Origin of the sequence: Metallosphaera javensis (ex Sakai et al. 2022) (genome assembly GCA_021654415.1) — an archaeon.
GTDB lineage: Archaea > Thermoproteota > Thermoprotei_A > Sulfolobales > Sulfolobaceae > Metallosphaera > Metallosphaera javensis.
On the sequence record AP024487.1, the window covers coordinates 56065 to 112460 of the forward strand.

Genomic DNA, 56396 nt, shown 5'->3' on the forward strand with positions numbered 1-56396 from the left:
TCTTGTGGGAGGAGTGGTTGTCAAGGACGAGGTACTTGGTCTCCCTGCCCCACTTCCTCTCCATCCTGTAAACGAAGCTCTTCATGTTCTTGCTGGAGAGGGAGTTGTAGAGGGCGTACAGCACCTTCCTTGAAATGGCGTCAAGGGCGAGGAAGACGTAGAAGTGCTGGAAGCCCAGGTTCACCCTGATCCTGGGCCTGGAACCCCTCCTGGCGAGGCACCTCCTCACCGTGGTGCCCACCACCACCCTTGTCTCATCGAAGAACGCTATCCTGCGTCCCATCAGTTCCTTCACTTTTTTTAAAATCGCGGTGCTTCTCCACCTCGGCCCTGGCGTTCACCGGCCTGGGCGTCACGAAACCGTACCCCAGCTGGTGCACTACCCTGTAAAGGTGATACCTATTGTAAACTATCCCCCTCTTCCTCAGCTCAGCGTTCAGCGCCCTCATGGTCCACCCCTCCAGGTTGTATCCCAGCTCCCTGGGACTTGTCTCCAGCACCTTCTTCACCTCCTCGCTGGAGTACTTCCTGGGCCTACCCGACCTTGGCCTATCCCTCAACGCTCCGACCCCTCCCCTCTTGTACTTCGCGACCCACTTCTTCACCGTTGAGTACGAAACCCCGAGGACCTCGGCCACCCTGTACTCCCTGAACCCGTCCACGAGGTACATCTTCACCCCCAGTATTCTCTGCCTTATCCTAGCATTCTTTTCCTCCCTGTAAGCCTTCTCTAATTCCTCCACATTCTATATTAGTAATACCAAGATAAAAACTTTACCTAAGTACTAGTGGAGCACTTCGGGATCTTCCTTAAGCAGCACTGGAGGCCCTACGCTGAGACCAAGGTTAGAAACGAGGCCTTCATCTACATGATGGCCATAACGTACAACATGGTCCACTTCCTGTCCATTCAGCGCAGGACTCCTCCTCAACTGCGAGCGGTCCAACTCCCCTAACGTCCTGGGACGTGAGGGGTAGTGCTGGATGCTAATGACCTGTTAATATAGAATAGTCGATATAAACTGTATAGAACTATTTAATCCTTTTTCAAGGTGTCGGCTTGAGACAAGTAATTAATTTTATGCTTCTTAGTTAAATAGGCCGAATTTTATGCAATCCGGACACTCTCTTGAGCAATTACTAATGTAGAATAGCAATTTTTTAAGATTAATGCAAATTTAAAAATATTAAGAAAATTCAATTATAACTTTAACATTCTCTACAAGGCAAATAAATCTTTATAAGGTAATATGGCAATAAGGAATATCGAAATGTCTAGAATTATAAAGCGGATCTCTAGGCTTCCTTTAAATTTTTCGAACATTGATGTGATTATATTATTAACTATTGTAAATTTCTTTCTTACCCTAGATTTTACAAGACTAGGAAATTTGTATGGAACTGATGCTACAATCTTTCCATACTATAATTCTATAGTAGCACAAAAATATTATTATTCAATGATTATGGGATATTGTCCTTGGATGAATTCAATTTCAGGTTATACTTTGGGAGTTTTTTTGGAATATTTTTTAGTTTACATGACTTCTAATGTCCCTTATTCAGAGATACTTTTCCTTCTTATTCTTTATGATCTTTCAAGTTTTTTTGTGTATCTTTTTGTTAGAGATGTTTTAATGGAAATTGATACTTCTTATAAAGTCTATATAGTCTCTATGATTAGTGGCATATTTTATATATTAAGCCCAAATATTGGCAATAATCTTTACACTGATCCTCTCACTACTATTTATATAAATGCTTATCTGCCAGTTATAGTATACTTTTTAAGAAAATATATTGTTATAAATAATTTATACCAATCTCTAATATATTTTTTTATTCTAATTCCATTTATGTATATTTTGTATATCTTTATTGATCCAATATATTTTTTGGCTGGGATAATTTTTCTTGGGAGTTTTTTTTTTCTATAGTATAAAATATATACGTAAAATGTCTTTTGTTAGACTAATTCCTCTGATCCTAATTATAATAATTTTCATTTATATTAAGTTTCCGGAGTTCATTCAAACATATAACAGTTTTACTACTCCAGGATTTTTGAAAGTATCGTATCTGTACTGGGTTAATAATGGTTATAGTATGCCTCTTTTTGTAACTTTAAGAGATTTGATTTTACCTCAGATATTTCCTTTGTTAAACTATATTTCTCTATTATATTTAATTTTCCTTTTTGTACCATTATTAAGTAATTCAATTAGAAAAAATAGTGAGATTATATTTTATATTCTATTGTATTTAGTTTTTTCATTTTTAATTTCTATGCCTAATGTTCCTTTTTCGAAATTCTGGGAAAGCTTATTTTTTAAGTTTCCTATTCTCGCTGATTTTCGTACACAGTATGTAGAAATTTCCCCTTTTCAAAATATATTAATGGCTTATCTGATAGGATTTGGGAGTTATTCTTTAATTAGGATAGTATCAAATATAAAGAATTATTTTATTAAAATAATTCCTGTTATACTTATATTTATTGTATTAATAGGAAGTCCGAACGCATATAATCATAATTCATTAGTTTATGATTATTCGAGCGTTCATGTTCCACAAGATTTCCTTAGCGTTATAAATTATCTAAATTCTCATTCATCTCAGAATGAGTCTATTTTAGTTTTACCAGTATCAGAAACTGAAAACGCAGAAAATTGGTATCACGGGCCCAGTCTTTTTCCATTATTTTTAAAGTCCCAAATTATTCTTGGAGGGGGTTATTATAGTCCATCCCCTACTATAAGATCTGCTATTTGTACTGCTTATTTAGATATATATTATGGAAATATATCTAATAATGCCACTTTATACATGAAAAACTTATTTTATATCTTTAACATTCATTATATTATAGTAGAAAAAGATTATAATGACAGTTTTTATCCTACGCTACCCTCTGGATACTCCAATCAAGAGTTATTAAGAGGAGTATCAACTTATGAGAATGCTGGTTTAGTAAAACTTGTATACAATAATACTTTATACTCTATTTACGAAACTAATATTAATAGTTCATTAGCATTTTATAGTTATCGGAATTATACAATATGGGATCTTTTAAATTCTAGCAATATAACGCAACTTATCCATCCGTTAGATGTCGAATATGTTTCCTTAAATCATTATATTATTAGTTTTAATAATTTCAATAAGTCTATTATGCCTATATTTCTTTACTTTATGATATCGTCATCATCAAATTGGGCAATGAATGGAGGTAAAGTAATAAACAAGAGTAATTATTATGGGTACAGTCTCTTTAAAATTGAACCATATAGCGATAAAATTACAATTTACTATAATCAAAGCTATACTCCCATTATTGAAAATAGCATGATAGTGATATTACCGCTTATTTTGTCCCTAATTTTGTATATATTTAGAAGTTCTTTTCAAAAATTTATAAAATCAAGGAAATTTAGTAAATATTAATATCTTATAGATACAAAAACAATAATAACGAATTTATGGAATGCAGATTAGACTGAGGTAGATATTTTATTTAATATTTAAGTAAGATATAATTTGCTTGACTAGGTCATAGTGTCGTCATTAAGGTATAAATTCTGGGATCAGCCCTCTCTCCCACAGAACGAGACCTACGGAGTACCTCATCATATCAAAGCTCCTGTTCACTGCCTTGGTTGCCCTCTTGAACCTCACGAGCCTGTCCCTGAGGGACGAGTGGAAGGACTCGTTGGGGTTAACGGGTGACACGACCCTGTGCTCGGGGAGGAGGAAATAGACGTTGTAGTCGTCCGAAACCCAGGTCCCCTTCTCGGGCACTGCGCGAGCTCCTGAAACGTGTTCTCGCTCCTGTCTCCCACGGAGAACACGACGTACATCCCCTTCCTGGAGAACACGAATAGTACTTTCCTGAAAATCCCTTCAAGTCCATTTTACCTAAAAGTCCTTCAGTTCTGTCCCAATTATCTTCCAATTAAATTTCACTTTTAAGGTAAATGTCATCGCTCATCTATGAACGATTTTCATTTCAATACGAGCTTTATTGAAGAATATCTCACCACGTTAAAATCCGTAAAGCACTACACGAATCCCGTGAAGACCCAAGAGTAAAACGCCTTCGCGTTCCTCCTGAAGTAGGTCCACATCTCGTCCACGACCTTCACGCCCTCATTCAGCTCGTCCCTGGCTCTCCTCCACAGCTCCACGAGTTTCGCGTACTTCCTCCCTCCGTACCTCTTGATCCACGTGAATACCGTGCCCAGTGGGACCTGAAGTACCCTGGAGATGGCCCTCATGCTCATCCCGTTCGCGTACATCCTGAGGGCCCTCTCCCTCACGCTCCTATCGTGATGGTGTTTAGCTCCCTCCACGAACTTCCTCCCGCACTTCCTGCACAGGTAGAACTGCCTTCCCCTTATCTTCCCGTTCTTAACCACGTGATTACTTCCACAAGAGGGACAGGGAACGTCCCTGTAGACAGGTTTCCTTCCCCTCCTGGCCATAAGTAATACTCCCTTTACAAATATTTATACCTTAGTGACGACACTATGAGCGATTTCGCTGCTTTTTACCAAGTAGTCTTAGAAAATACTTACAAATTTCTATTTGATAATATCAGACAATGCGATATTATTATTGATGCAGGCACTAATATAGGATTATTTTCCATTATCGCTTCAAGAATAAGTGGTGAATGTGGCAAAGTAATTGCTATAGAGCCTGAAAAGATCAATCTAGATATATTAAAAGAAAATATTGAACAAAATAATATTAAAAACATAGAAATAGTTCCAAAAGCTTTATATAATTTGTCGGGGGAAACAGTGTATTTAGAAGGAGAGGGAGTAGGAGCTCATATATCAACGCAAGGTATTCCTGTCAAGACAATAACATTAGACGATATTGTCTCTGAATACCGTTTAGCACCTAGAATGCTTAAAATGGATATAGAAGGAGCAGAAGATAAGGCTCTAGAATCTGGTAGAAAAGCTCTATCCACTATTACACATATAGAAATGGAAGTTCATGGGAAACAACAGCATGATACTATTAAGAATATCTTAAGCATAATTGGGTTTTCTGAAACTGAGGTACCAGTTGAGAATTTGTGGGAAGTAGCTAAGAGGTCCCTAAAGCATCCTCTTTTAGTATTACAAATAGAGAAAAATAATAAGTTTAACACTACATCAAGAGTAGTAAAGTCAATATTAGCCGATATAACTAGATTAAATAGGCATGACAAATCGGATATAGGAACTAAATATCCAAGAATACTTTATTATTATAGAACTTAGGAAAAGGAGTGATTTATGTCTCCAAGGCCATTCAAGTTTCCTTTACTAATTGTAATTAGAGAGTGTCTGGAATTAGTGTGTGGAATATTTTAAAATCAAGATCCTTCTCTTAATTGGAAAGAGCCATAGAATTAGCGTAAAATATTCAAATAATACACACACTACATCACTGTAGGAGCGCTGCATGATTATCATTACTATTAGTGCTCTTAATATGACGTTGTCGTAGTTTTTAGGAAGGTAGTTAGGATGTAGTTCATTTTGACAAGGTTTTTATGTTTTGACGTTAACATATTATAGGGGACTGGGAGGTTGGTTTGTGTGTATGCTTTTATGGTATTATATTCTCCCAGTCTCGGGCGATTCAGGTTTCCATTGCGAATTGTAATTAGTTAATCTACGTGAGATGATCAAAATCAATCTATCATTTTTCAGTAATACTTTAAGGGGAACACGATGTCATATCATGACCTCAACCCAGATACAAACCACGTATCAACTCCTCCTGGGGCTACCCCGGTTAGTTGTGGAATACGAGGTGAAAATAATGGCAAAAAATAAAAATATCCCTGGAAGGGGTAATACCATGAGTTCGGAAGCAGAAAGGGTAAAGGCCAAGGCGAAGGCAGTGCTGGAGGAGGCAGTTAAGAAGGGCGTGTCCCTCACCGAGATAGAGGAGCTCGTGCTCCAGGCAGCAATGGAGGCGGAGAGGGATGCGTACCTGGAGGAGCACGACGACGTGAAGAACGGGACGTACTTCAGTGCTGAGGACCAGGGACGACGAACTGAGGCTGAGGGTTCCAAGGACGAGAAGGAAGGGCTTCAGGCCAAGGATTTTGCCTGAAAAGGGAGAGAGGACAAGCGAGGACTACGGGGAGTTTCTGGAGGCCCTGGTCCTGGAGGGGTTGTCCCCAGGCCAGATCAAGGCAGTCCTGAGGAGCAGGGGGATAGACTACCCGGAGGTGATGGACAGGGTGGTTAAGGAAATAGCGAGAAGGTTGATGGAGTTCAAATCTGCTCCTCTCCCCCACGACCTGTTCAGCGTATGCGGACGTGAAGTTCATCAAGGTCAGGGAGAACGAGGTGGTGAAGGAGAAAGCAGTATACGTGGCGATCGGCGTCGACCTGGACGGAAACAAGTTCGTCCTGGACTACGAGATAAGGGAGAACGAGGATATAGACGGATGGAGGCACTTCCTCAACGGGCTAATCTCCAGGGGAGTCAGCAGGGTTGACGTGATTGTCACGGACGACTTCCCGGGACTGGACAGGCTGATCTCCACGCTCTTCCCCTCCTCCCAGCACCAGCTTTGTTTGGTTCATCTTGCCAGGAACCTGTACAGGGCGCTTCCGGACGGCGAGAAGGAGAAGGTCTCCTCCCATCTAAGCTCCCTCAAGTCGGCCAGGAACGTTGAGGAGGGAAAGGCCATCCTCGAGTCCCTCAGCAAGGTCGTGGAGCCCTACTCACCCAGGAGGGCTAGGCGACTCCTTGAGGCCTCAGACCTCTACACGGCCTTTCTGAACTTTCCCAGGGAGGTGAGGCACTACATCTACACAAACAACAGTTCCGAGAGCTTCAACTCCTACCTTGACGGGATACAGGACGACCTCGGAGGTTACTTCCCGTCCCTCCTTTACCTGGAGACCTACCTGTTCGTGGCGATCCATCGAAACAACGCGAGGTGGAAGTCGCGTCCCATGTCGGTCATCAGGCATCACTCCTACCACCTTCGTCAGCTCCACGCTGCCCGCTTCCAGGTGACGGACCATGAAAGCTTATAACGCGGGTTCTTTATATTTTCCTACACAACAATATGGGGTAGCCCCCGTGGTGGATTATAAGGGTCACGGTAGGAGATACTTCTTCTCCACCGATACCTCCACGCCCGAGGAGGAGATCATGACTACGTGGGAGAACAGGTGGGACGTGGAGGTGATCATCAGGGGATGAAGCTGGGGCTTGAGGAGGGATCGCACAGGTCCCTGACGCGTACCCTGGGCTTCATCAAGCTCGTTTCCCTCACGTTGATCGCGCTCCTCCTCGTGAGGTACTCCCTCAAGCTCTCCCTGGGGGTCAAGGAGATTTCCACGACGTTGAAAAGAGTTTACCTGGGTCTCAAGAGGAGGCGAAAAGTGTAAAGTAGTACGTCAATCTCGTACATAACCTATCACATAAATTCATCCTATGACGTGGTTAACTTAGCACTGAATTTTTCTGAACCTTAAACTATCCTAACATAACTATACTGCCTACTCGATAATCTTTTAATCTAAATCAAGATAAACTTGATGTTCATGAATCCCTTGACTGGCTCGTTAAAGTTTCTGTCGACCACAATTTTCAATTCGCTTGTTGCTTTGCTATTCTTTCTCGTAGCTGCCCACTATTCTACTCCTTCGTTCGTAGGAAAGGTGGCAATAATCCAACTGGTGGAGACCATAACTGCCTCTTTTATACCCCTGCTACCCTTCAACCTTGTTACGAGAGATATTTCCCACAAATATGGATCCTCTCAAGACCACGCGATCCTTGGCTATACAGCACTTTCTTACTCCCTCTCGATCTCTCCAATTTTTCTCTTTCTATTACTCTTCCCATCTTATCTCTGGCTTTCCGTACCCTACTTCATTCTTTACCTCTTTTCACGTTATCAGTCTCAAGTCCTGTCTGGAATAGGCAAGTTCACTGAGGTTAACGTGGGGAACGCTATCTTTACGGTCTCCAGGTGGGGCTTCTCTGCTATAGCAGTCCTTTACCACAGCATTTCCCTCCTGATTCTTGTCTGGACAATTGGAGCTCTGGTCAAGGTCCTTTACTACAATCTGCATTTTCCGTTCAGATTTCACTTTGATCTTCAGATTGCTAAGGAGATAGCAAAGAGGGGATTCCCCATCTATTTAACAGGGGCAGTCAGTTTCCTTTCATCTCAGGGAGATCGAGTTATGACGGCCTTTCTCCTGGGGTCCTACAGTCTGGGTATTTACCAGTTGGTGGCCTTGGCCTCTGTGGTTCCATCCATGATAATCCAATCTATTGGATCAGCGTTACTACCCTCCTCCACCTATTATTACGCTAAAGGGGTAGAGATGAAGGTAATGGTCTCTACCTCTTTCCGTCTCCTAACCTTCCTCTCCCTTATCTTAGGGGTTATGGGGTATGCGGTGGGGCCCTTCGTGATCCTGAAGCTTTTCCCCGAGTATTCGTCAGGGGTCAGGGTATTACAGCTTCTTGTTCTCTTCATTACCGTGACCATGCCCTTTCAATCCCTCTCCAGCTTCTTGATTGCACTCATGAAGAACTACAGGCCTTTCATCCTCATAGGGGCTGTGAGCGCAGTTGAGGTTGTTTTAGTCTCCTTCCTTCTTATTCCTAGGATTGGCATACTGGGTGCAGGAATAGCCCAAGCAATAAACGCAGTGATAACGGGCGCTCTTTACGTGATCTTCTCCCTGCAACAGGACATCCTCTCCCTAGACAGGAAGACGGTATACTCCATGATATTGATCGCGATCTCTTTCATCTCCCTCTTTTCCTGGATTGTAGGGCTGATACTCATTCTCCTGGGACTAAAGGTTTCAGGCATAATAACGAGAAAAGATGTTAGCCTGGTTGAGAAGTTCGTTCCTCAGCAATTAAAGTTCTTTTCAAGATTATTAAATATATTTACTTAGATAGAAATCGGAGATTTCTAGTAATTTGTAATTGTTTATATATTTGTGTTATCTATGTTAGCGTTTTCATAAAAAGAAATTAACATAGATTTATTGAGTAACTTGGCCTCTAGTAACTCTTATTATCATCTTCCTCTAGTGGTCATATGCTATTCAAGTATGGCGATATAGAGATAGAAATACCTAAGGGCCATGAATTCGTATATTATGCAACCTTCATAGCTGGAGAGTACGATTACATTAAGGTGAGAAAAGATGACATAGTTCTAGATGCGGGGGCATTCATAGGAGACTACACGTTAAAGGTTGCGAAGAAGGTTAAGGAGGTAGTGGCGGTTGAACCACTTCCGTGGGCTTTTGAGCTACTTAAGAAGAACGTGGAGAGGAACGAACTCAAGAACGTTACGCTAATCAACAAGGCGCTATACGATGTTGACACTGTGCTACATATTCAGGACGAAGGTACAGGTAGCAAGATTGGTGAGAGAGAAATTCAAGTGAAAACCATTACCATTGATGAGCTTGATAGGAAGTTCTCGGTCATGAAAATGGATATTGAGGGGGCAGAGGGCAGGGCAATCAAGGGAGATTATATAAATTACGTGAGAGAAATCGCGATTGAACTACACGGGAAAGATAATATAGACCGGGTAAGTAGGTATTTGAGAGAACAGGGTTTCCAGCTCACGGAGATGGGTTGGAAACATCTTCTGCTTAATGCTTGGAGAAATATGATCACCCATTTACCATCATTTATATCTGCTGAGAGGAAAACGAAGATCATGTCTTTAGCACTTTTCAAAAGAAGATATAACGTTCCTTCAATAGAGAGAGAAGATATAAAGATAGTTTATGGTAAACGTTTATCTAAGTAATTGAACCTGCAATTATAATATCTTTATTATCAACTGCTAAAAGAGTGCAAGGACTGAGAGATTTGATGAGAAATCACTTGTATTTCTAAGGTTTTCATAGAGTTAGGTAGTAATACTCAAGTTGTGGAGCTACCCATGTTGTTGTGTATTTAAGGAGCCTTTAACGTGAAATACACAACAAACCAGACTAGGGTCTTGTAAAAACTAGCATCATGGATAGGTCACACCTATGGGTTTACCAGGGTTTTAAGGTAATTACTTGAGTCAATCCGTTTATTTCTCTTTCCTTACTACCATATTTGTGTGTGGAGTATTCTGTTAAGTGACGTTTATGGTTCTCTTTCAATTTGATATCTCACAGAACCCTACAGGTCCTTGATTACAGTAACTCCACGCGCTTAAAACATGTCATAAATTTATACAATTAACCCCTCTCTCGAAACTATTTGGATCTTCCCTTAACAATTTCTTTCCAGGCTGACAGTCCAATAAGTATACCAGTTACAATGATTAGCGCTATCTGGACTATTGGAAACTCCTCATGAATATCACCATTACTGGTTGAGATCGTGATAACCTTGTAAATGTGGTACCCAGGAAAGGATATGTTTAATGTAGAGGGCGAGAAAACCCGGAGGGAAAGTGTTGTGGTTCCGTTGCTGAATCCACTTTTGAACACTTTCCCATCAAGGTATACTACGTAATTCGAGGGTATGAAGGAGAGAACCTGAAAAGATAGTGGTAGGACAGTGTCAGTGTCTAACCGTAGCCCGGCATAACCCACGTCCTTCCAGGGAATTCCTGTATTGTATTCTATCATGTAGACTGACGAATTGATGGCGATGGAATAGACACAGACGGAGGAATTCACATCCTTAAAAATTACGGTATAATTCCCTGAATAGAATGAAGGCAATGTGCCCAATACGCCATTCCATCCACCTAATTTATCTAGATATAGGCCTCCATTCCATCCCACGAGAATTTCATAGGTTCCTGGTTGACCGTCCCGACTAGATAGGGTGAAGTTATTACCATAAAGAACGATTCCTGGAGCACCACTAAAGCTTCCCACTATGGTTCCCTCGAAGGATATAGTTATCTGACTGGAGTCACTCACATTTATCTTACCAATCATCCAGTAAAGACCAAATCCTTCATAGGCGGTCTTTCCTGAGACGTTAACCAATTTAGTTCCGGGAGTCATATACTGAAAATTGGTGGAGTTAATCAGGTTGGAGACCAGGGAGAACGATACTGTGAAATTCTGGCCCAGCAACACGTTACTGGGGTAGTTTACCTGTATGCTGTAACCGAGTGCGGGAAGAGAGGCTAGAAATGCGAGGAAGAGGGAAAGCAGGATTGCTCTTGTCAATGCCATTGAGAGGACTTGACCTTATCGGTATATATTTCTTGTGAAAGGCCTTCCGGGTATCTGCCCTGTATTTAAGGAGGTTTTGACGTTGGTTCTTCATTAAGGCTTCTACTCCAACAACGACGAAGATGCGATTGATCATGGCAAGAACCTACTGAAATGCTAGCAAAATCGACCAACTCCCCCATTCAATACCTCACGGGACCCACAGGAAGAGGAAATGTACTTCACTAAGGTGGCTCAGCAGGATCACGAGCACCGCTTCCACCATCAGGAGGTCGTATTTCCTGAACACGAAGAAGGGTAAACCCAGAACCGGAAAGGGAAGGGACAGTCCCAGGTACCTTATCGCGGTCTTCGCCGTGGACTCACCCCACTCTCTAAGGCTGAGTCCTGCAGTCACGGCTCCGAGCGCACTGAAATAGGTTGAGAGAACCACGTTGCCACTCCAGAACAGGTAGAGGGAATATCCCAGGTAGATACAGGCCACCGTCAAGAATGCGACCTTCCCCTTCACTTTTCGGTCTGGTAACCATCCAATCACGCTTCCCACAGCGTACAGCACCCACGAGCTGAGGGGAAAGTGGAGGTAGAGGAAGCCCACGAGGGGAATCACCAAATAGTAAGGGCTGGCCTCCCCGAGCCCCGAGAAGGGGTTGAAGAGGGACAGCACCGAAAAGGTGAAGGCCCTAACGTTGATCCTGGGCAACACGAGGGAAATTGCCACGAGAGAGAGGAGGACAAACCTGAACAGATCCGTATAATAAAGGAAGAAGGCTACACCCTGTAACGCAATCGCCAGCCCTGACCTCAAGACGAGAGGAGGGACTCTTAAACCCTTTAGGTTCACTCCCCTCAGACGGCTCCAGGCGAAGGACCCAATGACCGCGAGGGAGAGGATCTCAGACCCCACGTACCTCCCTAACACAAAAAGGATTAGGGAGACCACAAAGAGGCCATACATACTCCTTCTCGTGAGAAGGGAAAGCGACACGGTGGGGGAGAAGAAACTGGCCACGGCAGGAATCACCCACAACCACTTCCTCTTGAGGTAGAGGGGGGCAATCGTGAGGAACCACGGATTGAAGGGGGAATATATCACTGCGGTGAGGGGAGACACGCTAGCGAGGAGGGGGACAAGCCACGGCTGATGGAAGTAGATCGCCAGGGAGGAGAGGAAAATTGCCCCCCTCGTCCTCAGGGAGAAGTGGAACCTGGTCTCAAGGATTGAGGAGATAACCCCGGCCACCAGGAGGAAGAAGGCGAGGTTTCCAAGGTAAACGCTGAGGGACTGTATCACGGCTGCTGAAATGAGAAACGCGATCCCTGACACAATGAGCCCTCTCCTCTCCAGGACTGAAAGGGTCAGCACCAGGTAGTTCCCCGTGACCAGGGCGAAAAACGCGGAAAGGAGGAAGGTCAGGGTGAAGGCCCTATCCCTCACAAATAGAAGGGGGTAGGGGAGAAGCACCAGGAGAGAATGGAGGGGGGAAAAGGGGATCAGGAGGGCAGAGACGAAGGGGGGAAATTCCCTGGCGCCCAGGTAACATGCCAGGGCGTACACCAAGAGGAGAGATAGCACAAAGTGATGGTAAAATGACGAAAGGAAGAGCAGAGGGCCCAGGATTATGTCCCATCGCATTGAAGAAGGTAAAGGGTGAAAGTAAAGAGTTTTTCGGAGTCATATTCTGGTAGTGAGAGTGTCATGAAGTTGAGTATTAAATTTCTTCTGCAACTTTGTCCCAACCTTTATGACATTTTAAGAATTTCTTTGTATTATTATATGTTAAGCTAAAACAATCTTCATCCTTCTTTTTAAAATCTTTATAGTTTCTTTAGTCATTCCCCTAACGTCGAATTTATCGACAACTTTTACAACTAGTAAATTCTTAAGGTAACTAGTTAAAGTTTTCTCAACTTCCTTGAATCGGCCAGGAGCGTTGAAGAGGGAAAGGTCATCCTCACGTCGCTCAGGTCTCGGAACCCTACTTTCCCGGGAGGGCCAAATCCCTGAGGCCTCTGACCTTTACACCTTTCTAAATGTCCCGAGGGAGGTGAGGTGCTACATCTACACTAATCCGAGAGCTTCAACTCCTACCTTGACAGGATACACGATCTTGGAGGTTACTTCCTGTCCCCCACCTGGAGACCTTTTCGTGGCGATCTGTCAAACAACGCATTGTAGAAGTCACGTTTCATGTCATCAGGTACTCAAGTTCTTTATATTCCCCTATCCAACAATATCGTGTAATTCCTTCGACCCATTTCAAGAAGAGTGTTGTACGCCTCTACAACTCCCTCTCTAGGAAGAACGTGAAGAGCTCGTTTACAGTATGGAGAGGAAGTGAGACAGGAAGACCGAGAGTACTTGTGCTAGACAACAGCTCCTCTCAGACAGGGGCTACCCTAGACCTGTTCAGGAGTGGAGTTAAATCTGCACCCTAAAGTCACTAGAGCCTAACCCTGGATAAGGTACAATATCTGGATTTAAAGGAAGTAGTCGGAGAGAGAAGAAAACTATAATTTAATTTTAATGATAATGTATTTTATAATACGTCATACCAGATGAGGGCGATTCAGGTTTCCATTGCAAATTGTATTCTAGTTCCATCATTTCTTTTTATTCAATGGAGAATTAATTGAGTGAAAACGCTTCGATCACAGAGAAAATGAAGGATATATGAATATTATTCCATTCTTGTAAAAAATTATCGAGAACGTTGTAGTTCTGGGCGATGGCCCAAACAATCTAGAGAAGCCAGTGGGGCGTGTGATACTTGAACCTCCTCTCCACGAGAGAGTTGAACGATTCCACCACTTGGTGGAGAGGAGGCGCTGAAGTTCTTGAGGAAGGGAGGTGAAGGAGAGGAGACCGCGTTTCACCAGTTCAGTGAACCTGTCCGAGAACTGGAGCAGGCCTGAGACCAGGAGGTCAACCTCCTCCCTCCCATCTTGAATAAGGCGTCTCTTGACGTGGTTGAGGCAGAGCTGCCTACGTCTATACCCGAGAGCTCAAGTAAGTCCACTGACCTGACCATGTCCGCAATCACCAACGAGAGAGTGTCTGGACTGAGAAAAATTCTACGAGAAAATATTTGGAGATTATAGAACTTCTGTAGAATCGTGGCGTAATACTTAAGTCGAGAGAAACGGACATCATACCATGAACACCAGGATTATCCAACCATAATACGTGGTGATGTCCGTTCTCTCGGTAGAGAATATGCCCTTCAGGGATAAAATCCTAACGCCCGTGGCTGAGATGGTTAGGCCGAGGGTGGAGAGGAGGATACCGGGGAGCTTCACCTACTTCAAGTTGCTGGTGGTCATGATAGTGTTGTTCCCTGAGGGACGCGGTGAACTTGGTGAACACGGACGTAATAAAGGCTTTTCGTGGGGGAGAGGGTTGGGAAGTCCACCCTGTTCCACTTCGCGGACAGGTTCGCGAGGGTTAGGAGGGACCTGCTCAGGGAGATAGTGAGCGAACTTGAGGCCAAGTGCAGAACCGTGTATTTACCTTCTAGCGCGCTCTACGAGGGGGGTTGAGTGGCTCGTTGACTCCTTCCTCCTGGATTTACCTCCAGGGAAGACCAGCCTGGAGATCATGATGGAGAAGTAAAGACTTGACGCTGTAAACCTTGGGCCAGTGGAGAAGTTGAAGGCCTTCGTGAGGGCTAAGTTGAGGGCCAGGACGAGAAGGAGGTTCCAGGGGAGGTGGACCAAGAAGCGGTCGAGGTCGTTCGGGTTAAAGGTCTTCCCATTCATCTCGCCCGCCCTCTTCGCCTTGAGGTTGAGTTCGCCAACTTCTCGGAGTAGATGTAGGCTGTCCAGAAGGGGACTTAAGCTTGTGGACAGGGGCTTCAAAGAACTCGGCTTTCTTCATCCCTGCGGTCCGTGGAAGTATCTCCGCCTCTACGTGGAATTTCATATTCCTTAAGTACTGGAGGCCCTACGCTGAGACCAAGGTTAGAAACGAGGCCTTCATCTACATGATGGCCATAACGTACAACATGGTCCACTTCCTGTCCATTCAGCGCAGGACTCCTCCTCAACTACAAGCGGTCCATCTCCCCTGACGTCCTGAGACGTGAGAGGTAACGCTGGATGCTGATGACATGTTAATATAGAATCGTAGATATAAACTATATAGGATTATTTAATCTTTTTCAAGGTGTCAGCTTGAGACAGAGTGTGTCCATAGTGTCGTCACTAAGGTATAAATATTTGTAAAGGGAGTATTACTCATGGCCAGGAGGGGAAGGAAACCTGTCTACAGGGACGTTCCCTGTCCCTCTTGTGGAAGTAATCACGTGGTTAAGAACGGGAAGATAAGGGGAAGGCAGTTCTACCTGTGCAGGAAGTGCGGGAGGAAGTTCGTGGAGGGAGCTAAACACCATCACGATAGGAGCGTGAGGGAGAGGGCCCTCAGGATGTACGCGAACGGGATGAGCATGAGATCTCCAGGGTACTTCAGGTCCCACTGGGCACGGTATTCACGTGGATCAAGAGGTACGGAGGGAAGAAGTACGCGAAACTCGTGGAGCTGTGGAGGAGAGCCAGGGACGAGCTGAATGAGGGCGTGAAGGTCGTGGACGAGATGTGGACCTACTTCAGGAGGAACGCGAAGGCGTTTTCGTGGGTCTTCACGGGATTCGTGTTCTCCATGAAGGGGATGTACGTCGTGTTCTCCGTGGGAGACAGGAGCGAGAACACGTTTCAGGAGCTCGCGTAGTGCCCGAGAAGGGGACCTGGGTTTCGGACTACTACAACGTCTATTTCCTCCTTCCCGAGCACAGGGTCGTGTCACCCGTTAACCCCAACGAGTCCTTCCACTCGTCCCTCAGGGACAGGCTCGTGAGGTTCAAGAGGGCAACCAAGGCAGTGAACAGGAGCTTTGATATGATGAGGTACTCCGTAGGTCTCGTTCTGTGGGAGAGAGGGCTGATCCCATAATTTATACCTTAATGATGACATTATGGACACACTCCTCTTCGTAAAGGATAAGTTCTTTACCCTCACCCTCCTCCTCTCAACCTTCTTTGCCCTCGTGACGGGGAACTATCTAATTTTAACCCTCTCCATTCTCGAGAAAAAGGGTAAGCCAAGTATATGCGTGTTTGATGAGATCCATGTTGTAGGGGAGAACAGTGATTTGAAAAGGGAGGAAGCATGTGGAGGATTAGTCTCAACTAAAATGAAATCAGTTTATTTTAATGTTAATTATCTTAATTTTAAAGATAAAACAAAATCCCAAGATTAGAGGTCTCAGATTAAGCTTAATAAACGCCTATACTTGAGAACTTTCATGAAAATAATTGTCCTATTTCGACTCTTTTGGACTAGTGGAGCCTCTAAAATAGCAATTGAAGAAGTCCGTGCTCTTTCCAGGTTAGGTCACGATGTTAGGTTAGTCTTTCTGCGAGAAACTTCTTCTGGAAAATACCTAGAACCATTACTTAGGGGGATAGACTATGAAATCTTTTCAACTAAACCTCCAAAATGGATATATTCCACGATTACAGGATTATTTGCTCCAGATAGAAAAGGCGAGGGTGCGGTGGATTATGACCTTTTAAAATCATTCGCTAAAACCGTTAAACCAGGAGATGCTGACCTGATGATCTGTCACGACCAACTATCAGGTATTTCCGGTTATAGAGCGTGGAAGAGCTCTGGAATTCCCTATGTGGTATATGTTCATGAAAAGGTCACAGGAAAGTATAAAGTGCCAATATTAGGTTGGTATGCAAGAAGGCTTGAATATACCATTTTGAAAAATGCGAAAAAGGTCTTTGCAGGTACTCCAAAAATAGCTAACTCTATAATAAGCACCTATGGGATTCAGGCTACGGCTAACTTTCCCGGAGTGGAATTGAAGGATTCGAAGCCCTACAAGTCTAGGGATAACATGATATTAACATCTGCGGTCTGGGACAGAGGGAGAAACGTTATGGTCTATTTAAAGCTCATGGAACGTCTTGAAAACATTAAATTGTTAATGGTTGGAAGGTGGAGAGATAAAAGATTACTCCAAGACTTTCAAAATGAAATCGTAAATAAAAACCTAGAAGATAGAATGGAGTTAATCACGGGAATTCCTGAAGATAGGCTACAAGAATTATATTCCAGAGCTAAATTCATTATTAGATTTGGATGGGGAGAATGGGGACCAGGTATGGTAACTATTGAAGCAATATCTCACTTGACACCCCTCATTATAAATTCTGATTTAGGAATATCCGATTTAATAAAGGAGAATGGTGGAGGACTAGTTTTAAATGAAATTAATTATAATGATATAGTAAAATTTGTACAAAATAATAATAATGAAAAAAATTACTCAGCATTACAGGATCAATTAAGGCGAATTGCTAGTAACTATACATGGGAAACGCATGCTAAGATTCTCATCTCTTGAGGGCCATTCAGGTGAAGGTTTCAGATAGTCTGGGCAATTGCGCACAACTACAACATTTTCAAGGGTTTTCACATAAAATTAATATTATTCCAATATCAACCTTCTTTCCTAAGTTAAAGGTATTCTATCCAAATGAGCCTACATTGACTTATCTGGAGAGATATCTCAGAGATGTCTATATTTAATTAAATCTCTTCTAGGTAAAAATAAAAACCCAATTCCAATGAGTAGGGACCATTCAGGTTTCCATTGCGGATTGTAATTAGTTAATCTACGTGAGAAGATCAAAATCTATCTATCATTTTTCAGTAATACTTTAAGGGAACACGATGTCATACCATGGGCAAGGTGAAAATCGAACCCGTGTATCAACTCCTGGAGTTGATACGCATCGTGTTTCCCCGTGTTTCCTACAATGGCTCATAAACCTGTTGAGAAGATAGAGAGCCTTGCGCTGAGGGAGGCGAAGGAGGTAAGCCCGAGGTACGAGAGGGGTAAGAGTGTGAAGAGGAGGGGATACGCGAGGTACAGGTTCTTGTGGGTTTCTGGGTGGTGATGAAGCAGGAGGATTGACAGACTCAGGTGGATGAGCGTGAGATTGCCTGTGATGTATGACGAGAAGGGCAAGGTGAGGACTGGGGTTGAGAGGCAGTTGCTGAGGGAGTAGGAAGCTGTGCTCAGGAACTCACGTTCTACTGCTGGGAGGGAAGATGAACGCAAGGCTCTGGCCCCCTGAGCTTGAGGTTGAGGGAGACTTCCCAGTGGTGATTGACGGGAAGTGGGTGAATCTGGGGGGAGTCATCTTGACAGGAGTCACGCCCGAGGGTAGGAGGCGCTGGATTTCGTCCTGGCCAGGGAGGACGGGGCTACTGGCTTCTGGCCAGGGTGTGGAGGAAGTTCAACTTCTCGTTGGTTGCTGACATGGTCAGTGGACTTACTTGAGCTCTCGGGTATAAACGTAGGCTCTGCCTCAACCACGTCAAGAGGCGCCTGGACCGCGACGAAAGGGAGGAGGTCGACCTCCTCGTGTCTGGCCTGCTCCAGTTCCCCGACAGGGTCAGGGAACTGGTGGAACGCGGTCTCCTCTCCTTCCTCTCCCTTCCTCAAGAACTTCAGCGCCTCCTCTCTACAACCTGGTGGAGTCCTTCAACTCCCTCGTGAGAGTGTCCGGAATGCACAAAATTCGGCTTATTTGACTATTATGCATAATATTAACCAGTCATATCAAGCTCACACCTTGGAGAAGGATTAAATAATTCTATACAGTTTATATCTAAGAGTAAATTTTAATGCATCATCAACACTTCACCCTGACCCTTCACGTCCCAGGACGTCAGGGTAGCTGTACAGCACGCAGGTGAGGAGGAGTCCTCCTCTGGATCGAGAGGAAGTGGACCATGTTGTACGTGATGGCTATCATGTAGATGAAGGCCTCGTTCCTGGCCCTGCTCTCAGCGTAGGGCCTCCAGTGCTGCTTAAGGAAGATCCCGAAGTGCTCCACGTAGGGACGAAGATATTTCCAGGGACCGCGGGGGTGGACGAAGGTACTGCATTCCCTGAAACCCCTGTTCACGAGCTTAAGCCCCTTCCTGGACAGCACCTCGCGTCCGAGAAGTTGGCGAACTCAACCTCAAGGTGGACGAAGAGGGTGAGATGAGCGGGAAAACCTTGAGCCCAAAGTACGACCTGGTCCACTTCTTGGTCCACCTTCCCTGGAACCTCCTCCTTGTCCTTAGCCTGGCCTTCACGAACGCCTTCAACCTTTCCGCCACTCCCAGGTGAACAGCGTCAAGCCTGTACTTCTCCATCATGGTCTCCAGTCTTCCCGGGAGGGAGGTCCAGCAGGAACGAGTCCACCAGCCACTCCCCTCGTAGAGCGCGCTAGACGGTAGGTACATGGTCCTGCACCTCCCCTCCAGATCCCTCGCGATCTCCCTGAGCAGACCCTTCCTCTCCCTTGCGAACCTCTCAAGGAAGTCGAACAGGGTTGTCTTCCCCACTCGTTCACCAACGAAGAGCCTGACCACCACGTCCGTGTTCACAAGGTTCACCGCGTCCCTTAACGAACACGTGAAAACGATCATCACTATCAGCAGCTTGAAGGTGAACCCACCCGGTAACCTCCCCTCGACCCTCTCCCTCACCATCTCCACCACGGGCATGAGGAGGAAAAGGATTTTTCTGGAGGGCATATCTTCCAGTGGGGGAACGGACATCACCACGTATTGTGGTCGTTGGATTGTGGCGTTGTCCATGGTATGATGTCCGTTCTCCCCGACTTAAGTATTACGCCATAGTTCTGCTAAAATTCTATCATCTGCAGATAATTTCTTGCTGAATTTTTCTCAATCCGGACACTCTCTCGACAGGAGTATATTTCATGCCTTGAGGGAGGTGAAGTACTTGGATGAGCTTCAGTTAACAGACGGTATCAGAAGGCTGGTCCAGGGAGGGGTGAAGTTCAAGGCTGTCCTGAGCAGGGAAGTGTTTGATCTGGGTAACTTTGAGGGTTACGTGAGCTATTTGAAGGGTGGAAGGTGAGGCGCGGTCTGACGCGCTAGTAGTTTTTGATTAATTTTTTTATCCTCTGGCATGGGCACCGTTCAGAGACTGGGTAAAAACTTTCACGAAGTACTAACGAATCAGTTTTCATGGAAGTGGCGCAATCCCCAAATAACCTACACCAGTTCCCCTTTCCTCAGGTCGTAGACCGAGGTATGAGGAATAGGTGCGTCCAAAAGGAAAACGAAAGAGGTGAAAGTGGACACCCGGGAACTTGACTCAAAGGCTGGTGTCGGTATGTCAGCGTCCTTGACCCCCGTCAAAAACCCTTTTATCTTCTCATCCAGCTCCTTATCTTCCCTGCTTAGCTCCTTCATCACATTCCTAGGTATACATTTCACCGGAAACGAAGCTACCCGGTAGTCGGGAGGATCTATTTCCAGGAGATTCTGCGCACAGAGCGGATCATTGGTAAACAGGAGCGTCCAGTAAGTTCCGCCGTATTTGGACTTATTTTTTGACTCAACATAACCTTTACTCTTGATGAAGCTTAGCTCCTGATCACTTATGTAACGAAACAGTACGCCCGTCCCGTTTGAGATGATGCTGGAATCGCATACTATCATCTTCAACCACTAATTACTTGATTGGACCCATAAACCTCTGAAAACATCTTTCTCAGCAAGCTTTCCAGCTCCTCATTGATGGGCTTGATTCCATACCCCTTCACAACCCTTCCGTTTATCCTCAAGTAACCTCGCGACATGGCCCTGCTTACCCTCTCCGTGAAGACCAGGTTCGACAACTGAACTAGATCCTCTACCGTGAAATCCTCCACAGTATATTCATAAACCCGGAAATCTCCCAACCATTTTCCGTCCTTGAAGGCGATGTTCTCAATGGCCAGCGCACCTAACGTGGTATCTCCCGGATTTTTGCCGAACTTAATCAGCGCCCTACGTCTCTCTATGTTATACCTTACGTAGACGTAACCCCGTTCCTTTATAAACTTCACAACCCTCTTGAACGACTTCTCAATAGTTTCACGAAGATTTTCCTCATTGTGTTCTTGATCAGATTCCTGTATGAAATAGGGGTTTGGGTCTCATTGAATTTCATGTACTTTGTATTCAATTCTCGACCCTTGGAGTTCACCGAAGTCGCGGATTGAACCGCTCATCCTTCTCACTCCCATTAGGGGGATAACCCCACTCACCTCACGGTGAGGAAACCCCCACATCCTGAGGTTAAACCTGTTCAGAAACCTCCTCATGATGTTAAGTGACGCGTTGAACTGCCTATCAATTGCGAACCCACACCTCCCGCACCTGAAGGTCCTGCCAACCGTTCGGGAAACCCATCCACATCTGGGGCAAGACCTGGATGTGAGGTGCGGGTTCACCTCCACCACTCTACAACCGTATAGGGGAGCCTTATACTTCAACACGACAACCAGTTTCCTCCAGACAGTCCTTGAAAGCTTGCGTGATAAAGATTCGCTGGCGTCATCGAACATACCTTGCTTATTCAACCTCTCGAAGACCAGAACATGATTATTGTATAGCTCAAGAATGAAGTTAGCCAGCTTGTGAACCAAATCGTTAACCCTATTCCTCTCGCGATGAGAGTACCTCTCCATCAGTCTCTTGCCACCCTTCAACTTTCTAGAGGCAATTGATTGTACCTTAGCCCTCTTGATTTGCATGACATACTTCAAGGAGTAAAGTTGCTTCATAGAGATCGTGATAAACTTCTCGCCATCGTAACCGTCGAGTGAGAAGAGATTGGAATCGAATGAAACAGCATCGAGGGGAGTCGTCATTGACAATTCTTTTCTGAACACCAGGTACACTTTATCCTCCTTGATCACCGGTTCTGTTAACTCCATTCCCTCAACCCTCTTAGAGAACCATCTTCTATCCCATGAGTATCTGATGTATTCGTGTGGTTTCACGGTTATCCTAACACTTCTACCAATGATCTTCCTCAACGTGGTTTTCACCCTCACGTAACCCTTCCTCACAAGCGGTGGTTTGAACTTACTTCTCCCCTTCTCAAATCTCCTCCTCCACGACTCTAGGATAGAGTACACGTCGTGAATTGCCTGGTCAACGTAGTGTTTTGCCAGTCCTTGGGCGTTTTGGGTCATTAAGTATTCTCTCAACTCCCTGTATATTTCCTTCTTTTTTGGTAACTCTACTCTTCCATTCTTCACGTTAACTTTGCTGAACACGTACTTTATTCCTTTGTTTAGTAAGTTCACGTATGCACGAATTAACTCTTTGCTTCTCTCCTCCTCATTTCTTATCGCATACGTTAAATGTATGTATTCTTTTTCTGGCGTAAAGGTTTCAATTCTTAAGTTCCTCAACACATTTCTTCACCTTTTCACGCTCATGACCTCTCGTTCTGCCAGAGAACGAGACTAGGATACTGATCAAGTCTTCAATTAGTTCCTGTTCTGGATCCTCTTTTTCGAGGACTGTTATCTCGCAACCGTGTGCCCTGCACACCTCCTCAAGTATCTCGAACCCGAATCTCACCAATCTATCTGGATAAGCCACGACAACCTTGTTTACCTCGTTGTTTAGTATCATTCTAAGTAGTTTCTGGAACCCTTTTCTCCTCATGTTCAATCCAGATCCCATATCAGTGATAATGATGTCGTGTTCCGGAACCCTTTCCTTCAAGTAGTTCACTTGATTCACCAGGTCATTGTGTGCGTCTGATGACACCCTAGCGTAAAGTACCACTTTCTTTTTCCTTATTATTCCTGCCAATCTCTCAACATCTTCTTCACGGAATCTCATTTTCCCAGATGGCAATCTCTCTGGTTTTATGTACCCTTTTTTCACGTATTCCTGCAGCGTTCTGTAGGAGATTCCCAGTCTCTGGCAAACTTCCTTGGGCCTCAGCATTGTATTTGATTTGTATACAAAGTATTTAAACTTCACGCTCTAACGGAAACAGTTTTCAACGGCGTGCTGGGCGCGAGTTACAGATGGGACGTCATAACTCACGCTTTTATTTTTCCCTTGGATCATTATTTCACCATTTTCACTGTTAAGGATGTAGATGATCGTCTTCCTTATATAAAAATTTTCCATTAAGGCAAATATTGTCCATTATTTTACGCGTGGTAATTCCTGAGTCCGTTCATAATGCCGTCATGTTAGCATTTTTAAGGTTCAAGGAGTTCAGTACAAACTCACAATGCCATAGGACGAATTTATGCAAATTTAACGACGTTGAGGGTCCTTTAAATCTTGAATTTCAACTCTGGTTGAGGGGTGGAAGCCCCATCATGAGGCGGGGATGCTCCGTCCGTGAGTGCTGAGTAGCTCACCCTTCAGACGCCCGATTTCCCCTCCCGTGGATACCCCATGCTGTTTAAGGAGTCTTCAACGTGAAATGCACAGCAAACCGGCCTAGGTTCTAAGAGGGTCATCCCAATGTGGGGAAACCCGCAACATCAATCAACTTAGGGCTCGAGAGTTGAACAAAGACGAAATTCAATGAGACCCATCCTACTCGCCTATCGCTCCACCTCTCACCACTATACCCCTCAAGGAAACCTATCCCAGTTTGAAAAGGATGAGGAATTTTTATGCACCATTTAAAATGCCTCCCAACATATATCACCACATGAATTTTGAGAGTGTTATTGTTTCCTTGCAGTTTGACAGGGTGCTCACAAAGGATAAGGTAATGAAGATTCTTGCGATAGACAACGTGGAACTTTCCTTACCTACCATATCACCTAGTTCAATACCCATTCTTTCATATTCCGTCCTGAGCTATGAAGGCCTCTTGATTACAATTTTTAATGCTAGACTTTCTAACAAGGAAAAAACCATACTCCAAACTACCTTAAATAACACCGATTTGGATAAAATTAACTCAGCAATATCTAAATTATATGGGATTGGAAACGTGGTGGATATTCCCTTTTCTGTTGAGATTAATGCCACATATACAATTGATTACGAATTGAAGAGAACCGCTGAAGTTCCCTTTAAGTCCAGGATTGGGTACATCTTTGTGGACTTCAAGGAAGGCGGAGACTTAAGAGCCTTGGACTATGTGCTGGATGTCAGGATTTCTCCCTACCCGTTGGACTCTACAAAAACGTTGGTCCAGGTCATCTATAGGGATAAAAAGGTTGAAAGATTTAACGAAATTCTTGGTAAGATAGAAGAATTTGTGAGGAGTGATAAATAATGGCAAAGATGATAATGGCAAAGATGATAGCCTCTTGCGTCACGTCATCTCCGCTCACAGGTTACGGTACTAAGTATGGTACCTCGCTACCCGCTATATATCAGGTGGAGCGGGAAGCTATCCCGGTATCAACTTCGCCTGTACCTGTACAGGGGACAGTGTCTCCCGAACCTGATCTCTCACAGGGGGAAAGGTTGGAAATGGGGCTCAAGTTGTGGGAGGCTATACTTTTCTGGCTCAGTCTGCCTGAAATCGCCATGAAGCTGATCGTGGAGGATACTGAATTGGCTAACCTGCTGTTTGAAAGGTTCTTTTACGTCATGAGTTACAGGTTAACGGTGGAGAAAGTAGATGTGGACAGGGAGGGAGAGCCAGCGTTTTATGTGCCCTTTGCGGAATGGTTAAGATACGTTAGGGACTCTGACCTGAAGGCCATAGTTTTTCCCACAAAGAGGGACTTTCAAGTTGAAGACGTGCTTGCAGGAATTGGTATAGACTACAGGGAGGAGATAAGGGAAGAAGGGATATTACTCCGCGTTAGATGCGAGGATATGAACAGGGTAGAGTACGTTATTTTCGTGTACAATATCCTTAATGACGAGAATAAAAGGGAGATGATTCCCTTATGCGGTAACGGGTTTTCCAAAGAAGAATTCGTAAGACATCTGGAGGCGCAACTTGGTCTGTTAACTAAATACCTTCAGGGTGCAGTTCATTGAGTACCAATGTTATCGTTGATACAAATCTCATTATTAACAAGAGTAAGGATATATTTACTTTTCTCTCTCAAAGAAATTACAATCCAGTATTTTCCACTGTAGCTTTATTTGAATATTTAGTATTTATTAGAGAAAAATTTATCGAACAAAGGAAACTCAATAAAAAGGAGAGGGCCAACGGATATATTGAAGCTGCAAGGATTGTACTGGAAAGGGTAGCCATGGCAGGGAACCAGCTCGTTTCACCTTCAATACATGACTTTCTCAAGGGCCTTGAAATTTCTAAGGAGAGGGATGTTGATGTGGGGGATGCCATACTGGCGAGTATGGCCAAAGAGCGCGGGTTAAGAGTGATCACGGCTGATAGGGATTGGGAGAGATTGAAAGATTTTGCGGATTGCGACTTCGTATGATGAATATTGCAGGATGGAACACTTCGGCCTAGTTTGTTGTTGAGTTAATACTTTCCTGAAAATACCTTCAAGCTCATTTTATCTAAAAGTCTTTCAGTTCTGTCCCAATAGTCTCGCAATTATATTTTCCTTTTAAGGTCTGTAGCGTCGTTGATCCATGAACGATTTTCATTTCGGCACGAACTTTCATGAAGAATATCTCACCGCGTTAAAATCCGTGAAACACTATTGAGTATTTAACGTTAGAGGCTCCTTCGCACACATTATTGGGGACCCTCTTGGATAAGTTTAACCTCAAGTAGGGTTTTTCCTCACTCACGGGTAAGCGGAGATCCTAATGGGAGCTAGAGGGAGTGGGGAACCGACATTGATGAACTCCAGTCATAGTGTCGTCAAACTTGCATAAATTAGTTTTATGGCGTTGTGACTTCGCATCGAATTCATTGAAACTTAAAATATGCCAACATGACGATACTTTGAACTCCAGTCAAGAATTAAACAAAAATGAGATTTATGAGACACTGTTTGGTTCGTGACCGCATTTGCGTGGAGAGCCTTTTTTCCATCCCCCAAACTAAACCCTCCGCCAGTGCCTCATCGGCACAGAACTAGGTGAGTTTCGAATCTCCGGACAAATCTGTTCTCATAGCTCAGGAAAGACCTCTCGACACATCTCATATTACCGTTAAGCATTATTTTAAAATGAAAATACCGAATAACTAACAATGTCCAGCGATTCCCCATTAAAGACAGGCAAAGTTAAGCGCATTAGGGATCCCATTTACGGTCTGATAACCGTTGACGAGAAGCCCATCTCCTCCCCTACTTTCAGAGATTGCGTTACATAGTTCAGAACGGAATGGCCTACCTTGTGTTTCCCTCAATGAGGCACAGCAGATTCGAACACAGTCTTGGAACCTACTATCAGTTCGAGAAAATCAGGGAGAAACTGGAAAGGGTTGACATAGGGAGAGAGGAAGTTAACCTTGTGGGGAAACTGGCGCTCTATCACGATATTGGACATCTCCCTTTTTCTCACACCTTTGAGTACTCCTTTGACGTGCTGAAATTTTTAAACAGGGAATTGTACGGGGAAATACTTAGAAAGGTCACGGGGGAGGGCACTGGAAAACATACTGCCAAGCTTCACGAGTACATGGGGATGAAGATTCTGAGGGGAGGGTGATGTGGCCAATCTCATGAAGGACGTTTATCAAGGAGGCGAGGCTTCTGAGCTGGCGAGCCTTGCTAGCCTCATCGTAAACTCAAAGGATCTGGACATAGACAGACTTGACTACCTGCAGAGGGATTCCTACTACTCGGGGACCAAGTATGGCCTGCTTCCTGCGGACAGGCTATGGGACTTTGAAATAACGAGGGGATGGAAAGTACAAGTTCCTCTTGAGAGTGTCCGGAATGCATAAAATTCGGCTTATTTGACTAAGAAGCATAAAATTAATTAGTTGTATCAAGCTTGCACCTTGGAAAAGGATTAAATAATTCTACACACTTTCCTGTAAGGTCCGTCCCCACCTCGCGATGGGGTCTTCTACCCTATCTTCCCAAAAAAGATAAGACTTTATTATTCTATGTGGTAATGTAACTCATGGCTTATTTGGAGAAAAAGTCAGAAGCGGGAAAGTTAATGGAAGAGACGGGTGAGAGTAGTATAACCGTGAGGGAACTCACGGAATTGATAGAGCTACTTAATGAATACAACGAGAGTATGAGCGAGGTAATGCAGTTTTACTCCATTTTCATCAATGGAAACGCGAGAACTATCCCCTCCACGTCATCAATTCCTCCTTTTTAAACCATGTTAGTGGTGTAAGGGATGCCCGCCTGGGGAGAGGTACTTCAAATCATTTTATCCCAGGTAAAACAAGATACATCAATAGTGGATAAGATCAGGCGAGATTATCTAAGGGAACTTTCAAAGTATACTGGAAGACCGACCATACTTTACGCGACCCGTTGGATGGATTACCCCATAGTTAATCCGGTTGAAACCCAGGTATTGTGGGGAGATAAGGAGGGATTTATGGAGACAGTTTACGGGATTAAGGGAGATCAGCTGGATCTAATACTTCATAGTCCAGGGGGTCTTACTGAAGCTGCCAAAAGTATAGTAGAATATCTCAGGGATAAATTCAAAAGCATTAGAGTTATTGTACCAGATGCAGCGATGTCGGCAGCAACCATGATTGCCCTTTCAGGGGACGTCGTGATCATGGGGAGACAAAGCAATTTGGGTCCAATAGATCCGCAGTTCATCATCCCACTCCTGAACACACAGATCTCCATATCTGCACAGTCCCTGCTTGAAGAGTTTGAGAGGGCAAAGGATGAGGTGAAAAAGGATAAAAATAATCTCCTAGTATGGGCAACGAAGTTACAACAGTATCCCCCGGGAATACTGGAAGAGGCCAAAAACGCCCTCGAACTCACAAAGGAAGTGGGGAAGAGATGGTTAACCAGTTACATGTTCCAAGGAGAGCAAGACGGGGAGAAAAAGGCGGAGAGAATAGTTACCTATCTCGCCGATCACAATGCGCTGAAGTCTCACGGAAATCCTGTACCGAGGGCAAAACTGGAGGAACTAGGATTGAAGATAATGAGACTTGAGGACGATCAGAAGCTTCAAGACTTGGTCCTGTCGGTATATCACGTGACAAGGATAACCTTTCAACTCTCTGTATCTCCACATAAAATAATTGAGAATTCTAATGGAAGGAGTTTTATCAAAGTCGTGGCTGCTCCGACACCACAGCAACAGAGAGGCTAAGCCAGTTTTGTAGATTCAAGACCCATAATGTAAAACGTAAAACAATAAGCTAGGTTAATATCATCTTAAGATAACAGGAAATGTGTGGAGCATCTGGCGGTGTGTGGAGCATTGGGGCATTCAGGTCTCCATTGCGAATTGAATTCTAGTTCCTTCATTTCTTATTAGCCAATGAATGATTAATTGAGTGGAGTTGTCTAGGTCGTAGAATACGGTTAGCTTACCCGTGGCATGACATCATGTTCCCCTTAAAGTATTACTGAAAAATGATAGATTGGTTTTGACCACCCCACATAGATTAACTAATTACAATTCGCAATGAAGACGTGAATCACCCGTCCCCTCACATTTCGTGTGAAATTTTTATATGGTGTACCTTGGTCTGTCGTTCAGGATAGAGTAGCTCCCAGCTAAAGTTAACATGTTTTTAAAATATCACGTATAATTATATGTATGCCCACTGTCTCAACGTGGTTAAGTCCATCCAAATACACGCTGTTGGTAGATTTCGCTGAATACCTCAATACCTCACCGTCAAAGCTGGTAAAACAGATCATAGAGGACAAATTAAGGAACGTGATCAGGGAGGATTACATCAAGAGAGTGGATGAGTTGTACAAATGGTTTCTTTACGAGGGGGATTTTCTGCCATATGAGTCCTATGTAAAAAGGATCTTGAAGAACAGTAACGCGGAGGCCATCCTTTCCATTCTTTCGTTGCAGGACGAACTGAGGGTTCTCCTGAAGGTATTGGGAATGCTCATGTTGACTGTATCATCGAGATCCTATGCCTCTGAAAATGAGGACATAACCATAATTAAAAGTATAAAATATAAAATCATTGATGAAATAAAAAGTATCCGAGTATACCATAGGCCACTCCAGCAGGCCAAGACACTATGGATAGCTTGCGTGGATAAGATTAGAGACGCGTCAATTAACAACAGGAAGGATTGGCAAAGGTATGCGTTCACCTGTGCTTTTCAGGCAATCAGGTTATTGGGGGACGAAAGTATAGGTGAGGTTTACATGAAACTTGGGTTAAAGGAGGTTGAGAGTGCGTGGAACGAGTTGATGAAGAGTGTAATCACTTTAATTAATTTGCAGGAGAAAATAGTGGAGAAGTGCGCCAATTGCAGGACTGAAATAGTTAATAATAGGTGCAATTGTGAAAAAACTGTGAGATATCTTGCGGACGTGAACCTCTGAACCCTACTCCTTCACCACGGTACCGTGCACCATCTTAGACGTTTCTTCATAGATCCTCTGGAAGGGCCTTCTCAGCCTGTGGGTCTCCACCTCATACACATATCCGGAAATTTTCACGTCCCTGGGTATCAGGGGATGATTTCTCAACACCTCCACGTTCTTGACGGCCAGCTCGTCAGGGGAGTTTAGACCCAGATCCGCATAGAATTTGAGCCACTTCACGAGGTCCTTCTCACTTGAAATTCTAAATTCTGGGAACAGTGGATCAACCTGAAGCTCGTTGACCTTTATCCCCTTACTCACGAAGTACTTCGCGACCTCTTCCCCGGTAAATCGCAACATCCCGCAGTCGGTATGGGTAACCACAATGACTTCCTTAGTACCGAAGAAGTTGGTGGTTAATGAAACGGATCTTATGGCGTCGTCTGTAACAACCCCACCGGCGTTCCTGAATATATGGGCGTCATCGGGCTGTATTCCAAGAGCCTGTTCTATATGAACCCTTTCATCCATGCACGTCAAAACCCATAGTCTCCTGTTGTTGGGTATGCCCTTAACCCTCCTCAGGGCGTAGTCCTCCACTCTTTTAAGTTCCGAATCTATATATTCTGCTACCATTATTTATTAAGTATAATTTTGAACTATATTAGATTAACCTTTAGAAAATAAAGGTTCTTATATCAGTATATTAGGTTTTTCTGACAGGATTGAAATGATGGAGAGGGGAAGATGTCGCTATTTTGGTATAGTATGGGCCTAGGGAATTTGACATGACGCATTTGAGAATAGTTGGGGCTACCCCATATTGTTGTGTATTTAAGGATACTTTAACGTGAAATACACATCAAACCAGACTAGGCTTGAATAATTTATCTCTGATGGGGTTGAGGGGAGGATGAAGACTAAGCCCGTGAGTGAAGATGGGTAACCCTACATAAGGAAAACTGGAACGTAAACGTCTCTTATGGCCTTCAACCTAACTGGCAATAGTAGGAGGGAGACCTAGGGTAAGTGGATCTGGCTGGTCGATGAAGCTGGAAGCCATGTCCGTAAGGGGATGTTCCCTCTACTCTAAGGGAACGTTGGATTACCTATGACGCTTAATCCTGCTGGTAAGGAAGAGACCCAACGATTTTCTTCGTCTGTTGTAATTCCAACCAGTCTTAGAACCAGTCTTAGAAATTAGTGTCTTTAGTCTTTTATCCAGGATATAGTGTCATCTGTGTTAACTACCTTGATCCTAGATCTAGTTCCCTGAAAAGTATTTCATGGACTGATCTAACTCACTTCATCTTAACGCGTTGATTATCCTGGATTCTGCCCACCTGTACACCCCAGTTCCCAAGATCCCTCTGAAGGGGGAATAGTAGGTCCTCAACTTCACTAGGGAGAGGAACATCATCAGGGAGACCCTCATCACTTTCCTGGAGATCTTGCTTCCCTGATCCTCGTGGTCCCACTCCACTTCAACCTCACTCACTGTGTAGCCCCTTCGCATGAAGGAGTAGATGAGATTCACGTCGAAGAGCCAATCGTTCATGATGAGTTCATCCTTAACTTGGAGGAGCTTCTCCCTTCTAGCCACCTTAAGTCCTGACTGGAAGTCCCTCACTTTCAGGAGGGAGGGGAAGAAGGCCTTAGTGACGTTTACAAAGGCCCTGTGCAGGAAACTGCGATTTGTGGGAAGGTTGCGGAAGATCCTGGTGGTAACGACGAGGTCTACATTTCTGGACAGATTGATAACCTTTTCAAGGTCGTGAGTTCCCACAGGGAGGTCTGCGTCCAGAAAGACCACATATTCCCCCCTGCTATGAAGTAAACCCTCCCTTAAGGCCCCTCCCTTTCCCAGCCTCCTGGAGCTCACGATCAGTTCCACTGGAAAGTTCTTCACTATCTCCGGGGTCCTGTCGTTTCCATCAAAGACGACTAAAATCTGTTCGCCCCTGAACATGGAAACAAGGGTAGAAAGGGTTCTTTCAATTCTTCTCTCCTCATTATAAGCAGGAATCACTATTGACAGGGGCATACAAAAGTTACGAAAAGATATTTATAAGAGTTTCTAGGTTTAGAAGTCTAACTATCTGGGACGATCATCCTCCAGCTATAGTCCAATTTGTTGCGTATTTTAACTCTTTGGGGGTTAAGGGGGTGGAAGACCTCACCCCTCACGGTACTCCCCAAATTCAGTTTATGAAAAAATCACTAGAGCTTTATTTTAGACTGGAGGAGAGGATGTGAATTAAAACTCATGAAACAAACTGAACTCTGCTGGAGAAAGAAATTTGTGGGAGAGTGGGTAATACTAGGATGGTGATATTACCCATGATCACCCTACTCTCCCACAACGTAAACATCCAGAAGCTAGGATATATAACCCTTTCCTCGCTAAACTTCAAGGAAGGAAGAGGTAGCGAAGACGTTGGTCTCGGCCTGCCTGTGGAGAGACTCGGTGGAGAACAGGTCGAGAAGCTACGATATATCCCCACAGACCGTGAGGAACTACGTGGAGGAACAGGGGATAGAAGTAGCGGACCGCCTGCTCCAGGAGGTACAGGAAGTGGCGAGGGAGGTGTTGAAGGGGGTGGAGGAGGTGGACGTGAGCGTAGACTGGACGGGGGTGAAGTACTGGGGAGAGAGGGTGGAGGGGCTGGGAAGCGGGGATAAGGGATACCAGTGGAACTACGCCACAGCTACTACGGATTACAACGGCAAAACCGTAATCCTAGCCTTCACGCGCTACAACGGGATGAGCAAGGACGAAGTGGTGAAAATCCTCGTGGAGCAGGTCCTCTCCCTGGGATTTAAGATTGGGATAATAGCGCTGGACGCAGGCTTCTACACAGTAGAGGTCATAAAGTTCCTCTCCCAGTTTAGGTACATTGTGGGCGTCCCGGTGGGCGACGTCAAGGTTTACGAGGAGTATGACGGCCCTTACACCACCGCGAGCAAGAGGACTGATCAAGTCAGCTTCAGGTTGATCGTCCACGGTCGTGAAGTGACTAGAAGGAGGTCCCACGTCGAGTACTTCGCCAGGGCGACCAACCTCGACCTGCCCAAGGACAAGGTCTTGAGGCTTTACGACAGGATCAGGAACCCCATCGAGACTTCCTACAGGGAGGTGAAGGGCTTCCTCCCCTTCACCTGTTCCAGGAGCTGGGTCTTCCGCCTTCTCGTCTTCGTTTTGGCCACGTTCCTTTACTCGCTGTTCTTGTTCCTCAAGGGGGAAGTTAAGAGGACTGACTTCAAGCTTCTCCTTCATTTGCTTTTTATAGATGAAATACAAAATAAGTTCTTATCACGATTGATTAAAAGTATAGAACCGCTTTTTATTTATTTTGATTTATTTTTAAGGGGGTGATTTTGGGGAGTACCGTTCAGGGCGGGGTAGCTCACTTTACGATATTTATCAACATTTAAAAAGGACTCTAAGATAAGGTTCCTATGCCACAGACCTTCTCGTTAGATTTAAGGGGAAAATCCTGCGACGAATTCATGGTTGAAATATCTAAGGTACTGGTCGCTATGAAACCGGGGGACGTTCTCTCACTTATTGCAGATCAGGACAGAATACTTTGTACGCATCAGCTCCTCAAGAACGCTCCTCGGTATCTGTTTAAGGGAGATGTGGTAGGGGATCACGCAGAGATAACCATCAGAAGGGTGAGATAGACTATCTGGATACTATCAAGATACACACACCTAGTGAACATGGGGGTTTGGGTCTCATTGAATTTCATGTATTTTGTATTCAATTCTCGACCCTTGGAGTTCACCGAAGTCGCGGATTGAACCGTTCATCCTTCTCACTCCCATTAGGGGGATAACCCCACTCACCTTACGGTGAGGAAACCCCCACATCTTGAGGTTGAATTTAGATAAGAACCTCTTCATAATGTTTAATGAAGCATTGAATTGCCTATCAAGGGTGAACCCGCACCTCCCGCACCTGAAGGTCTTGCCAACCGTTCGGGAAACCCATCCACATCTGGGGCAAGACCTGGATGTGAGGTGCGGGTTCACTTCCACCACTTTACAACCGTATAGAGAAGCTTTGTATTTCAACGTGTTAACTAACTTCCTCCAAACAGTCCTAGATAACTTTTTGGATAAAGACTCACTAGCATTACCAAACATACCTTGCTTATTTAACTTTTCGAAGACTAAAACATGATTATTATACAACTCGAGGATGAAGTTAGCCAGCTTGTTAATCAAATCATTAAACCCTATTCCTCTCGCGATGAGAGTACTTCATCAACAGTCTCCTACCACCCTTCAACTTCTTAGAGGCAATTGACTGAATCTTAGCCCTCTTCATTTGCATGACGTACTTCAAGGAGTAAAGTTGCTTCAGAGAGATCGTGATAAACTTCTCGCCATCGTAACCGTCGAGTGAAAAGAGATTAGAATCAAATGCAACAGTTTCAGGTGGCGTGGTTGTTGGTAATTCTTTTCTAAACACCAGATACACTTTATCCTCCTTGATCACCGGTTCTGTTAACTCCATTTCCTCAACTCTTTCAGAGAACCAGCTTCCGTCCCAGGAATACGTGATATACTCGCGTGGTTTCACGGTTATCCTCACGCTCTTCCCGAGGACTTTCCTCAACGTGGTTTTCACCCTCACGTAACCCTTCCTCACAAGCGGTGGTTTGAACTTGCTTCTCCCCTTCTCAAATCTCCTTCTCCAGGAGTCAAGGATAGAGTAGACATCATGTATTGCTTGGTCAACGTAGTGTTTTGCTAATCCTTGCGCATTCTCTTTCATTAGGTATTCTCTCAACTCCCTGTATATTTCCTTCTTTTTTGGTAGCTCGACTCTTCCATTCTTCACGTTAACTTTGCTGAACACTAGTACTTAGGTAAAGTTTTTATCTTGGTATTACTAATATAGAATGTGGAGGAATTAGAGAAGGCTTACAGGGAGGAAAAGAATGCTAGAATAAGGCAGAGAATACTGGGGGTGAAGATGTACCTCGTGGACGGGTTCAGGGAGTACAGGGTGGCCGAGGTCCTCGGGGTTTCGTACTCAACGGTGAAGAAGTGGGTCGCGAAGTACAAGAGGGGAGGGGTCGGAGCGTTGAGGGATAGGCCAAGGTCGGGTAGGCCCAGGAAGTACTCCAGCGAGGAGGTGAAGAAGGTGCTGGAGACAAGTCCCAGGGAGCTGGGATACAACCTGGAGGGGTGGACCATGAGGGCGCTGAACGCTGAGCTGAGGAAGAGGGGGATAGTTTACAATAGGTATCACCTTTACAGGGTAGTGCACCAGCTGGGGTACGGTTTCGTGACGCCCAGGCCGGTGAACGCCAGGGCCGAGGTGGAGAAGCACCGCGATTTTAAAAAAAGTGAAGGAACTGATGGGACGCAGGATAGCGTTCTTCGATGAGACAAGGGTGGTGGTGGGCACCACGGTGAGGAGGTGCCTCGCCAGGAGGGGTTCCAGGCCCAGGATCAGGGTGAACCTGGGCTTCCAGCACTTCTACGTCTTCCTCGCCCTTGACGCCATTTCAAGGAAGGTGCTGTACGCCCTCTACAACTCCCTCTCCAGCAAGAACATGAAGAGCTTCGTTTACAGGATGGAGAGGAAGTGGGGCAGGGAGACCAAGTACCTCGTCCTTGACAACCACTCCTCCCACAAGACGGGGGCTATCCTGGACCTGTTCAGGAGAAGGGGAGTGAGACCCGTTTTCACCCCAAAGTACTCGCCAGAGCTAAACCCTGTGGAGAGGATCTTCAAGGACCTGAAGTTCCACCTTGCGAACAGGTTCTTCAACAACGTGGAAGAGGCAAGGGAGGAGGTGAGGAGGTTCTTCGAGGAACATCACGATCAGTTTAATCTTGATGTGGTCCAATATCTGGATTTAGATGAAATAGAGGTAGAAAACAATGGATAAAAACTTCCACAAAGTACTAACGTACTTTATTCCTTTGTTTAGTAAGTTCACGTATGCACGAATTAGTTCTTTGCTTCTCTCCTCCTCATTTCTTATCGCATACGTTAAATGTATGTATTCTTTCTCTGGATAGAATGTTTTAATTCTTAAGTTCTTCAACACATTTCTTCACCTTTTCATACTTATGACTCCTCATTCCGTATAACTTTCCAGAGAATGAGACTAAGATGCTAATTAGGTCTTCAATTAGTTCTTGTTCTGGTGTTTTGTCTTCTTTTTCGAGCACCACTATTTCACAACCATGTGCTTTACATACTCTATTATTTCTAACCCAAATCTTACTAGTCTGTCTGGATAAGCTATCACTATTTTGCTAACTTCGTTGTTTAGTATCATCTTCAAGAGTCTTTGGAACCCTTTTCTTTTCATATTCAGCCCAGATCCTATGTCTGTTATTACGATGTCGTGTTCTGGTACTTTTTCCTTTAAGTAGTTCACTTGGTTCACTAAGTCATCTTTTTGGGTGTTTGATGATACTCTAGCGTAGAGTACTATTTTCTTCTTTCGTATTATTCCTGCTAGTCTTTCGACGTCTTCTTCACGGAATCTCATTTTTCCTGATGGTAGTCTTTCTGGTTTTATGTATCCTTTTTTCACGTATTCTTGTAGTGTTCTGTATGAGATTCCTAGTCTCTGGCATACTTCTTTGGGTCTTAGCATCATATTGTGATTTGTAGACAAAGTATTTAAACTTCACGCTTTAACGAAAACAGTTTTCGACGGCTATAAGTTGGGGAAACGTTAGGGAATTTTTAGAGAAAGTGAAATGGGAACTGATAGAAAACTCTTCGACGATAGTTATAGGTTCATGAAGCATTACCTCAAGAGGGCCGAGAAGGGATTTTATAAATGGCCCAATGGCTTACCTGCGGAATATCCTTATCACGGACCTGAAGGCCATTCTGACACTGGGGAAGAGGAAGTAGAGAGTGCCCACATAGGCTATTATGGCCCCTATTAGGAAGAAATGGGGGCCTAGCTTGGTTTGTTGTGTATTTCACGTTAAAGACTCCTTAAATACACAACAATATGGGGTAGGCCCGAAAATGGAGCCATCGCTGACATACCACGGTATGGGATTAGCCGTGTAATTGAGAAAAATTAGAGGCGTAGGTCTAACTTGCACCGTGATGTTAAGCGTGGAGTTTGTACTATTCACCATCATGGTATATATATAGAATATAGATAAAATAAAAAAACTTTGGCCTATAGTGCCTCAGGGTTTGTGGGTATCTCTGGAGCATAGGGATAGTTGAACTGGAACAGGTAGTCCCATCCTCCAGTAGCTTGCCAGCCGTTCACCAGTTGAACTGAAACCGGATTATAGTAATTGGAGGCACTGAGGGAAAGCACGTCGGCGTATAGGGTAGTTCCTGGGCCCACATACTGGTTACCGGAAGACGTTAGTACTTAGGTAAAGTTTTTATCTTGGTATTACTAATATAGAATGTGGAGGAATTAGAGAAGGCTTACAGGGAGGAAAAGAATGCTAGAATAAGGCAGAGAATACTGGGGGTGAAGATGTACCTCGTGGACGGGTTCAGGGAGTACAGGGTGGCCGAGGTCCTCGGGGTTTCGTACTCAACGGTGAAGAAGTGGGTCGCGAAGTACAAGAGGGGAGGGGTCGGAGCGTTGAGGGATAGGCCAAGGTCGGGTAGGCCCAGGAAGTACTCCAGCGAGGAGGTGAAGAAGGTGCTGGAGACAAGTCCCAGGGAGCTGGGATACAACCTGGAGGGGTGGACCATGAGGGCGCTGAACGCTGAGCTGAGGAAGAGGGGGATAGTTTACAATAGGTATCACCTTTACAGGGTAGTGCACCAGCTGGGGTACGGTTTCGTGACGCCCAGGCCGGTGAACGCCAGGGCCGAGGTGGAGAAGCACCGCGATTTTAAAAAAAGTGAAGGAACTGATGGGACGCAGGATAGCGTTCTTCGATGAGACAAGGGTGGTGGTGGGCACCACGGTGAGGAGGTGCCTCGCCAGGAGGGGTTCCAGGCCCAGGATCAGGGTGAACCTGGGCTTCCAGCACTTCTACGTCTTCCTCGCCCTTGACGCCATTTCAAGGAAGGTGCTGTACGCCCTCTACAACTCCCTCTCCAGCAAGAACATGAAGAGCTTCGTTTACAGGATGGAGAGGAAGTGGGGCAGGGAGACCAAGTACCTCGTCCTTGACAACCACTCCTCCCACAAGACGGGGGCTATCCTGGACCTGTTCAGGAGAAGGGGAGTGAGACCCGTTTTCACCCCAAAGTACTCGCCAGAGCTAAACCCTGTGGAGAGGATCTTCAAGGACCTGAAGTTCCACCTTGCGAACAGGTTCTTCAACAACGTGGAAGAGGCAAGGGAGGAGGTGAGGAGGTTCTTCGAGGAACATCACGATCAGTTTAATCTTGATGTGGTCCAATATCTGGATTTAGATGAAATAGAGGTAGAAAACAATGGATAAAAACTTCCACAAAGTACTAGTGTAGTAAAAGCTGTAGGTTATCATGCCTCCCTTGAGGTAAGGGATAATAATAGCCACCTTGCGTAGACTGAGGTGATTCCACGATACTGAAAGTGGAGTAGGCATTTGCGTAGGGATAGCAGAGGACCATGGGATATAGAGGGTCTTAGACTATGTAGCTCCGTTACTGTAGACCACGAAGAACTGTGCCATCGCAGTTCCATTACCAAAGTTGGATAAGGATAGCGGTTAATGCCCCTGAGGGCAAAACAAAAAGAGCTAAGGATAGGGCCAATAGGCCTAACGCGTATTTTGACTTCATTGAAGGGGCAGAAAAATAGAGATTTTATAAAAGGCCCAAAAGGAGTTGCGTGTCCCACGCCACTATGACCATGGTCAGTATCGTGGGAGCCACCAGGATGATCCACGCGTACTTTCCCGCATGCAACACCTCAGCCAGCTTCATGGCCCACATGAATATCGTGAACAGGAAGAGTTTCATGGCTATGACTATTTCAAGTTCCTGAAGTGGTGAGAGATAGCTATTGTTCAGGCCCCACAATATTCCCACCACCAGGTTTGACTCTATTATGGAGTTATTATGCCAGCCTATCCAGGACACTATGACGTCGTAGATATTGCCTGCGTAGAACAGGATCCACATAATCCTGTTGAGGTTGAGCCTCACGTCCTTCACCCTAACTCAGGCAGATAAAGTGCTTTTTGCAAATATGGTCGAGAAGTGCGTCTTGATCCATGGCCTTCTTACCGCAATATGGAGTGAACGAGATGGAAAAAGAGGAATATCCAGCTGACGTGGAAAGTTACCCTCTTCTATCAATATACCTTCATGTCAGGTAATTTTTGACGGATTAGCATTCCTTATAATTAAAAATTAAAATATGTTAACATAAATACTCAGCCTGGATTGAGGAAAGAAAAGATGTGATATAAATACGGGATATAATCTTTCGACCAATTAAAACTTCGTATTACGTTTACAAACAAGGGATTGTGAACGTTGAGATGAAGGTGTGTTACGTTGATCCCTTAGATAAGATCGTGGAACCATACGAGAGATTAAAAGAAAATGGAGGCGTGAGCGTATTCCCCATACACGGAGAAGTGCGACCGCCGGGATTTGAACCCGGGACTTCTGGCTTGGAAGGCCAGCGTCCTAACCAGGCTAGACTACGGCCGCACAGACTGGATATTGAGCCCTCACACCCTGCTGTATAGCAGTGTCAGGCCCTTCGCAAAAAGGTAAAGAGAAGTATAATATTTATGCTTTTCTACGCACCTGCCTCATTCTATTTCTCCTTGGATGGATATATGACGGTGAATTTCTCGTTCAGAAGTTCAAGGGCCTTAGTTCCAAGGTCTTGGTCATATTCCCTGATAACTGGTTCCAGCTCCCTGAATTCTGCGTCAGTCAACTCCCTATACTCGTACGTGGGAATCCCCACCTTTTCCTCGAAAAGTCTCTTAGCATACTTCTTCGCCTCACCATCAAGCTTCTTCATGACGTCAATGTATGACATGCTGTAGTCTATATCGTGAACGTAACCCTCCATGGCCAGAGCCTTAAGAAGCCTCATTACCTCCAGTCTGTTGGGTTGCATCCCAATCCTCGCAGGGTCAACCTTTCCGCGGACATAAATCCTTCCTCCAACCATGCCTGTCCCCACAAAGTTCCCTGTTTTCTCGCCCTTCTCTCTCATGCCGAGAACCATGATCACTCCCCCTGCCATATACTCCCCAAGATAGTCGTCCACCCTACCACCTATCACCAGGTAAGGTCTCTTGTTGGCATATTCACGCATCTGTATGCCTACCCTGTTCCCTGCATTTCCTCCCACAAATACCTTCCCTCCCTGAAGAGTTTGCGCAAGAACGTCCCTAGCATCCCCGGTAATCACCACCTTTCCCCCATGCATGGTATCACAGCAGTCATCCGCCACATTACCGTAAACGTAAAACTCGTTATTCTCGTTGAGATTGGCCATCGCGTTTCCCACAACTCCGTACAGCCTCACCCTCAGTCCTCCCCTGGGGAATTTTATACCAATGAACCTGTGCCCCAGAACGTTGACCACTTTAACTTCCCTTTTTCCCGTCCTAAGAATTTCCTTGTCCAAGTCCTTGTATCCTATCCTGCTCGCATCTACGTCATAATCTGGAACCATGAAGGTCGGGGATGGCGAGAAATTCCTTATCTCCTCCACATCCCTACCGTGACTAAGTATTCCCCTCTTGAGGGAGGCAATGAAGTATGACCCGGGGTTAAGGGTCCACACCTTTGCCTCGCGACTCATGAGCCTTATCTGGCTTTCCTCGCTGGCGATGTAGTAGTAGTGATCATCCTCGCCAATGAGAACGGGCCTGAACTTGGATCTGTCAGCCAGCCCAATTAAGTACAGGTCATCTCCGGAGTCGTATCCAATCACCGCCGTGAATGGTCCATCTAGCCTTGCGTTCCTGTACAGGTAATCGTGATGTGGAGATATGGCACTAGTCCTCCTGGAGGGATTGACCAGAATGTTGGCGACCTCCTCCACTGTTAGACCCTCGCTGATCAACTCCTCGAAGAGGAATGCCATGACCTCGCTGTCCGTACCCACGAAACCGCCCCATCCCCTAGACTGCAGGAACTCCAGATTTGCCCCGAAGGAGCTGACGTCGCCATTGTGAACGATGGCAACATCAAAGGATGAGAAAGGATGGGACCAGTAGGGATAACTTCCCGGTGAGTTCGTGGGCTGTCTGGTGTGGGCCAGCCACATGTCCCCCTGGTACTTGTTCACGTCATATATCTTGGCAATGTCCTTGGGGTAGCCAACTCCCTTGAATACCTGAAGGGATTTGCCCATGCTGTATATCCTTCCCTTCCTCTCTGGCCAGAGCATCTCGTTGAGGTTCCTCACAGCCTTCCTCAACTGGGCAATGTTTCCAATGGAAACCTTGTAATTGCAACTGCACACTCCCCTGTCCTCAGCCTCTATGTTCTCCTCTATAACCTGGAGTCCCTGACTTTCCATCACTCTTCTCATCTTCCCTGGATCCTCCAAGAAGAACGCCTTCAAGTAGTAGTAGTTACCCTCCTCAAGGTTGAAAACTGCGAACCCTGCCCCCTTATCGCTACCCCTGTAACTCACTGCATCTATGGATCTCACCACGGAATCTCCGCTTATTTTGGGGGCGTGTGGCTTCCTCAGAACTCCGAAGACTCCGCAACCTGATGGGGATATCATAGGGAACCAGCCTGCCTGACCCTTATTCTCCTGGCAACGTATGAGTTCAGGTTCACGGCCCTCAGGAGCTCCCTGTTGCCCGTTAAACTGGACTGAATGCTGTAAATTCCCGCTGATCCGGCGAGCAATGCTATCTCCTTCCTGATCCCTGAGATCAGGTTGAACGCCCTCTCCTTCAGATTTCCCTTACTCCCCTCTCCTATGGCCACCTCCAGGACGCTATAGGGCATTATCACGGAATCTGCACCTAGGGCAACCAGCTTGAACACGTCGGATGAGTCCCTGAGCCTAGAGGACTTGGCTATCAGGTCATACCTGTTCCTTACCCCAGCCTCCTTTAGCCTGAGGTCTGCATCGGATATCACTAGCTCTATATCTTCTCCCATGACGTCTTCGTCCAGAATGAAACCTGGAACCTCTCCCTCGTTTGCCAGCTCCTCCATCTCCTCGAGGTCCTCGGGAACAAAGTAGTTACCCAGAGCCGGTTTTGTGGACCACGTGGCAATTCCCTTTCCGTCCGAGGAGAGCGAAACTTCCTCAAATGGGCGAACAGCCTCCACTGAAAAGACCAGTGTTCCAAGAGCAAGGGAAGCCCACGCAAAGGCCTGCATGTACTCCTGTGGTGAATTGGTAACGTCGAACATTACTGGTAACGAAAGGTAAAGTTCACCTCCCTTAAGCAGGAAGCTGGTATCTATGTCCTCCCTGTAAGGGTCTATTGACGGCCTGGTCACCTGAGCTCCATCGGATCTCAACCAGTCAAGAATCCTCGCTGGTTTCTCCACATCTGGAGGCGCTGTACTGCCCATGCTGGTGAGGGATGGTTCTCCCTTGTTTATGAGATCGTGGAGAGCGTTCTTCCTCCTTCTCGTCCAAAGCTCACCCAACTTGGGGTTCAGCTCTTCAACCTCTCCCTGGATTCCAAGTATCTCCAGGGTATCCCTGGATAGGCCATAGCCATAAAGGAGATCTCTCCTTCCCTTAAGTTCCGAGACGGAGGACAGGTGGAGGTTATCCAAGATGTTGGCCAGCTCAAGGGAGAATCCCCTCACGAAGTTGACCAGCATCTTGGTTCCAAACTCGGTTTCCATGATTCTGGTACCATCTATTTTGTTGGTGAGCGCGGTGGGACAGGACCCTATGTGGCACTTGTGGACCATGACGCATCCCATGGCGACCAAGGCCCCGGTACCAACGCTCACCACATCTGCCCCCAGGGCGATCAACTTGGCTGCGTCGGTCGCATCACCAACCCTCCCCGCAGCGATTATGGTGAAGTTATCCCTGAGTCCTTCCCTCTTTAGAACCGAATCTGCGGAAGCAACGGCCAACTCTATGGGTATACCGACGTTATCCCTTATGACTGCTGGGGTGGCCCCTGTGCCCGCGCCGTGACCATCTATTATCACTCCATCCGCCTTCATTCTAGCGATTCCTGAGACCACGTAGGGTATGTAGTTGGTTGCAGCTACCTTCACGAAGACCGGCTTTCCGGTCAACTCCTTCAGGGCCTCAATCCTCTGTCCCAGGTCCTCTATGGAGTAGATGTCGTGGTGAGGGGCTGGCGAGATTGCATCCATTCCCACAGGGATTCTCCTGGTCTTGGATATGGGCTCCGTAACCTTACTTCCAGGCAAATGTCCTCCAATTCCTGGTTTGGCTCCCTGACCTATCTTTATCACCACACCGAGTCCAGCATTAAGAACATCAACGTCAACCCCGAACCTAGCTGAAGCCCACTGCACAAAGATTCTCTTGTGTTTTGCAACCTCAGGGTGAAGCCCTCCCTCTCCGGTCCCGGCCAGGGTACCGGTGAGGTCAGCTGCCTCAGCTATGGCAATGTTGGGAGTTCCGCTGAGAGCTCCATAGGACATATCCCCCAGGTAGAGGGGTGAGGTCATGGATATTCCCTTAAAGGAAATGGTTGTATCAGCTGAGGGTTCTCTAGTTATCTTGGTTTCAGCAACCCTGAATTCAACCCTGTCCAATATCCTTAGACTGCTCCTCCTGCTGGTGAAGATTTGATGGGGTTCCCCTGTCTGAGCAAGTTGCCTTATGTGTTCTAGCCTCTCAATTGTCCAGAACTCCGAGTCCGTCTGTTTGGGGACTGGTAAATACTTGTTTATTATGAGCAATGAGATCGCAAAATCACGTTTGCTGAGATTCTTATTTATTTGTTCATGCAGATTTCACGTAAGATATAAGTTCGAACTCAGCTAGTCGTTGTTATAGTATGGCGTAAGTCTTACTACTAGTTTCCAATGAATACTGTGGGTATTTCGTATTGAACACATAAAGCCCATATTCCACTAAAAATATTTTTTAGCAACACCTTAAACAATTGGAAGTTTTTAATTATCAAACCAAGCTATCTAACCTGAAAATGAGCTGAGAAATCGTTACAACTTCGAATCATTCTTCAGAATATTCATGAGCATCTCTACGTGTTCCAGTATCTCGTCCACAGTGTTCCTCAGGGTAAGTATGGACTTGGGATCACTGTACTTCATTTCGACCACCACTTCAACGCCCTCACCCGTCTCCTTCATCTCTATGCTCATCCCTTCGGGCAAATCCACGTTATCAACCTGAATGGCGTTTAGTATTTCACGGGGATCCCCTGTGGAAATGTTAATCCTTATCCTTTGAATCAACTTCTCCCACATTCCCAAAGAACCTGGAGGTAAAAACCCTATTTCCGTCGTTGACGAATACGGGCTTTCCCTTCTTGCCCAACTGTCTGAGTATGATGTAAGCCAGAAGCGGTGAGGCTAGAGACGTGTTAACCAGATAACGATTTCTTTCCTCGATCATATCTAGGGAGAAACCTAGGCTCAGGCTTTCCCTGTAAATTTCCAAGGACGGGCCGAACAGGGAAGGACTGAGTGCCAGGTCGAAAAGCCCTGGATAGCCAAGTTTGTCCAGGAGATAAATGGATGCGAAACCCAGCTCAAGAAAGTCATAGCCGTGAAAGAAGTACCTCTTAACCACTAGCTCTTCCCTATCCACCTTAGGGTTCACCTTCACCAGAAGGGTAATTAACCTGAATACCAGGGTATTCAACTGTGATTCGTCAAGTTCACTAAGCTTGGTGAACTCGTTTCCCCCTATCTCCCTCACTAGCTTTAGGGAGTTTTCCCTGTTCCCTGAGATTTCAGGGATGTATGGATCCAGGGAGTAGGAAAGCGAAAGGAAGAGCGGAATCTCCCTGTAACCCGGAATCTTCAGGGACTTCTCCTCAGTAACTCCCAGGTCCTGAGCCTTGGTGAAAAGGTTTTCTTCCCAGGGACTTGGCTTCCTCCTGTATAGAATCAGGTCTGACGAGATCCCTGCCAACATGGGAACCAGGTCGTCTATGGTTAGGGGAAGGAGTGAGGTGAAGGAGGAGAAACCCACGTATATCTCCTTTCCCTCCACCGTCAGGAAACTTCCCGTATCCCTCTTCTCCAGAGTGACGTCGCAAGTGGACGAGAAGCTCACCCCAATCTCTCCCTTGAAGTACTTTGAGATCAGCGAGGAGAAAATGACGAAATCGGGATCGTAAGGTCCCCTGATACACAGGCTCTTCATGGAGTAGATAGAGGAGACTAGCTTTGATGCCTCCTCAGGTGCTGGGTCTCTCAGAAAGTTTTCCATATGCCCTAATCTCATCAAATTGCCTTTTAAGGTCTTTAAGGCTTATCTCCCTTATTAGTAGGAAGCCAAGGGAGTAATCTATGAGTTCCAGTATTCTCAGGGCCACCACAACCCTTGGGACAAAGTAGATCGAGAGGCCAAGTTCCGCGAAGCCCGAGCTGGCAGGTACTGGGATCAGTGAAGCGGCAAAGTAGGTCATGTTAACAAGCACATCAAGGGGGAAGGAGGGAACAATGTAGTAAAACGCGATTGACTGAACCAAGTAGCCAAGAAGGGTGAGAAGGGAGTTCACAACCAGAGACTCCTTTGTGGTGGCCTCCTTGACCATGTCCTTTCCTTTCTGGAGAAGGGAATAGTAATTCTCCAGCTTCATGAACCTAGCGATCCTCTCCTCCGCCTTCACCACTTTCTTGGACGTGAAAATAACGTATCCTGTCCCTGCAACCCAGCCCACAACGTTTCCTAAGGTGGCGAGAATGTAAATGAAGTCCACTGGGGACGCCCTTATCTCCACGAGAAAGAGAAACATGAGGGAACCGATAACCACGTCATAAAAGGCCTCCGTGAGGGAGAGGGCAAAGGACTTGACCAGATCCTGGTTATACCTGGAGTACACAGACGCTCTCGCCAGATCCTGCCCAGCCCAGCCAGGAATAACCAACCCCACGGCGTTACCCAGTAACCTGGCCTTGAACGCGGTGAAGTAGGGAACCTTGGTGATCCTTGAATCTCTCACCGCAAGGATCAGGAGTTGCGCAATATAAGTTACCACAAAGAGACCAAAGAGCGCTGGATCCATAGTCTTTAGCACATTTACAAAGTCAATATGAAAATAGAGCGAATAAGCAATAATTACAGCAGGCGGTATCAGTACTGCAATAAGTAGTTTTTTCTCCATCTCCCATTTATCTCCCTATCTTCTTAAAACAATTTTCGTAGCAGATGAGTAGACCATCTGGCATCCTTCTCAGGTAAGGCCTGGGCCCTTCAGGGGGCCTCTCGTTCACCCTGATAAGTCCACAGTTCGTCCTTATTCCTCCAAGGTACTTGTATTCCCCCAGGGAACAGGCCTCGCAGGACGGGTTCCTCTTCATGTCCACCACCTGGAGGGTGAGGGATCTAGCATCCACGTAATAGAGACCCCTTGGGATATCTCCCCGCAGGGCGTTGAGCATCATCTGAACCTGAAGGTTAGCCACGAGGGACACGGTCATGACAGTGGTCCCCATGGTCTCGCAAGCGTCTGCCTGGTCCATGGGCTCCATGAAGCAGGAGAGGCAGGGAGTATCCCTCGGACTCACAAAAAGTGCAGAGCCATACTCTCCTGACACTCCACCGTAGATCAGGGGAACTCCGTTCTTTACGCAAGCGTCGTTAAGAATAAGCCTAGGATTTACGTTGTCCAGTGCATCGAAAACGAAATCCATTCCCTTCACAAGAGACTCAGCGTTGGTCTCGTCCACTATATCCAGAACTGGGGTTACCCTAGATCCACTGCCAATCTCCATGGCTTTCTGGGCACATATCAGCGCCTTGGGTTTCCCAACGTCAGACAGGGTGAAGAGATGCGTTCTGTGAAGGTTAGAAGTTTCAACCACATCAGCGTCCACAACAGTAACGTGTCCCACACCTAGCCTAACCAAGAGCTCAATGATGGCAGTGCCCAGGGCACCGCAACCTGCCACCAGCACGTTCAGTGAGAACAGCTTCTCCTGAATCTCAGGCCCTAAAACCAGCAACTGTCTGGTGAACATCTCCAAGTTGCTCAGTGGATCCACCCCATTCCAATCTTCGCCAACTCATAAAACTCTGACTCCTTACGTTGTGATATCCCTGAAACGGACTTTAACGAATTCAGAAGCCAACGTGAATTGCTCCACCCTCACGATGGGGATTCTGTTTCACTAATACCCTCAATTCACGGTAGGGGTTTCTCGATAGAATCCGTAACGCACCGTGAGGAGACTCTAATGTTCCCAAGCCTGACTTCGGTTCAATCCCAAAGTGACCATACCACGCGACTGCGCCGTGGCTAGATAGACCAAAATAAGTATTCCCTTGAGAAGCGTCCCATCTCACGATGGGGTCACCTTAACCTCCAAAAAGATAAAGACTTAAAAAAGGGAGATATTGCATTATTGCGGGGGTTTGTTGTTGCACCAATGGAAAAAGGTGGGCGTGATGGAATTCCAATATCAATAGAGGAACTAAACAAGCTCAAGGAGGTAGCAGATAGGGCTAGAAAGAACGTAATAAGAATGCAGTTCTATGATCAATCGATTCACGTTGGATCCTCCTTGAGCAGTATCGAGATCCTTACGGCTCTCGAGCTCAAGATATTAAGAGATTCAAACGATCCAGTTAACAAGGATTGGCTGATCCTAAGCAAGGGCCACGCTGCCCCGGCTCTCTACGCGGTTCTGCACGAGAAGGGACTCATCAAGGAAGAGGAACTGTGGAAAATCCAGGACATCTCAGGCCTTCTCCAGGGCCATCCAGAGACCTTCATACCGGGAGTTGATATGTCCACTGGAAGCCTGGGGCAGGGTCTGAGCTTTGGGATTGGAGTTGCCACGGGAATAAAGATGACCAAGGGAACTGGAAGGGTATTCGTTATCATGGGAGACGGAGAACAGGATGAGGGCGAAGTGTGGGAAGCCATGACCCACGCGGTCGCCCGCAACTTGGACAATCTGGTGGCGATCATAGAGATGAACGGATTCCAGCTGGACGAGAGCACAAAGAACGTTAAGCCCAAGGAATTCCTGCCGGAGGTGTGGAGAGCTGTGGGATGGAGAGTGTTTAACTGTGACGGTCATGACATAGCAAGCGTGATCTCCACTGTAGGTGAGGCACTCAAGACAGGTAAACCCGCGGTCATCTTCGCGGAAACCAAGAGAGGTAAGGGGTTCACCCCAATAGAAAACACCAAGAGACAGAGGACTGTTCCAGATGTTGCAAGGCAGTTTCTCCTCAATTCGTGAGGCCTTCGGCAAAACCCTAGTTAAACTAGGGGAGAAGGACAACGACATAGTGGTGATAACTGCCGACGTTGGCGACTCTTCCAGGGCCTCTTACTTCAAGGAAAAGTTCCCGGACAGATACTTCAACATAGGCATATCCGAGCAAGACATGGTGAATTTCGGCGCTGGTCTCTCCGCTGTGGGAAAGAAACCCGTAGTCGTGGGCTTCGCCATGTTCCTGATGAGGGCGTGGGAACAGATGAGAAACAGCATAGGAAGGATGAACCTCAACGTCAAGGTATTCGTGACCCACTCGGGTTACAGCGACAGTGGTGACGGGTCGAGCCATCAGGCCCTTGAGGACGTAGCACTCATGAGAGTGATTCCCAACTTCAAGGTAATCATACCGGCAGATGCAGCGGAGGTGGAGAGGAGCATGCCCGTGGTCCTGGAGGATAGGGGACCTCTGTACTACAGAATGGGAAGGGACTACTCTCCTCCCATCACCTCGACAATGGACTACAAGTTTGAGATAGGTAAGGCGTATGTCCTGAGGGAGGGAGACGATATCTCACTTATGGGCGCAGGCGTGGTCCTTTGGGACGCGCTGAAGGCAGCAGAAGAACTGGAGAAGATGGGAATCAGCGCAGCGGTGATCAACTTGCCCACAATAAAGCCAATAGATCAGTCCACCATTGAATATTATGCTAGGAAGACAGGGAGAATAGTTACCGTTGAGGAACACAACGTTATGGGTGGGGTGGGATCAGCAATAGCTGAGACCGTGGTGAAAACCTACCCCGTTCCCATGAGATTCGTGGGAGCCACCACCTACGGCAGGTCAGCTAGGAGCCAGAGGGAACTCCTGGACTATTACGGCATCACGCCCAAGACCATTGTTAACTCAGCCCTAGAGTTGATTAAGTAAATGAAGGAACTGGATCGATTAAGGGCTGAGATTGACAGGGTTGATGAGGAGCTCTTCAAACTCTTTTTTAGACGTCTTGAACTTGTTTCTGAGATTGGCCACCTCAAGAAGAGGGAGGGCCTCCCGGTCACCGACGAGAGGAGGGAGGTTGAGGTCAGGGAGAGGTGGAGGAGTCTGGCCAAGATCTACGGAATTCCGGAAACCCTAGCGGATAACCTCCTCTCCACCATGTTCTCGGTTGCCAAGATGAGGGAGGTCAACCCCTCAGAAAAGAGGAGGATTACCCTTGTTGGTTACGGTGGGATGGCAAGATCCCTCGCCTCCCTTTTCAAGCTGGCCAAACATGAAGTCGTGATCACCGGGAGGAGCCAAGAGAAGTCCCAGAAACTGGCACTGGAGTTTAACTTCACCTACATGCCCATGCCCCAGGCCCTTCAATGGGGAGAGATCGTGATCCTGGCTCTTCCCCCCGAGGGGGTGTTCTCGGAGAACGTGACCAAGTTCCTTCACCTCTCCAAGGGGAAAGTGGTAATGGATATTCTCTCAAGCAAGATGAAGTTCTTCGGGAAGCTGGAGGAAATGTCCAAGGAGATAGAATTCAGGTTCGTGTCCACCCATCCCCTCTTCGGTCCCTATCTTAACCCGGTGGGTGAGAAGATAGTCCTCATCCCCTCTGTGACCACCGGGGAGGTGGAGGAGGTATCCCAGTTCTGGAGGGGGGTAGGATTAACCCCCCTGATCACAGATGTGGATACGCACGAGAAGTTGATGGCCATCGTTCAGGTTTTACCCCACTTTTTCATCATGGGATTATCCAAGAGCCTAGAACTTCTCTCCAAGGAGCTTAATGTTGACTTTTCCCAGTTCCAGACCACCAACTTCAGGGAAATCTACAAGATAGTGAAGAGGGTGAAAGAGCTGGAACCGGTCATCCTAGAGATACAGAAAATGAACCCCTACGCCGAGGAGGCGAGGAGGCTGGGACTTAGAGAGTTAAATACTCTTTTCTCCACTCTTCAAGAGGAAAAGAAATGATACTCTACATATTGAAGGGCAAGGATCACTCCTCACTCAGGGAGAGACTCAAGTCCAGTTCAGCCTCGTTCAAGTTTCTAAACCTTTACGGGAAGGAACTGGCCCTGGCCTGGCCGGATTCCGCGGTAGAGGGAATAAATGACGACTCCGTGGAGTTTGTAGTGAAGACCAAGAAATCCTACATTCTGGCCGGAAATGAATGGAAGAAGGAGCCTACGGTGGTGAAGGTAAAGGATGTGGAAATAGGATCCAACAAGGTTGTGGTGGCTGCGGGCCCATGCGCAGTGGAATCTGAGGAGCAGACGGAGACTGTTGCCAAGGCCGTGAAGAGGGCTGGGGCATCCCTCTTGAGGGGAGGGGCTTACAAGCCCAGGACTAGTCCCTATTCCTTCCAAGGGCTGGGAGAGGAAGGTCTGAAAATACTCAGGAAGGCCGGGGATGAGACTGGACTGCCCGTGGTCTCGGAGATCCTCGATGCGAGGGATGCAGGGGCCTTTGCCAAGTACGCTGACATGGTCCAGATAGGGGCCAGGAACTCGCAAAACTTCACTCTACTTAGGGAGGTGGGAAAACTGGGTAAGCCCGTGTTGCTCAAGAGGGGACTGGGAAACACCGTGGAGGAGCTCATACAGTCTGCGGAGTACGTGATGATGGAGGGTAACGGTAACGTAGTTCTCTGCGAGAGGGGAATTAGAACCTTTGAGAAGTCCACCAGGTTCACCCTCGACATCGGGGGAATGGTTGCAGGGAAGCTCATGACTCATCTTCCCTTCTGTGCGGATCCAAGTCACCCTGCGGGTAAGAGGGAACTGGTTCACTCTCTGGCCCTGGCCTCGGTAGCAGCTGGTGCGGACATGCTACTTGTGGAGGTTCATCCAAAGCCTGAGGTGGCCCTAAGCGATTCCGAGCAACAGCTCACGCCCGAGTCCTTCCAGTTATTGATGGAAAGAATTAAGGGTTTGGCGTCTGTCCTAGGTAGGTCCGCATGATCGAGTTTCTTGAGAAGGTGTGCTGTTCAGATGTGACCGTGAAGGTTGGAAGGGGGGCAATAAGGGAAGTCGAGAACCTACCCGGGAGGAAGTGCATCGTTCATCCCAAGTCCCTGAACCCCGGGTTAAAGGGGGACCTGGAGATAGCCATAGATGACGGGGAGAAGGGGAAGGACATAAAAAACGCCCTTGAGATCGTGGATAGGCTCCTGGAACATGACTTCACAAGGGGAGATTACCTGGTGGCAGTTGGTGGAGGAACTGTTCTTGACGTGGCTGGCTTCTCAGCCTCAATCTTCATGCGTGGTCTAAACCTGGTTAACGTTCCCACCACCCTCCTTGGAATGGTGGACGCTGGGATTGGGGGAAAGACCGGGGTTAATTACGGTGAGGCCAAGAACATGATAGGGACATTCTATCAGCCCTCCCTCATCCTGGATGACATCTCTTATCTGGATACCCTGCCCACAGAGGAGCTGAGAAGGGGGTTGGCGGAGGTCGTGAAGTACGCCCTAGTCCTTGACAAGGAGCTTTACGACTTTCTCTCCCTGAACCATTCCTCAATCCTGGAGAAGGAGGAGACGTCCCTGGAGAGGGTCATATCCTCCTCGGTAAGGGATAAGTTAGCAGTGGTTGCGGAGGACGAGAGGGAAACCAGGGGAATCAGGATAGTGCTTAACTTTGGGCATACCATAGGTCACGCCATAGAGGCAGGATCGGACTTCACAGTCCCCCATGGCCTGGCAATCTCGGTTGGGATGGTATGTGAGGCCAAAATCGCTGAGGAGATGGGTTACGCTGAGGAAGGGGTAGTGGAGGACGTCCTCTGGCTACTTCAGCTCTTTGGTTTACCTATCTCTCCGGAGGGTCTGAACGCGAGGGTTGATGTGGAGAAAGCCCTGAACGCCATGACTAAGGATAAAAAGAGGAGGGGAGAGGAGGTTCTGATGCCCTTCCCCACCAGGATAGGAAACTGGAGAGGGGTGAGGGTACCACTGAGTACCCTTGAGGGTTTCGCCAAGCAGTGTCTGGGGGGTAATTGAACTGAAGTGCTTGGAGATTGGACCAGACACTAGCCTTTTAGGGGTGCTGGGAGAGAACATAAGGTACACCCTCTCACCGAGGATACATAATTTCGCTTTCGAAAGGCTGGGAATCAGGGCAGTTTACGTTACCTTTGACGTGCCGAGGGAGAGGTTTCAGAGAGCATTTCCAGGGTTACTTGAGTTCACCTATGGGCTGAACGTGACCATCCCCTACAAGGAGGACGTGATCCCATTTCTGGACTCCCTTGCACCGGAGGCGGAGAAGGTGGGGGCGGTGAACACGATCCACGCGAGAAGGGGATATAACACCGACTACCTTGCAGTGAAGGGGCTGGTCACGGGGGTGGAGAAGGGCTCTGCCCTGATCCTGGGAGCAGGAGGGGCAGCCAAGGCTGCCTCCTTCGCCCTGGGAGAGCTGGGTTTTGACATAATTGTGCAGAACAGGACCGAGAACAGGGGGAGGGAACTGGTTTCCAGGTTGAGGGAGGAGGGTATCTCTGCCAGGTTTTCCGGAAGTTGCCAGGGAGAGTACAACGTGGTTGTTAACACCATCCCCGACCCTGGAGCTGTCCCCCTGGAGTGCGTTAGGGGAAAACTGGCTATGGAGTTCGTGTACAAGGAGGAAACTCCCTTCCTTAGAAAGGCGAGGGAAATGGGAATGGCCGTGGTGGATGGCCTCCAGATCCTGGTGAGGCAGGCCATGGAGGCTGAAAAGATTTGGTTTGGTAAATCTCTCAACGACATAGAGGTGGTGAATTTCCTAAATGCCGGGAAATAGCTTTGGCAAACTCTTCACCATTACCACGTTTGGGGAGAGTCATGGTCCTGCCGTGGGAGTGGTGGTGGATGGGGTGCCCGCAGGGCTGAGACTATCTCAGGAGGACCTGGAATTTGAGCTCTCCTTCAGGAAACCCGGGAGGCTCTACGTCTCGGGGAGAAGGGAGAAGGACATTCCCGAGATACTTAGTGGGGTCTATAACGGAAGGACCACGGGCTCTCCCATAGCCATAGTTGTCAGGAACACCGACGTTATCTCCTCCTTCTACGAGGAGGTTAGGGTTAAACCCAGACCTGGACACGCAGATCTTCCCTTCATCATGAGGTACGGTTACGAGAACTGGGACTACAGGGGAGGAGGTAGATCCAGCGCAAGGGAGACCGTGGGGAGGGTCGCAGCCGGGGCAATAGCCAAGAAGCTGTTGATGTTTCACGATACGTGGATAGCCGGGAGGTTAAAGAGCCTGGGCCCCCTGGACTCTCCACCTGCGGACTTTCTGGGGATCCTCTGCTCCAAGTACAGCCCGGTGAGAGCCTCCGACCCGGACACTGAGGCCAAGTTCCAGGAACTGGTAAAGCAGGCTACGGTTGAGGGAGATAGCTATGGAGGAGTTGCGGAGATCGTGGCTAGGAATCCCCCTGCAGGGCTGGGAGAGCCGGTCTTCGACAAGATCAAGGCAGACCTTGCAAAGGCAATCCTCTCCATTCCTGCGGTGACGGGGTTTGAGTACGGGCTAGGGTTTCAGGCTTCCAGAATGAAGGGAAGTGAGGCGAACGACTCCATAGTGAGAAAGGGAGAGAAACTTGGATGGAGGGAGAACAAGGCTGGTGGAATTCTAGGTGGAATAACCACTGGAGAGGACATAGTGGTGAGGTGCTCCTTCAAGCCCACCAGCTCCATAAGGAAACCGCAGGGGACAGTCGACCTGAGAACGGGAGAACCAGCAGAGATCTCAGTCCTGGGGAGACACGACCCGGCGGTTGCGATTAGGGGAGTCTCCGTGGCTGAGTCCATGGTGGCCATAACACTTGTTGACCACTCCCTCAGGTCAGGGGTAATTCCGCCGGTGAAACTGGAGGAGAGACAGGCTGAGGTAATCGAGGACAGGTGGAGGAGGTACATGGAGGAATGCAGGCCTACGGCGGAGTCTCAGTAGTGAACGCCCTGCCCTCATGGTATGGCTCATCCATGGCAGTGAACATGAAGGTTGAGGTCAGGGTAAGAGAGGGGAAAAGGAATGTGGAGGACCCGCTCCTCGTGACAATCCTGGACCATTTCTCCCGTCTCGGCTTACCTGATCTTGAGGTTCAGGTGGAGTCAGAGATTCCTGTTGGAAGTGGGTTAAAGAGCAGTAGCGCGGTCTCCACTGCGCTCATAGGCGAAATAGCCAGGAAGTACTCCCTTGAGGTGGACGTCCCGAAACTATCGGCAATCCTTTCCCTGAAGGCTGGAGTCTCCTATACTGGTGCCCTGGACGATGCGATTTCGTCTTGGTATGGGGGAATATCCTTCACTTACAATAAGGAATTCAAGGTCCTGAAAAGGGAAAGGGCCCCCACTGACGTGGTTGTGGTGATCCTGGAGAGGAGCGGAAAGGGAAAGATAGAGCTGAACAGACTCAGGTCCTTCAGGACCCTTTTCCTTGAGATATTCAGAATGGCCCTTCAGGGAAGAATATGGGATGCGATGAAGTTGAACGGTATAGCCATAGCGGAGATCCTGGGCTTGCCCACCGATCTTGTGGAGGACGCTCTGCGACGGGGAGCTCTGGCCTCTGGGCTCTCCGGGAACGGGCCCTCATACTTCGCCGTAACGAGGGAGGGGGAAGAGGGACCAGTGATTGAGTCCTTTGAGAGGAGAGGGAAAGTGAGGGTGACCAGGGTGGTAAACCTTGATGGTAGAGATTGAGCCTTCCAGAATTGAGGGGAGGGTGAACGCTCCTCCCTCCAAGAGCCTGGGAATTAGGTATGTCTTTCTCTCCCTCCTCACGGATGTATCCCTCAGGGGACTCCCTGAATCGGATGACGTAAAGGTGGCCGTGAACGTAGTGAACGCGCTGAAGCAGGGAAAGGAAGAGCTCTACCTGGGCGGATCGGCCACAACTCTGAGAATGATAATTCCCGTGATCCTGGCACTGGGCAGGAGGGTGAGGCTAGACGGAGATGAGACCCTGAGGAGGAGACCCCTCAGTGCATTGAAGAGCCTGCCCGGTCACTTCTCGGCCTTCAACCTCCCCCTGACCGTGGAGGGTAAACTGGGACCAGAGACTGAGGTGGAGGGGTGGGAGAGCAGTCAATACGTGTCGGGACTGATCTACGCCTACTGCCTCCTGGGTCAAGGAAGGATAAGGGTTATCCCACCGGTCTCCTCCAGGGGGTACATCTACATGACAGCGGATGTGATCTCCTCCGTGGGAGGGAGGGTTACCATTCAGGGAGAGGAAATAGCTGTGGAGTGCAGGAACCTGCGCAGATTTGAGGGAAACGTACCGGGCGATTACGCCCTCGCCTCATTCTACGCCATAGGCGCAGTGCTGACGGGTGGTGAAGTGGAGATTGCCAATCTCTACCCACCTCCCAGCTACGTGGGGGACCATCAGATAGTGAACATGATTGAAGAGACGGGGGCAGAGAGCCGGGTGACGGGTGACAGGTGGATAGTGAAGGACACAGGGAGGAGAATACCCATAAGCGTGTCCATAAATGACGTTCCGGATCTTGCCCCCTCGCTTGCAGCCTTGATGGCAGTTGTTCCTGGGAAGTCCGAGATACTGGAGGCCGAAAGACTGAGGATAAAGGAGAGCGATAGGGTTTCCACAATCCTGAGCACTCTGTCCAGCTTCGGGGTAAGCGGATCCTATTCCTCCGGCACCATAACTATCGTGGGGGGAGAGCCAAGACGTGGTGAGGTGGAGTGCCCCAAGGACCATAGGATCGCCATGATGGCTGGGGACCTGGCACTAAGGGCAGGTGGCAGAATCAGGAGCGCTGAATGCGTAAACAAGAGCAATCCCAGATACTGGGATGACCTGCTAGGGTTGGGATCAAGGCTCAAGATCAAGGCATAATTTTCCGCAAAATGCAGGTCCTATTTGCGTATTTCACGTAAACAACTCGTCAAATATACTAGTATGGTTAGCCCCACATGAGGCTGGACCGATCCCCTACCTAACCTTATACAAGATATCGCGGATGTCATTAAGGACTTCATCCTCGATGCAAACCTGTTCTATTATTATGTCCAAGGTCTTTTCATACTCTTCAATAATACTGCTGATCTGTTGCCAACTCCTTTCCTCCACGTTCTCCACAACTATGTAGGCCTTACGGGGCTTTCCCTCCTTCATGTTCTTAAGGGTATTTTCAATTTGATCGCACGATTTCTTTATTTTACTTGGATTTCCGCTTTCCTTGATCTCCACCAGAAGGCTCTCCTTTCCGTCCTTCCTTTCGCAGTAACCGTCAACGCCCTCTCCGCAGAGGAGATCCACCTTCACACAGATGTAGGCATCATTGTAAAAGATGACTCGAGGCAAGAATTCACCCGAACGACTTCTCTATCATCTTCTCCAATACCTCCCTTTGAATGGGGGAGATAGTAACCAACCTCTCAAGCCATCCGTCTTCGCTCACCTTTCTAGGCTCCGTCTTTCCGTTCACAATTTCGTAGACTCTTACCCTATCCCTGAGGAGGTATGCCAAAACCATGGCCACCCATTCACTATGTGTAGTGATGAACATTCTCTTATGCGAGTTCGCGATCTCTCTAGCTACTTGAATCTGGGCGTTAACATGAAGATTTATTTCAGGTTCCTCCACGATTAATCCCTTTACCCAAGGATAGGAGAGGAAGGCCTTCACGAAGGAGTATTGATAAACCCCAGTGGCCACAGAGGAGCCAATATC

General features: G+C 46.9%; 64 protein-coding genes, 1 tRNA gene and 8 pseudogenes (2 of these 73 only partly in view). 41 read left to right on the top strand and 32 right to left on the bottom strand.

Features of this window, described 5'->3' with window-relative positions; translation table 11 throughout:
* Both QVC96_RS00320 and QVC96_RS00325 read right to left on the bottom strand, forming a co-directional pair.
* A protein-coding gene (locus tag QVC96_RS00320; protein WP_287688805.1) for an IS630 family transposase crosses the window boundary here: on the bottom strand, positions 1–283 show its 5' portion. 254 nt of this gene lie to the left of the window's left edge; the window shows 283 of its 537 coding nt (coding positions 1–283); its start codon is at positions 281–283; its stop codon lies beyond the left edge, outside the window.
* The gene (locus QVC96_RS00325; RefSeq protein ID WP_238027283.1) at positions 255–743 is read right to left on the bottom strand and encodes a helix-turn-helix domain-containing protein; all 489 of its coding nucleotides are present in this window, start codon (positions 741–743) and stop codon (positions 255–257) included. Before QVC96_RS00325 ends, QVC96_RS00320 begins: the two co-directional genes overlap by 29 nt.
* Before the next feature lie 45 nt (positions 744–788).
* Here QVC96_RS00325 and QVC96_RS00330 point away from each other — a divergent pair, with 45 nt between their 5' ends.
* Positions 789–956: a hypothetical protein gene (locus tag QVC96_RS00330; protein ID WP_287689441.1), complete on the top strand. Its 168-nt coding sequence runs from the start codon at positions 789–791 to the stop codon at positions 954–956.
* Positions 957–3567: 2611 nt separating this feature from the next.
* On the opposite strand, the pseudogene QVC96_RS00335 reads toward QVC96_RS00330, so the two are convergent.
* Both QVC96_RS00335 and QVC96_RS00340 read right to left on the bottom strand, forming a co-directional pair.
* Positions 3568–3878: pseudogene (locus QVC96_RS00335) on the bottom strand (IS1 family transposase); the annotation flags it as partial.
* A gap of 186 nt (positions 3879–4064) precedes the next feature.
* Positions 4065–4484: pseudogene (locus QVC96_RS00340) on the bottom strand (IS1/IS1595 family N-terminal zinc-binding domain-containing protein); the annotation flags it as partial.
* Between the two features lie 45 nt (positions 4485–4529).
* Between QVC96_RS00340 and QVC96_RS00345 the strand changes: the two are divergent.
* The 6 genes and pseudogenes from QVC96_RS00345 (at position 4530) to QVC96_RS00370 (ending at position 9823) form a co-directional block, all read left to right on the top strand.
* Positions 4530–5276 carry an FkbM family methyltransferase gene (locus tag QVC96_RS00345; protein WP_287689622.1) on the top strand — a complete coding sequence of 249 codons (747 nt, stop codon included), beginning with the start codon at positions 4530–4532 and terminating at the stop codon, positions 5274–5276.
* A 547-nt stretch (positions 5277–5823) separates the two neighbouring features.
* Positions 5824–7058 (top strand): annotated as a pseudogene (locus tag QVC96_RS00350) (IS256 family transposase).
* Positions 7045–7227, top strand: coding sequence for a hypothetical protein (locus QVC96_RS00355; RefSeq protein WP_287689623.1), 183 nt, complete (start codon positions 7045–7047; stop codon positions 7225–7227). Before QVC96_RS00350 ends, QVC96_RS00355 begins: the two are co-directional and overlap by 14 nt.
* Complete coding sequence (locus tag QVC96_RS00360; protein ID WP_287689624.1) at positions 7197–7415, top strand: hypothetical protein; 219 nt, start codon at positions 7197–7199, stop codon at positions 7413–7415. Before QVC96_RS00355 ends, QVC96_RS00360 begins: the two co-directional genes overlap by 31 nt.
* A gap of 156 nt (positions 7416–7571) precedes the next feature.
* Positions 7572–8948, top strand: a complete 1377-nt coding sequence (locus tag QVC96_RS00365; protein WP_287689625.1) for an oligosaccharide flippase family protein — start codon at positions 7572–7574, stop codon at positions 8946–8948.
* A gap of 146 nt (positions 8949–9094) precedes the next feature.
* Positions 9095–9823, top strand: a complete 729-nt coding sequence (locus tag QVC96_RS00370; RefSeq protein WP_287689626.1) for an FkbM family methyltransferase — start codon at positions 9095–9097, stop codon at positions 9821–9823.
* A gap of 442 nt (positions 9824–10265) precedes the next feature.
* Here the strand turns inward: QVC96_RS00370 and QVC96_RS00375 are convergent, their stop codons facing one another.
* The 5 genes from QVC96_RS00375 to QVC96_RS00395 all read right to left on the bottom strand — a co-directional run bounded on the left by QVC96_RS00375 (position 10266) and on the right by QVC96_RS00395 (position 14504).
* A complete protein-coding gene (locus QVC96_RS00375; RefSeq protein ID WP_287689627.1) occupies positions 10266–11204 on the bottom strand; it encodes a hypothetical protein in 939 nt (312 codons plus the stop codon).
* A gap of 190 nt (positions 11205–11394) precedes the next feature.
* On the bottom strand, positions 11395–12840 hold the full coding sequence (locus tag QVC96_RS00380; protein WP_287689628.1) for a hypothetical protein: 1446 nt from the start codon (positions 12838–12840) through the stop codon (positions 11395–11397).
* 1016 nt (positions 12841–13856) lie between these two features.
* Positions 13857–14081, bottom strand: coding sequence for a hypothetical protein (locus QVC96_RS00385; RefSeq protein ID WP_287689629.1), 225 nt, complete (start codon positions 14079–14081; stop codon positions 13857–13859).
* Complete coding sequence (locus QVC96_RS00390) at positions 14078–14236, bottom strand: hypothetical protein (protein WP_287689630.1); 159 nt, start codon at positions 14234–14236, stop codon at positions 14078–14080. The genes QVC96_RS00385 and QVC96_RS00390 overlap by 4 nt, the downstream gene beginning before the upstream one ends.
* Positions 14237–14354: 118 nt before the next feature.
* Positions 14355–14504, bottom strand: a complete 150-nt coding sequence (locus QVC96_RS00395) for a hypothetical protein (RefSeq protein ID WP_287689631.1) — start codon at positions 14502–14504, stop codon at positions 14355–14357.
* Between the two features lie 87 nt (positions 14505–14591).
* Between QVC96_RS00395 and QVC96_RS00400 the strand changes: the two genes are divergently transcribed.
* From QVC96_RS00400 to QVC96_RS00435, 8 genes and pseudogenes are all read left to right on the top strand, one after another.
* Complete coding sequence (locus QVC96_RS00400) at positions 14592–14744, top strand: hypothetical protein (RefSeq protein ID WP_287689632.1); 153 nt, start codon at positions 14592–14594, stop codon at positions 14742–14744.
* A 100-nt stretch (positions 14745–14844) separates the two neighbouring features.
* Positions 14845–15135: a hypothetical protein gene (locus QVC96_RS00405; protein WP_287689633.1), complete on the top strand. Its 291-nt coding sequence runs from the start codon at positions 14845–14847 to the stop codon at positions 15133–15135.
* Between the two features lie 307 nt (positions 15136–15442).
* Positions 15443–16151 (top strand): annotated as a pseudogene (locus tag QVC96_RS00410) (IS1/IS1595 family N-terminal zinc-binding domain-containing protein).
* A gap of 22 nt (positions 16152–16173) precedes the next feature.
* The gene (locus QVC96_RS00415; RefSeq protein ID WP_287689634.1) at positions 16174–16458 is read left to right on the top strand and encodes a hypothetical protein; all 285 of its coding nucleotides are present in this window, start codon (positions 16174–16176) and stop codon (positions 16456–16458) included.
* A 45-nt stretch (positions 16459–16503) separates the two neighbouring features.
* Entirely contained in the window at positions 16504–17616 is a 1113-nt protein-coding gene (locus tag QVC96_RS00420) for a glycosyltransferase family 4 protein (RefSeq protein WP_287689635.1), read from the top strand.
* A gap of 415 nt (positions 17617–18031) precedes the next feature.
* On the top strand, positions 18032–18172 hold the full coding sequence (locus tag QVC96_RS00425; RefSeq protein ID WP_287689636.1) for a hypothetical protein: 141 nt from the start codon (positions 18032–18034) through the stop codon (positions 18170–18172).
* A gap of 154 nt (positions 18173–18326) precedes the next feature.
* A complete protein-coding gene (locus QVC96_RS00430; RefSeq protein ID WP_287689637.1) occupies positions 18327–18536 on the top strand; it encodes a hypothetical protein in 210 nt (69 codons plus the stop codon).
* A gap of 106 nt (positions 18537–18642) precedes the next feature.
* Positions 18643–18777 (top strand): hypothetical protein, encoded by a 135-nt coding sequence (locus QVC96_RS00435; RefSeq protein WP_287689638.1) that lies wholly within the window; start codon positions 18643–18645, stop codon positions 18775–18777.
* Positions 18778–18949: 172 nt separating this feature from the next.
* Here the strand turns inward: QVC96_RS00435 and QVC96_RS00440 are convergent, their stop codons facing one another.
* Both QVC96_RS00440 and QVC96_RS00445 read right to left on the bottom strand, forming a co-directional pair.
* A complete protein-coding gene (locus QVC96_RS00440) occupies positions 18950–19216 on the bottom strand; it encodes a hypothetical protein (RefSeq protein WP_287689639.1) in 267 nt (88 codons plus the stop codon).
* On the bottom strand, positions 19194–19871 hold the full coding sequence (locus QVC96_RS00445) for a hypothetical protein (RefSeq protein WP_287689640.1): 678 nt from the start codon (positions 19869–19871) through the stop codon (positions 19194–19196). The genes QVC96_RS00440 and QVC96_RS00445 overlap by 23 nt, the downstream gene beginning before the upstream one ends.
* A gap of 148 nt (positions 19872–20019) precedes the next feature.
* Between QVC96_RS00445 and QVC96_RS00450 the strand changes: the two genes are divergently transcribed.
* Positions 20020–20157: a hypothetical protein gene (locus tag QVC96_RS00450; RefSeq protein WP_287689641.1), complete on the top strand. Its 138-nt coding sequence runs from the start codon at positions 20020–20022 to the stop codon at positions 20155–20157.
* 137 nt (positions 20158–20294) lie between these two features.
* On the opposite strand, the gene QVC96_RS00455 is transcribed toward QVC96_RS00450, so the two are convergent.
* The 4 genes from QVC96_RS00455 to QVC96_RS00470 all read right to left on the bottom strand — a co-directional run bounded on the left by QVC96_RS00455 (position 20295) and on the right by QVC96_RS00470 (position 23036).
* Positions 20295–20744 carry a hypothetical protein gene (locus QVC96_RS00455; protein WP_287689642.1) on the bottom strand — a complete coding sequence of 150 codons (450 nt, stop codon included), beginning with the start codon at positions 20742–20744 and terminating at the stop codon, positions 20295–20297.
* Positions 20745–20746: 2 nt separating this feature from the next.
* Positions 20747–21133, bottom strand: a complete 387-nt coding sequence (locus QVC96_RS00460) for a hypothetical protein (RefSeq protein WP_287689643.1) — start codon at positions 21131–21133, stop codon at positions 20747–20749.
* A gap of 90 nt (positions 21134–21223) precedes the next feature.
* Positions 21224–22492, bottom strand: coding sequence for an RNA-guided endonuclease InsQ/TnpB family protein (locus QVC96_RS00465; RefSeq protein WP_287689644.1), 1269 nt, complete (start codon positions 22490–22492; stop codon positions 21224–21226).
* Positions 22470–23036: an IS607 family transposase gene (locus tag QVC96_RS00470; RefSeq protein ID WP_287689645.1), complete on the bottom strand. Its 567-nt coding sequence runs from the start codon at positions 23034–23036 to the stop codon at positions 22470–22472. The genes QVC96_RS00465 and QVC96_RS00470 overlap by 23 nt, the downstream gene beginning before the upstream one ends.
* Positions 23037–23703: 667 nt before the next feature.
* On the opposite strand from QVC96_RS00470, the gene QVC96_RS00475 reads away from it, so the two are divergent.
* The 8 genes from QVC96_RS00475 to QVC96_RS00510 all read left to right on the top strand — a co-directional run bounded on the left by QVC96_RS00475 (position 23704) and on the right by QVC96_RS00510 (position 29465).
* Positions 23704–24339, top strand: coding sequence for a hypothetical protein (locus tag QVC96_RS00475; RefSeq protein ID WP_287689646.1), 636 nt, complete (start codon positions 23704–23706; stop codon positions 24337–24339).
* Positions 24339–25058, top strand: a complete 720-nt coding sequence (locus QVC96_RS00480; RefSeq protein ID WP_287689647.1) for a hypothetical protein — start codon at positions 24339–24341, stop codon at positions 25056–25058. The genes QVC96_RS00475 and QVC96_RS00480 overlap by 1 nt, the downstream gene beginning before the upstream one ends.
* Positions 25055–25471 (top strand): type II toxin-antitoxin system VapC family toxin, encoded by a 417-nt coding sequence (locus tag QVC96_RS00485; RefSeq protein ID WP_238027316.1) that lies wholly within the window; start codon positions 25055–25057, stop codon positions 25469–25471. The genes QVC96_RS00480 and QVC96_RS00485 overlap by 4 nt, the downstream gene beginning before the upstream one ends.
* An 835-nt stretch (positions 25472–26306) precedes the next feature.
* On the top strand, positions 26307–26657 hold the full coding sequence (locus tag QVC96_RS00490) for an HD domain-containing protein (protein ID WP_287689648.1): 351 nt from the start codon (positions 26307–26309) through the stop codon (positions 26655–26657).
* Position 26658: 1 nt separating this feature from the next.
* Positions 26659–26895, top strand: coding sequence for a hypothetical protein (locus tag QVC96_RS00495; RefSeq protein WP_287689649.1), 237 nt, complete (start codon positions 26659–26661; stop codon positions 26893–26895).
* A gap of 182 nt (positions 26896–27077) precedes the next feature.
* Positions 27078–27284 (top strand): hypothetical protein, encoded by a 207-nt coding sequence (locus QVC96_RS00500; protein WP_287689650.1) that lies wholly within the window; start codon positions 27078–27080, stop codon positions 27282–27284.
* A gap of 21 nt (positions 27285–27305) precedes the next feature.
* Complete coding sequence (locus QVC96_RS00505; protein WP_287689651.1) at positions 27306–28256, top strand: SDH family Clp fold serine proteinase; 951 nt, start codon at positions 27306–27308, stop codon at positions 28254–28256.
* Positions 28257–28709: 453 nt separating this feature from the next.
* Complete coding sequence (locus tag QVC96_RS00510; protein ID WP_287689652.1) at positions 28710–29465, top strand: hypothetical protein; 756 nt, start codon at positions 28710–28712, stop codon at positions 29463–29465.
* A 3-nt stretch (positions 29466–29468) separates the two neighbouring features.
* Here the strand turns inward: QVC96_RS00510 and QVC96_RS00515 are convergent, their stop codons facing one another.
* Both QVC96_RS00515 and QVC96_RS00520 read right to left on the bottom strand, forming a co-directional pair.
* On the bottom strand, positions 29469–30083 hold the full coding sequence (locus tag QVC96_RS00515; RefSeq protein WP_287689653.1) for a beta-class carbonic anhydrase: 615 nt from the start codon (positions 30081–30083) through the stop codon (positions 29469–29471).
* A 670-nt stretch (positions 30084–30753) separates the two neighbouring features.
* Entirely contained in the window at positions 30754–31491 is a 738-nt protein-coding gene (locus tag QVC96_RS00520) for a glycosyltransferase (RefSeq protein WP_287689654.1), read from the bottom strand.
* A gap of 296 nt (positions 31492–31787) precedes the next feature.
* On the opposite strand from QVC96_RS00520, the pseudogene QVC96_RS00525 reads away from it, so the two are divergent.
* Positions 31788–32823 (top strand): annotated as a pseudogene (locus tag QVC96_RS00525) (ISH3 family transposase).
* A gap of 83 nt (positions 32824–32906) precedes the next feature.
* Positions 32907–33134 (top strand): sulfurtransferase TusA family protein, encoded by a 228-nt coding sequence (locus QVC96_RS00530; RefSeq protein ID WP_287689655.1) that lies wholly within the window; start codon positions 32907–32909, stop codon positions 33132–33134.
* A gap of 54 nt (positions 33135–33188) precedes the next feature.
* On the opposite strand, the pseudogene QVC96_RS00535 reads toward QVC96_RS00530, so the two are convergent.
* Positions 33189–34308 (bottom strand): annotated as a pseudogene (locus tag QVC96_RS00535) (RNA-guided endonuclease InsQ/TnpB family protein); the annotation flags it as partial.
* Between the two features lie 54 nt (positions 34309–34362).
* On the opposite strand from QVC96_RS00535, the gene QVC96_RS00540 reads away from it, so the two are divergent.
* Positions 34363–34851, top strand: coding sequence for a helix-turn-helix domain-containing protein (locus QVC96_RS00540; protein ID WP_238027283.1), 489 nt, complete (start codon positions 34363–34365; stop codon positions 34849–34851).
* On the top strand, positions 34823–35359 hold the full coding sequence (locus QVC96_RS00545; protein ID WP_287688805.1) for an IS630 family transposase: 537 nt from the start codon (positions 34823–34825) through the stop codon (positions 35357–35359). Before QVC96_RS00540 ends, QVC96_RS00545 begins: the two co-directional genes overlap by 29 nt.
* Here the strand turns inward: QVC96_RS00545 and QVC96_RS00550 are convergent.
* On the bottom strand, positions 35327–35521 hold the full coding sequence (locus tag QVC96_RS00550) for a hypothetical protein (RefSeq protein WP_287689656.1): 195 nt from the start codon (positions 35519–35521) through the stop codon (positions 35327–35329). The two genes, QVC96_RS00545 and QVC96_RS00550, sit on opposite strands and share 33 nt — an antisense overlap.
* Positions 35499–36079, bottom strand: a pseudogene (locus QVC96_RS00555) (IS607 family transposase). The gene QVC96_RS00550 and the pseudogene QVC96_RS00555 overlap by 23 nt, the downstream one beginning before the upstream one ends.
* 106 nt (positions 36080–36185) lie before the next feature.
* Between QVC96_RS00555 and QVC96_RS00560 the strand changes: the two are divergent.
* Positions 36186–36380 carry a hypothetical protein gene (locus QVC96_RS00560; protein WP_287689657.1) on the top strand — a complete coding sequence of 65 codons (195 nt, stop codon included), beginning with the start codon at positions 36186–36188 and terminating at the stop codon, positions 36378–36380.
* A gap of 245 nt (positions 36381–36625) precedes the next feature.
* Here QVC96_RS00560 and QVC96_RS00565 read toward each other — a convergent pair whose 3' ends face one another.
* The gene (locus QVC96_RS00565) at positions 36626–36802 is read right to left on the bottom strand and encodes a hypothetical protein (RefSeq protein WP_287689658.1); all 177 of its coding nucleotides are present in this window, start codon (positions 36800–36802) and stop codon (positions 36626–36628) included.
* A 66-nt stretch (positions 36803–36868) separates the two neighbouring features.
* Here QVC96_RS00565 and QVC96_RS00570 point away from each other — a divergent pair, with 66 nt between their 5' ends.
* Both QVC96_RS00570 and QVC96_RS00575 read left to right on the top strand, forming a co-directional pair.
* The gene (locus tag QVC96_RS00570) at positions 36869–37357 is read left to right on the top strand and encodes a helix-turn-helix domain-containing protein (protein ID WP_238027283.1); all 489 of its coding nucleotides are present in this window, start codon (positions 36869–36871) and stop codon (positions 37355–37357) included.
* Positions 37329–37865, top strand: a complete 537-nt coding sequence (locus tag QVC96_RS00575; RefSeq protein WP_287688805.1) for an IS630 family transposase — start codon at positions 37329–37331, stop codon at positions 37863–37865. The genes QVC96_RS00570 and QVC96_RS00575 overlap by 29 nt, the downstream gene beginning before the upstream one ends.
* A 346-nt stretch (positions 37866–38211) precedes the next feature.
* Here the strand turns inward: QVC96_RS00575 and QVC96_RS00580 are convergent, their stop codons facing one another.
* On the bottom strand, positions 38212–38553 hold the full coding sequence (locus QVC96_RS00580) for a hypothetical protein (protein WP_287689659.1): 342 nt from the start codon (positions 38551–38553) through the stop codon (positions 38212–38214).
* Positions 38554–38563: 10 nt separating this feature from the next.
* A complete protein-coding gene (locus tag QVC96_RS13850; protein WP_425598004.1) occupies positions 38564–38656 on the bottom strand; it encodes a hypothetical protein in 93 nt (30 codons plus the stop codon).
* A gap of 175 nt (positions 38657–38831) precedes the next feature.
* Between QVC96_RS13850 and QVC96_RS13855 the strand changes: the two are divergent.
* Positions 38832–39011: pseudogene (locus tag QVC96_RS13855) on the top strand (putative integrase); the annotation flags it as partial.
* Here the strand turns inward: QVC96_RS13855 and QVC96_RS00585 are convergent.
* From QVC96_RS00585 to QVC96_RS00615, 7 genes are all read right to left on the bottom strand, one after another.
* A tRNA-Gly gene (locus QVC96_RS00585) sits at positions 38992–39066 on the bottom strand. The pseudogene QVC96_RS13855 and the gene QVC96_RS00585 overlap by 20 nt on opposite strands.
* 109 nt (positions 39067–39175) lie before the next feature.
* Positions 39176–41116, bottom strand: a complete 1941-nt coding sequence (locus tag QVC96_RS00590; RefSeq protein ID WP_238027089.1) for a class II glutamine amidotransferase — start codon at positions 41114–41116, stop codon at positions 39176–39178.
* Positions 41113–43251, bottom strand: a complete 2139-nt coding sequence (locus QVC96_RS00595; RefSeq protein ID WP_287689660.1) for an FMN-binding glutamate synthase family protein — start codon at positions 43249–43251, stop codon at positions 41113–41115. The genes QVC96_RS00590 and QVC96_RS00595 overlap by 4 nt, the downstream gene beginning before the upstream one ends.
* A 264-nt stretch (positions 43252–43515) precedes the next feature.
* Entirely contained in the window at positions 43516–43770 is a 255-nt protein-coding gene (locus QVC96_RS00600) for a KEOPS complex subunit Pcc1 (RefSeq protein ID WP_238027091.1), read from the bottom strand.
* A complete protein-coding gene (locus QVC96_RS00605) occupies positions 43748–44752 on the bottom strand; it encodes a hypothetical protein (RefSeq protein WP_287689661.1) in 1005 nt (334 codons plus the stop codon). Before QVC96_RS00605 ends, QVC96_RS00600 begins: the two co-directional genes overlap by 23 nt.
* A complete protein-coding gene (locus tag QVC96_RS00610) occupies positions 44721–45650 on the bottom strand; it encodes a lysylphosphatidylglycerol synthase domain-containing protein (protein WP_287689662.1) in 930 nt (309 codons plus the stop codon). The genes QVC96_RS00605 and QVC96_RS00610 overlap by 32 nt, the downstream gene beginning before the upstream one ends.
* A gap of 7 nt (positions 45651–45657) precedes the next feature.
* A complete protein-coding gene (locus QVC96_RS00615; RefSeq protein ID WP_287689663.1) occupies positions 45658–46530 on the bottom strand; it encodes a HesA/MoeB/ThiF family protein in 873 nt (290 codons plus the stop codon).
* Positions 46531–46914: 384 nt separating this feature from the next.
* Here QVC96_RS00615 and QVC96_RS00620 point away from each other — a divergent pair, with 384 nt between their 5' ends.
* The 9 genes from QVC96_RS00620 to QVC96_RS00660 are packed head-to-tail and all read left to right on the top strand — an operon-like array spanning position 46915 to position 55558.
* Positions 46915–47736 carry a transketolase gene (locus tag QVC96_RS00620; RefSeq protein ID WP_287689664.1) on the top strand — a complete coding sequence of 274 codons (822 nt, stop codon included), beginning with the start codon at positions 46915–46917 and terminating at the stop codon, positions 47734–47736.
* The gene (locus QVC96_RS00625; RefSeq protein WP_287689665.1) at positions 47705–48643 is read left to right on the top strand and encodes a transketolase family protein; all 939 of its coding nucleotides are present in this window, start codon (positions 47705–47707) and stop codon (positions 48641–48643) included. Before QVC96_RS00620 ends, QVC96_RS00625 begins: the two co-directional genes overlap by 32 nt.
* On the top strand, positions 48644–49678 hold the full coding sequence (locus tag QVC96_RS00630) for a chorismate mutase (RefSeq protein WP_287689666.1): 1035 nt from the start codon (positions 48644–48646) through the stop codon (positions 49676–49678). It begins immediately after the preceding gene.
* Positions 49675–50667 (top strand): 3-deoxy-7-phosphoheptulonate synthase, encoded by a 993-nt coding sequence (aroF, locus tag QVC96_RS00635; RefSeq protein WP_238027098.1) that lies wholly within the window; start codon positions 49675–49677, stop codon positions 50665–50667. Before QVC96_RS00630 ends, aroF begins: the two co-directional genes overlap by 4 nt.
* Positions 50664–51710: a 3-dehydroquinate synthase gene (aroB, locus tag QVC96_RS00640; protein ID WP_287689667.1), complete on the top strand. Its 1047-nt coding sequence runs from the start codon at positions 50664–50666 to the stop codon at positions 51708–51710. Before aroF ends, aroB begins: the two co-directional genes overlap by 4 nt.
* Before the next feature lie 10 nt (positions 51711–51720).
* A complete protein-coding gene (locus QVC96_RS00645; RefSeq protein WP_238027100.1) occupies positions 51721–52491 on the top strand; it encodes a shikimate dehydrogenase family protein in 771 nt (256 codons plus the stop codon).
* Complete coding sequence (aroC, locus tag QVC96_RS00650; RefSeq protein WP_238027101.1) at positions 52478–53647, top strand: chorismate synthase; 1170 nt, start codon at positions 52478–52480, stop codon at positions 53645–53647. The genes QVC96_RS00645 and aroC overlap by 14 nt, the downstream gene beginning before the upstream one ends.
* Positions 53620–54399 (top strand): shikimate kinase, encoded by a 780-nt coding sequence (locus QVC96_RS00655; RefSeq protein ID WP_287690525.1) that lies wholly within the window; start codon positions 53620–53622, stop codon positions 54397–54399. Before aroC ends, QVC96_RS00655 begins: the two co-directional genes overlap by 28 nt.
* Positions 54386–55558 carry a 3-phosphoshikimate 1-carboxyvinyltransferase gene (locus QVC96_RS00660; RefSeq protein WP_320056947.1) on the top strand — a complete coding sequence of 391 codons (1173 nt, stop codon included), beginning with the start codon at positions 54386–54388 and terminating at the stop codon, positions 55556–55558. Before QVC96_RS00655 ends, QVC96_RS00660 begins: the two co-directional genes overlap by 14 nt.
* Before the next feature lie 96 nt (positions 55559–55654).
* Here the strand turns inward: QVC96_RS00660 and QVC96_RS00665 are convergent, their stop codons facing one another.
* Together QVC96_RS00665 and QVC96_RS00670 are read right to left on the bottom strand one after the other, a co-directional pair.
* Entirely contained in the window at positions 55655–56026 is a 372-nt protein-coding gene (locus tag QVC96_RS00665; RefSeq protein WP_238027103.1) for a hypothetical protein, read from the bottom strand.
* A 4-nt stretch (positions 56027–56030) separates the two neighbouring features.
* Positions 56031–56396: the 3' end of an AAA family ATPase gene (locus QVC96_RS00670; RefSeq protein WP_238027104.1), read on the bottom strand. It continues 768 nt past the right edge of the window; only the last 366 of its 1134 coding nucleotides appear in the window; its start codon lies beyond the right edge, outside the window — the gene reads right to left on this strand; its stop codon occupies positions 56031–56033.

Excerpts from the sequence above, each read along its gene's own strand:
- QVC96_RS00345 (WP_287689622.1), top strand. The coding sequence starts at position 4,530 with ATGAGCGATTTCGCTGCTTTTTACCAAGTAGTCTTAGAAAATACTTAC.
- QVC96_RS00355 (WP_287689623.1), top strand. The coding sequence starts at position 7,045 with ATGAAAGCTTATAACGCGGGTTCTTTATATTTTCCTACACAACAATAT.
- QVC96_RS00365 (WP_287689625.1), top strand. The coding sequence starts at position 7,572 with ATGAATCCCTTGACTGGCTCGTTAAAGTTTCTGTCGACCACAATTTTC.
- QVC96_RS00370 (WP_287689626.1), top strand. The coding sequence starts at position 9,095 with ATGCTATTCAAGTATGGCGATATAGAGATAGAAATACCTAAGGGCCAT.
- QVC96_RS00375 (WP_287689627.1), bottom strand. The coding sequence starts at position 11,204 with ATGGCATTGACAAGAGCAATCCTGCTTTCCCTCTTCCTCGCATTTCTA.
- QVC96_RS00380 (WP_287689628.1), bottom strand. The coding sequence starts at position 12,840 with ATGCGATGGGACATAATCCTGGGCCCTCTGCTCTTCCTTTCGTCATTT.
- QVC96_RS00390 (WP_287689630.1), bottom strand. The coding sequence starts at position 14,236 with ATGGTCAGGTCAGTGGACTTACTTGAGCTCTCGGGTATAGACGTAGGC.
- QVC96_RS00415 (WP_287689634.1), top strand. The coding sequence starts at position 16,174 with ATGGACACACTCCTCTTCGTAAAGGATAAGTTCTTTACCCTCACCCTC.
- QVC96_RS00420 (WP_287689635.1), top strand. The coding sequence starts at position 16,504 with ATGAAAATAATTGTCCTATTTCGACTCTTTTGGACTAGTGGAGCCTCT.
- QVC96_RS00425 (WP_287689636.1), top strand. The coding sequence starts at position 18,032 with ATGGCTCATAAACCTGTTGAGAAGATAGAGAGCCTTGCGCTGAGGGAG.
- QVC96_RS00430 (WP_287689637.1), top strand. The coding sequence starts at position 18,327 with ATGAACGCAAGGCTCTGGCCCCCTGAGCTTGAGGTTGAGGGAGACTTC.
- QVC96_RS00445 (WP_287689640.1), bottom strand. The coding sequence starts at position 19,871 with ATGGACAACGCCACAATCCAACGACCACAATACGTGGTGATGTCCGTT.
- QVC96_RS00455 (WP_287689642.1), bottom strand. The coding sequence starts at position 20,744 with ATGATAGTATGCGATTCCAGCATCATCTCAAACGGGACGGGCGTACTG.
- QVC96_RS00470 (WP_287689645.1), bottom strand. The coding sequence starts at position 23,036 with ATGCTGAGGCCCAAGGAAGTTTGCCAGAGACTGGGAATCTCCTACAGA.
- QVC96_RS00480 (WP_287689647.1), top strand. The coding sequence starts at position 24,339 with ATGGCAAAGATGATAATGGCAAAGATGATAGCCTCTTGCGTCACGTCA.
- QVC96_RS00500 (WP_287689650.1), top strand. The coding sequence starts at position 27,078 with ATGGCTTATTTGGAGAAAAAGTCAGAAGCGGGAAAGTTAATGGAAGAG.
- QVC96_RS00505 (WP_287689651.1), top strand. The coding sequence starts at position 27,306 with ATGCCCGCCTGGGGAGAGGTACTTCAAATCATTTTATCCCAGGTAAAA.
- QVC96_RS00510 (WP_287689652.1), top strand. The coding sequence starts at position 28,710 with ATGCCCACTGTCTCAACGTGGTTAAGTCCATCCAAATACACGCTGTTG.
- QVC96_RS00515 (WP_287689653.1), bottom strand. The coding sequence starts at position 30,083 with ATGGTAGCAGAATATATAGATTCGGAACTTAAAAGAGTGGAGGACTAC.
- QVC96_RS00520 (WP_287689654.1), bottom strand. The coding sequence starts at position 31,491 with ATGCCCCTGTCAATAGTGATTCCTGCTTATAATGAGGAGAGAAGAATT.
- QVC96_RS00530 (WP_287689655.1), top strand. The coding sequence starts at position 32,907 with ATGCCACAGACCTTCTCGTTAGATTTAAGGGGAAAATCCTGCGACGAA.
- QVC96_RS00545 (WP_287688805.1), top strand. The coding sequence starts at position 34,823 with ATGGGACGCAGGATAGCGTTCTTCGATGAGACAAGGGTGGTGGTGGGC.
- QVC96_RS00560 (WP_287689657.1), top strand. The coding sequence starts at position 36,186 with ATGGGAACTGATAGAAAACTCTTCGACGATAGTTATAGGTTCATGAAG.
- QVC96_RS00575 (WP_287688805.1), top strand. The coding sequence starts at position 37,329 with ATGGGACGCAGGATAGCGTTCTTCGATGAGACAAGGGTGGTGGTGGGC.
- QVC96_RS00590 (WP_238027089.1), bottom strand. The coding sequence starts at position 41,116 with ATGATATCCCCATCAGGTTGCGGAGTCTTCGGAGTTCTGAGGAAGCCA.
- QVC96_RS00605 (WP_287689661.1), bottom strand. The coding sequence starts at position 44,752 with ATGGAAAACTTTCTGAGAGACCCAGCACCTGAGGAGGCATCAAAGCTA.
- QVC96_RS00610 (WP_287689662.1), bottom strand. The coding sequence starts at position 45,650 with ATGGAGAAAAAACTACTTATTGCAGTACTGATACCGCCTGCTGTAATT.
- QVC96_RS00620 (WP_287689664.1), top strand. The coding sequence starts at position 46,915 with ATGGAAAAAGGTGGGCGTGATGGAATTCCAATATCAATAGAGGAACTA.
- QVC96_RS00625 (WP_287689665.1), top strand. The coding sequence starts at position 47,705 with ATGTTGCAAGGCAGTTTCTCCTCAATTCGTGAGGCCTTCGGCAAAACC.
- QVC96_RS00630 (WP_287689666.1), top strand. The coding sequence starts at position 48,644 with ATGAAGGAACTGGATCGATTAAGGGCTGAGATTGACAGGGTTGATGAG.
- aroF (WP_238027098.1), top strand. The coding sequence starts at position 49,675 with ATGATACTCTACATATTGAAGGGCAAGGATCACTCCTCACTCAGGGAG.
- aroB (WP_287689667.1), top strand. The coding sequence starts at position 50,664 with ATGATCGAGTTTCTTGAGAAGGTGTGCTGTTCAGATGTGACCGTGAAG.
- aroC (WP_238027101.1), top strand. The coding sequence starts at position 52,478 with ATGCCGGGAAATAGCTTTGGCAAACTCTTCACCATTACCACGTTTGGG.
- QVC96_RS00655 (WP_287690525.1), top strand. The coding sequence starts at position 53,620 with ATGCAGGCCTACGGCGGAGTCTCAGTAGTGAACGCCCTGCCCTCATGG.
- QVC96_RS00660 (WP_320056947.1), top strand. The coding sequence starts at position 54,386 with ATGGTAGAGATTGAGCCTTCCAGAATTGAGGGGAGGGTGAACGCTCCT.